The 57,671-nt window shown below is 74.6% G+C and carries 44 protein-coding genes and 1 riboswitch (2 of these 45 running past the window's edge); of the genes, 15 read left to right on the forward strand and 29 right to left on the reverse strand.

Annotated features, from left to right (window positions below; translation table 11 throughout):
* Positions 1–908, reverse strand: partial view of a putative bifunctional diguanylate cyclase/phosphodiesterase gene (locus LG396_RS11700; RefSeq protein WP_225794678.1) — the start only. It extends 1,927 nt beyond the left edge of the window; only the first 908 of its 2,835 coding nucleotides appear in the window; it begins with the start codon at positions 906–908; its stop codon lies off the left edge, out of view.
* Between the two features lie 313 nt (positions 909–1,221).
* Positions 1,222–2,139 carry a 2-hydroxyacid dehydrogenase gene (locus tag LG396_RS11705; RefSeq protein ID WP_372483492.1) on the reverse strand — a complete coding sequence of 306 codons (918 nt, stop codon included), beginning with the start codon at positions 2,137–2,139 and terminating at the stop codon, positions 1,222–1,224.
* Between the two features lie 115 nt (positions 2,140–2,254).
* Here LG396_RS11705 and LG396_RS11710 point away from each other — a divergent pair, with 115 nt between their 5' ends.
* Complete coding sequence (locus LG396_RS11710; protein WP_225794680.1) at positions 2,255–3,247, forward strand: aldo/keto reductase; 993 nt, start codon at positions 2,255–2,257, stop codon at positions 3,245–3,247.
* 101 nt (positions 3,248–3,348) lie between these two features.
* Complete coding sequence (locus LG396_RS11715) at positions 3,349–4,509, forward strand: PQQ-dependent sugar dehydrogenase (RefSeq protein ID WP_225794681.1); 1,161 nt, start codon at positions 3,349–3,351, stop codon at positions 4,507–4,509.
* Between the two features lie 87 nt (positions 4,510–4,596).
* Here the strand turns inward: LG396_RS11715 and LG396_RS11720 are convergent, their stop codons facing one another.
* Positions 4,597–7,692, reverse strand: a complete 3,096-nt coding sequence (locus LG396_RS11720) for a helix-turn-helix transcriptional regulator (protein ID WP_225794682.1) — start codon at positions 7,690–7,692, stop codon at positions 4,597–4,599.
* A gap of 250 nt (positions 7,693–7,942) precedes the next feature.
* Between LG396_RS11720 and LG396_RS11725 the strand changes: the two genes are divergently transcribed.
* Positions 7,943–8,119, forward strand: a complete 177-nt coding sequence (locus LG396_RS11725; protein ID WP_018838928.1) for a hypothetical protein — start codon at positions 7,943–7,945, stop codon at positions 8,117–8,119.
* A gap of 2 nt (positions 8,120–8,121) precedes the next feature.
* Complete coding sequence (locus tag LG396_RS39655) at positions 8,122–11,181, forward strand: helix-turn-helix transcriptional regulator (protein WP_308190091.1); 3,060 nt, start codon at positions 8,122–8,124, stop codon at positions 11,179–11,181.
* A gap of 106 nt (positions 11,182–11,287) precedes the next feature.
* Here LG396_RS39655 and LG396_RS11740 read toward each other — a convergent pair whose 3' ends face one another.
* Positions 11,288–12,241, reverse strand: a complete 954-nt coding sequence (locus tag LG396_RS11740; protein ID WP_225794683.1) for a hypothetical protein — start codon at positions 12,239–12,241, stop codon at positions 11,288–11,290.
* 319 nt (positions 12,242–12,560) lie between these two features.
* Between LG396_RS11740 and LG396_RS11745 the strand changes: the two genes are divergently transcribed.
* Positions 12,561–12,716, forward strand: a complete 156-nt coding sequence (locus LG396_RS11745; RefSeq protein ID WP_018838925.1) for a hypothetical protein — start codon at positions 12,561–12,563, stop codon at positions 12,714–12,716.
* Between the two features lie 318 nt (positions 12,717–13,034).
* Complete coding sequence (locus LG396_RS11750; RefSeq protein ID WP_225794852.1) at positions 13,035–16,049, forward strand: helix-turn-helix transcriptional regulator; 3,015 nt, start codon at positions 13,035–13,037, stop codon at positions 16,047–16,049.
* Between the two features lie 34 nt (positions 16,050–16,083).
* Here LG396_RS11750 and LG396_RS11755 read toward each other — a convergent pair whose 3' ends face one another.
* From LG396_RS11755 to mnmA, 14 genes are all read right to left on the reverse strand, one after another.
* A complete protein-coding gene (locus LG396_RS11755; RefSeq protein WP_225794684.1) occupies positions 16,084–16,917 on the reverse strand; it encodes a CPBP family intramembrane glutamic endopeptidase in 834 nt (277 codons plus the stop codon).
* Between the two features lie 139 nt (positions 16,918–17,056).
* Positions 17,057–20,074, reverse strand: coding sequence for a helix-turn-helix transcriptional regulator (locus LG396_RS11760; protein WP_225794685.1), 3,018 nt, complete (start codon positions 20,072–20,074; stop codon positions 17,057–17,059).
* A gap of 34 nt (positions 20,075–20,108) precedes the next feature.
* Positions 20,109–20,732 carry a hypothetical protein gene (locus tag LG396_RS11765; RefSeq protein ID WP_225794686.1) on the reverse strand — a complete coding sequence of 208 codons (624 nt, stop codon included), beginning with the start codon at positions 20,730–20,732 and terminating at the stop codon, positions 20,109–20,111.
* Positions 20,733–20,788: 56 nt separating this feature from the next.
* Positions 20,789–23,032, reverse strand: coding sequence for an MMPL family transporter (locus tag LG396_RS11770; RefSeq protein ID WP_225794687.1), 2,244 nt, complete (start codon positions 23,030–23,032; stop codon positions 20,789–20,791).
* 124 nt (positions 23,033–23,156) lie between these two features.
* The gene (gene gatB / locus LG396_RS11775) at positions 23,157–24,650 is read right to left on the reverse strand and encodes an Asp-tRNA(Asn)/Glu-tRNA(Gln) amidotransferase subunit GatB (RefSeq protein ID WP_037743233.1); all 1,494 of its coding nucleotides are present in this window, start codon (positions 24,648–24,650) and stop codon (positions 23,157–23,159) included.
* A gap of 37 nt (positions 24,651–24,687) precedes the next feature.
* Positions 24,688–24,927 carry a hypothetical protein gene (locus tag LG396_RS11780; RefSeq protein WP_018838918.1) on the reverse strand — a complete coding sequence of 80 codons (240 nt, stop codon included), beginning with the start codon at positions 24,925–24,927 and terminating at the stop codon, positions 24,688–24,690.
* The gene (gene gatA / locus LG396_RS11785; protein ID WP_018838917.1) at positions 24,924–26,432 is read right to left on the reverse strand and encodes an Asp-tRNA(Asn)/Glu-tRNA(Gln) amidotransferase subunit GatA; all 1,509 of its coding nucleotides are present in this window, start codon (positions 26,430–26,432) and stop codon (positions 24,924–24,926) included. The genes LG396_RS11780 and gatA overlap by 4 nt, the downstream gene beginning before the upstream one ends.
* Positions 26,429–26,725, reverse strand: a complete 297-nt coding sequence (gene gatC / locus LG396_RS11790) for an Asp-tRNA(Asn)/Glu-tRNA(Gln) amidotransferase subunit GatC (protein ID WP_018838916.1) — start codon at positions 26,723–26,725, stop codon at positions 26,429–26,431. Before gatC ends, gatA begins: the two co-directional genes overlap by 4 nt.
* Before the next feature lie 169 nt (positions 26,726–26,894).
* The gene (locus LG396_RS11795; protein ID WP_225794688.1) at positions 26,895–29,066 is read right to left on the reverse strand and encodes a putative bifunctional diguanylate cyclase/phosphodiesterase; all 2,172 of its coding nucleotides are present in this window, start codon (positions 29,064–29,066) and stop codon (positions 26,895–26,897) included.
* 150 nt (positions 29,067–29,216) lie between these two features.
* Entirely contained in the window at positions 29,217–31,376 is a 2,160-nt protein-coding gene (gene ligA, locus LG396_RS11800; protein ID WP_018838914.1) for an NAD-dependent DNA ligase LigA, read from the reverse strand.
* A gap of 16 nt (positions 31,377–31,392) precedes the next feature.
* Complete coding sequence (locus tag LG396_RS11805) at positions 31,393–32,460, reverse strand: methionine synthase (protein WP_225794689.1); 1,068 nt, start codon at positions 32,458–32,460, stop codon at positions 31,393–31,395.
* A 32-nt stretch (positions 32,461–32,492) separates the two neighbouring features.
* Positions 32,493–33,203: an SDR family oxidoreductase gene (locus LG396_RS11810; RefSeq protein WP_037743221.1), complete on the reverse strand. Its 711-nt coding sequence runs from the start codon at positions 33,201–33,203 to the stop codon at positions 32,493–32,495.
* A 12-nt stretch (positions 33,204–33,215) separates the two neighbouring features.
* Complete coding sequence (locus LG396_RS11815) at positions 33,216–33,752, reverse strand: LOG family protein (RefSeq protein WP_018838909.1); 537 nt, start codon at positions 33,750–33,752, stop codon at positions 33,216–33,218.
* Positions 33,753–33,806: 54 nt separating this feature from the next.
* On the reverse strand, positions 33,807–34,934 hold the full coding sequence (gene mnmA, locus LG396_RS11820) for a tRNA 2-thiouridine(34) synthase MnmA (protein WP_225794690.1): 1,128 nt from the start codon (positions 34,932–34,934) through the stop codon (positions 33,807–33,809).
* 102 nt (positions 34,935–35,036) lie between these two features.
* Here mnmA and LG396_RS11825 point away from each other — a divergent pair, with 102 nt between their 5' ends.
* Entirely contained in the window at positions 35,037–35,801 is a 765-nt protein-coding gene (locus LG396_RS11825) for an N-acetylmuramoyl-L-alanine amidase (protein WP_225794691.1), read from the forward strand.
* Between the two features lie 164 nt (positions 35,802–35,965).
* Here LG396_RS11825 and LG396_RS11830 read toward each other — a convergent pair whose 3' ends face one another.
* The 9 genes from LG396_RS11830 to LG396_RS11870 all read right to left on the reverse strand — a co-directional run bounded on the left by LG396_RS11830 (position 35,966) and on the right by LG396_RS11870 (position 46,136).
* Entirely contained in the window at positions 35,966–37,156 is a 1,191-nt protein-coding gene (locus LG396_RS11830; protein ID WP_225794692.1) for a cysteine desulfurase family protein, read from the reverse strand.
* Positions 37,157–37,238: 82 nt separating this feature from the next.
* The gene (locus tag LG396_RS11835) at positions 37,239–37,901 is read right to left on the reverse strand and encodes a trimeric intracellular cation channel family protein (RefSeq protein ID WP_018838905.1); all 663 of its coding nucleotides are present in this window, start codon (positions 37,899–37,901) and stop codon (positions 37,239–37,241) included.
* A gap of 25 nt (positions 37,902–37,926) precedes the next feature.
* Entirely contained in the window at positions 37,927–39,057 is a 1,131-nt protein-coding gene (locus LG396_RS11840; protein WP_018838904.1) for an ABC transporter ATP-binding protein, read from the reverse strand.
* A complete protein-coding gene (locus LG396_RS11845) occupies positions 39,054–40,151 on the reverse strand; it encodes an ABC transporter ATP-binding protein (protein ID WP_037743217.1) in 1,098 nt (365 codons plus the stop codon). Before LG396_RS11845 ends, LG396_RS11840 begins: the two co-directional genes overlap by 4 nt.
* A complete protein-coding gene (locus tag LG396_RS11850) occupies positions 40,148–41,155 on the reverse strand; it encodes an ABC transporter permease (RefSeq protein ID WP_225794693.1) in 1,008 nt (335 codons plus the stop codon). Before LG396_RS11850 ends, LG396_RS11845 begins: the two co-directional genes overlap by 4 nt.
* A gap of 75 nt (positions 41,156–41,230) precedes the next feature.
* Positions 41,231–42,991 carry an ABC transporter substrate-binding protein gene (locus LG396_RS11855; RefSeq protein ID WP_443729178.1) on the reverse strand — a complete coding sequence of 587 codons (1,761 nt, stop codon included), beginning with the start codon at positions 42,989–42,991 and terminating at the stop codon, positions 41,231–41,233.
* 89 nt (positions 42,992–43,080) lie between these two features.
* Positions 43,081–44,079 (reverse strand): ABC transporter permease, encoded by a 999-nt coding sequence (locus tag LG396_RS11860; protein WP_018838900.1) that lies wholly within the window; start codon positions 44,077–44,079, stop codon positions 43,081–43,083.
* A 350-nt stretch (positions 44,080–44,429) separates the two neighbouring features.
* A complete protein-coding gene (locus LG396_RS11865; RefSeq protein WP_018838899.1) occupies positions 44,430–45,230 on the reverse strand; it encodes an enhanced serine sensitivity protein SseB C-terminal domain-containing protein in 801 nt (266 codons plus the stop codon).
* A 132-nt stretch (positions 45,231–45,362) separates the two neighbouring features.
* Positions 45,363–46,136, reverse strand: a complete 774-nt coding sequence (locus tag LG396_RS11870; RefSeq protein ID WP_018838898.1) for an enhanced serine sensitivity protein SseB — start codon at positions 46,134–46,136, stop codon at positions 45,363–45,365.
* 131 nt (positions 46,137–46,267) lie between these two features.
* Between LG396_RS11870 and LG396_RS11875 the strand changes: the two genes are divergently transcribed.
* Complete coding sequence (locus LG396_RS11875) at positions 46,268–46,855, forward strand: hypothetical protein (RefSeq protein ID WP_225794694.1); 588 nt, start codon at positions 46,268–46,270, stop codon at positions 46,853–46,855.
* Between the two features lie 106 nt (positions 46,856–46,961).
* On the opposite strand, the gene LG396_RS11880 is transcribed toward LG396_RS11875, so the two are convergent.
* Positions 46,962–47,525 carry an AAA family ATPase gene (locus tag LG396_RS11880; protein WP_225794695.1) on the reverse strand — a complete coding sequence of 188 codons (564 nt, stop codon included), beginning with the start codon at positions 47,523–47,525 and terminating at the stop codon, positions 46,962–46,964.
* Between the two features lie 165 nt (positions 47,526–47,690).
* Positions 47,691–47,787, forward strand: a riboswitch (glycine riboswitch).
* A 156-nt stretch (positions 47,788–47,943) separates the two neighbouring features.
* Between LG396_RS11880 and gcvT the strand changes: the two genes are divergently transcribed.
* The 4 genes from gcvT (at position 47,944) to LG396_RS11900 (ending at position 52,364) form a co-directional block, all read left to right on the forward strand.
* On the forward strand, positions 47,944–49,077 hold the full coding sequence (gene gcvT, locus LG396_RS11885) for a glycine cleavage system aminomethyltransferase GcvT (protein WP_037743199.1): 1,134 nt from the start codon (positions 47,944–47,946) through the stop codon (positions 49,075–49,077).
* Positions 49,078–49,154: 77 nt separating this feature from the next.
* On the forward strand, positions 49,155–49,529 hold the full coding sequence (gene gcvH / locus LG396_RS11890) for a glycine cleavage system protein GcvH (protein WP_225794696.1): 375 nt from the start codon (positions 49,155–49,157) through the stop codon (positions 49,527–49,529).
* Positions 49,530–49,584: 55 nt separating this feature from the next.
* Positions 49,585–50,853 (forward strand): serine hydroxymethyltransferase, encoded by a 1,269-nt coding sequence (glyA, locus tag LG396_RS11895; protein ID WP_225794697.1) that lies wholly within the window; start codon positions 49,585–49,587, stop codon positions 50,851–50,853.
* A 128-nt stretch (positions 50,854–50,981) separates the two neighbouring features.
* A complete protein-coding gene (locus tag LG396_RS11900; RefSeq protein ID WP_037743191.1) occupies positions 50,982–52,364 on the forward strand; it encodes an L-serine ammonia-lyase in 1,383 nt (460 codons plus the stop codon).
* 192 nt (positions 52,365–52,556) lie between these two features.
* Here LG396_RS11900 and LG396_RS11905 read toward each other — a convergent pair whose 3' ends face one another.
* Positions 52,557–54,038 carry a glycosyl hydrolase gene (locus tag LG396_RS11905; protein WP_225794698.1) on the reverse strand — a complete coding sequence of 494 codons (1,482 nt, stop codon included), beginning with the start codon at positions 54,036–54,038 and terminating at the stop codon, positions 52,557–52,559.
* 222 nt (positions 54,039–54,260) lie between these two features.
* On the opposite strand from LG396_RS11905, the gene LG396_RS11910 reads away from it, so the two are divergent.
* From LG396_RS11910 to LG396_RS11920, 3 genes are all read left to right on the forward strand, one after another.
* Positions 54,261–55,013: a GH12 family glycosyl hydrolase domain-containing protein gene (locus tag LG396_RS11910; RefSeq protein ID WP_225794699.1), complete on the forward strand. Its 753-nt coding sequence runs from the start codon at positions 54,261–54,263 to the stop codon at positions 55,011–55,013.
* A gap of 212 nt (positions 55,014–55,225) precedes the next feature.
* Entirely contained in the window at positions 55,226–56,956 is a 1,731-nt protein-coding gene (locus LG396_RS11915) for an RNA ligase family protein (protein ID WP_225794700.1), read from the forward strand.
* Positions 56,956–57,671, forward strand: partial view of a poly(A) polymerase gene (locus LG396_RS11920; protein WP_225794701.1) — the 5' portion only. The gene runs 1,552 nt beyond the window's last position; the window shows 716 of its 2,268 coding nt (coding positions 1–716); the start codon lies at positions 56,956–56,958; its stop codon lies beyond the right edge, outside the window. The genes LG396_RS11915 and LG396_RS11920 overlap by 1 nt, the downstream gene beginning before the upstream one ends.

A 57,671-nucleotide genomic window follows, 5' to 3' on the forward strand; every position in this document is an offset into this window, starting at 1 on the left:
AGGTTGTACAGGATCCCCAGCGTGCACACGCCGGCCGCCAGGTACGGCGCGAGCGCGCCGATGTGCCCGGCGATGGGGCGGCCGCGCTCCTTCTGGGCGCACTCCTCGGCGTCCTCCGCCTCCTCGGCTCTGCCGACCCAGGGGGCGTACGCGAGCAGGACCGAGCCGGCGAACCAGCCGGCGTCCAGCAGCTGCCCCGAGTGGTACTGCTCCTGGAGCAGCGGCGAGGTGAACAGCGCGTCGCACAGGACCGTGAGGACCAGCGCGCCGATCGCCGTGTTGATCGCGGAGCGGCCCGCGGCGGTGCGCCGGAAGTGCAGCGCGAGCACCATGCTGACCAGCACGATGTCCAGCAGCGGGTACGCGAGCGAGAGCGCCACCCGCGGCACCGACTCGTCGTCCCCCGCGGCGTGCGCCAGGGCGAGCGTCCAGGAGATCGTGAGCAGGGAGCCGCCGATGAGCCAGGTGTCCAGGCCCAGGCAGATCCAGCCCGCCCTGCTCACCGGCCGCCGGGCGAGCACCAGCAGGCCGATGACCGCCGGCGGCGCGAAGAGCAGGAAGAAGAAGTCCGCCACGGACGCCTCGGGCAGCGGCCGCTCGAGCACGACCTCGTACCAGCCCCAGATGCCGTTGCCGACGCCCGCCATGGCGGACGAGACACCGAACATGAGCCAGGCCGGCCGGAAGCGGCCCTGGCGGATACGCGCGTAGTAAAGACACGAGAAGGCGGCCGCGAACGCCGCCGCGCTCAGCCCGAAGTCCCCCATGATCAGGGCGAGTCGGGCGGAGCCCCAGCCCAGAGCGGCACCGGTGGCATACCCCGCGCAGAGCACCGCGAGGACCAGCTGGGGTACGACCCCCGCGGGCAACGGCGGCCTGGGCACCACCGCCCCGATCGACGCGGTCACCGCGCCCCCCGGCTGCCGGGAGCCGGTCGCGTCAGCGATCCCGCCGCGACGCCGGCTCTCAGGGCCGGGAGGCGCGCGGGACTACCGCGCTGCCCGCGGACCGGAAATGTTTTCCACTTGCCGTGCATGTGCCCATCGCCCCCCTCGATATCGGTTGCGCCGCCGGCAGCGGGCCGGCCACGTTGACGTCGGGAGCAATCCCCGCTGCGGACGATACACCAGGTTCGTCACGCAGGGACATACTTCCTCTACGGAGCGTAACTAAAACCGAGAGTCGCGCCTCAACTACGTAGAGTGTTCGTGCGGTTGTCCGTCAGGCCACGGCGACCACGTGCTCCACCGGTTCACCGGCGGCAAACCGGCGCAACTGGGCGCGCAGCAGCCTCTCCGCACGCGGCCGGAAGGCGGACGTGGGCCCGCCGGTGTGCGGGCTGATCAGCACTCCGGGCGCGTGCCACAGCGGGTGGCCGGCCGGCAGCGGCTCGGGGTCCGTCACGTCGAGCGCGGCCCGCAGCCGGCCCGGCCGCACCTCGTCGAGCAGGGCATTCGTGTCCACGACGGCGCCGCGGGCGACGTTCACGAGCAGCGCGCCGTCCTTCATCCGGGCCAGGAACCCGGCGTCGACCAGGCCGCGGGTGTCGTCGGTCAGCGGGGTCGTCACGATCACCACGTCGGCGGCGGGCAGCAACTCCCGTACGTCGGCGAGGGCGTGGACGGGACCGCGCGGTGTGGTGCGGGGGGAGCGCGCGATGCGTACGACCCGCTCGCACTCGAAGCCCGCGAGCCGGTCCTCCACCGCACTTCCGATGGCGCCGTAGCCGAGGATCAGCACGGTCTTGTCGGCGAGCGACGGGTGGAAGCCGGTGCGCCACTCCTCCGCGTCCTGGCGGCGCACGAAGTCCGGGATGCCGCGCAGCGAGGCGAGGGTGAGCGCGAGCGCCAGCTCGGCGGTCGACGCCTCGTGCACGCCGCGGGCGTTGCACAGCCGGGCCCCCGGCGGCAGCGAGGCCAGCGCCGGCAGATAGGCGTCGACGCCGGCGGTGAGGGTCTGCAGCACCTTCAGCCGCGTCATCTCCGGCACCGGGTCGTGAGTGATCGGACGCATGTACGGGGCCACCAGGAAGACGCAGTCCGCCGGGTCGGCCGGGAAGGCCGGCTCGGCGTCCCAGTGGACGTAGTCGAGCTCCCCCGGCAGACCGGTGATCTCGTCCGGCGGAATCGGCAGCCACACCTGTCCATCGCTCATGGACACGAGGCTAGGCGATCGGTGCGGGCGCACGGGTTGCCGGGGTGAGGGGACCGAGGCCGCGGGCCCACTGTCGGCGGCAGGGTCTAGGGTGCCTTGCGTGGAGCGCAGGACGATCGGGGCGGCGGCCCTCCAGGTGGGCGCTGTCGGCCTCGGCTGCATGCCGATGAGCTGGGCGTACAGCACGTCGCGGCAGCAGGGCGAGGAGTCCGTACGGGCCGTGTGCGCGGCGCTCGACGCCGGCGTGAGCCTGCTCGACACCGCCGACATGTACGGGCCGTTCACCAACGAGCTGCTGGTGGGCCGGGTGCTCAAGGAGCGGCGCGCGGACGCGTTCGTCTCCACCAAGGTGGGCCTCCTCGTCGGCGAGCAGCACGTCGTCGCCAACGGCCGCCCGTCGTACGTCAGGCGCGCCTGCGACGCCTCGCTGCGCCGGCTGCAGACCGACGTCATCGACCTGTACCAACTGCACCGCGAGGACCCCGAGGTGCCGGTCGAGGAGACCTGGGGCGCGATGGCGGAGCTGGTGGCGGCGGGCAAGGTGCGCTCGCTCGGGTTCTGCGCGGTCGGCGCGCGGGCGGACCGCCGGGCGGGCGGCGGGATGTACGACGCGACGATCCGCCGGCTGGGCCGGGTGCAGCAGGTGTTCCCGGTCAGCAGCGTGCAGGCGGAGCTGTCGGCGTGGTCGCCGGAGGCGCTGGCGAGCCTGCTGCCGTGGTGCGAGGCGCGCCAGGTCGGGTTCCTCGCGGCGATGCCGCTGGGGCACGGGTTCCTCACCGGCACGCTGACGCCGGGGCAGGGCTTCGAGCCGGACGACATACGCGCCCGGCACCCGCGGTTCACCGCCGAGATGATGGCGGCGAACCAGCCGGTGGTCGCCGGCCTGCGGCGGGTGGCCGAGCGGCACGGCGCGACGCCGGCCCAGGCGTCGCTGGCGTGGGTGCTGGCGCAGGGGGCGCACGTGGTGCCGGTGCCGGGGGCGAAGCGGGCGCGGTGGGCGGTGGAGAACGCCGCGGCGGCGGGGCTGCGGCTGACGGCCGCGGACCTGGCGGAGATCGCGGCGCTGCCGCCGGCGCAGGGGTCGTGGGAGTAGCTCCGTACGGGCAGGAACCACGCACCGGCGCGCGGTGCACTCCCGGTTGTGATGTGCTTGGGTACGTTCCCGGCCGCCGCCTGCCCAAGGAGAACCGTCCCGTGAGAGCCCGCGCCGTCGTCGCCTTCCGGCTGGCAGCCGCCGCCGCACTCGTGCTCGCCGCCGGCTGCTCGTCGGGGGACGACGACAGCTCAGGGAGGTCGGCCGAGGAGTCGTCCTCCGCCGCCCCCGCCGGCAGCGGCGGCTCCGGCGAGCAGGGCTCGCCGCCGCCGGACAAGGGCTCCGCGAAGGTCGTCGGCACCGTCGCCGAGAACCTTCGGACGCCGTGGGGCCTGGCGGAGCTGCCCGGTGGCGACCTGCTGGTCTCCTCCCGCGACAGCGGCACCGTCTACCACGTGGCCGCGAAGGGCGGGAAGGTCACCGAGGCGGGCGAGGTCCCCGGCGTGCAGGGCGACCCGGGCAACGAGGGCGGCCTGCTGGGCCTCGCCCTCGGCGCCGACGAGATGGTCTACGCGTACTTCACGTCCGACAGCGACAACCGCATCGTACGGATGACGTACGACTCGGACGGGCCCGAGGGCAACCGGCTGGGCGCGCCGGACACCGTCTTCCGCGGCATCCCCAAGGGCGGCCGGCACAACGGCGGCAGGATCGCGTTCGGCCCGGACAAGATGCTCTACGTCGGCACCGGCGAGGCCGGCGATCCGGCGCTCGCGCAGGACCGGGAGTCGCTGGGCGGCAAGATCCTGCGGATGACGCCGGACGGCGAGCCGGCGCGCGGCAACCCGGACGCGGGGTCGGTGGTGTACTCGTACGGCCACCGCAACGTGCAGGGGCTGGCCTGGGACGACGACAAGCGGCTGTGGGCCGCGGAGTTCGGCGACCAGAAGTGGGACGAGCTGAACCTGATCGAGCCCGGCGGGAACTACGGCTGGCCGGAGGCGGAGGGCAAGGAGAACCGGGAGGGCATGATCGACCCCGTCGTGCAGTGGGCCACCCCGGACGCCTCCCCGAGCGGCATCGCGTTCGCGGACGGGTCGATCTGGATGGCGTCGCTGCGCGGCGAGCGGATGTGGCGGATCCCGCTGGACGGCGAGAAGGCGGCGGCGGACCCGCAGGCGTTCTTCGACGGCGAGTACGGGCGGCTGCGCACGGTGCAGCGGGCGTCGGACGGCGATCTGCTGCTGATGACCAACGAGACGGATCTGCGCGGCACGCCGGAGAAGGGCGACGACCGCATCCTGCGGGTGGAGGTCAGCTAGGGCGTACGCCCCCGGGCGGCAGGGCCCGGGGCGCGTACCACCGGACTCGCCCGCCACGGCCGCTGTGGGTCGGAGGGCCCGGCTCACTCAGCCGCCGTCGAACAGCCGCAGCCGGTGCGCCACCGCCGCCGCCTCGCCGCGCGCCGCCACCCCCAGCTTCGCCAGGATGTTGGACACGTGCACGCTCGCGGTCTTCGGCGAGATGAACAGCTCCTCGGCGATCTGCCGGTTGCTCCGGCCCGCCGCCACCAGCCGCAGCACGTCCGCCTCCCGGGCCGTCAGGCCCAGCGCCTCCGCCGGGTCCTCCGGCTCCGCCGCCGCGGCGTCCGGGGCCAGGGCGATGCGGGCGCGGGACGCCAGCGCCTCGGCGTCGCGGGCGAGCCCGGCCGCGCCGAGTGCCGTCGCCGTCCCGTACGCCCGCCGCAGCGCCTCCGCCGCGCCGTCGCGCGCCGCGCCCGGCCCCGGGGCGCTCGCGAGCAGCGACTCCGCCCGGCGGTAGCGCGTCAGCGCCTGCTGGTACGGCCACTCCAGCTCCGCCCACGCCGCTTCGGCCTCCGCCCAGCGCGCCGTCGCGTCGCGGCCCTCCGCCGCCAGCAGCTCGGCCTCCGTCATCAGCGCCTGCGCCTCCCACGGCGGCGCGAACCGCGGCAGGTTGCGCATCGCCGCGCGGATCCGGGCCAGCGCCGCCGCCCGGCCCGCCTCCGCCGCGGGCAGCCCGCGCAGCCGGGCCTCGGCGGCGGCCGCGGCGTAGAGCAGCGGCCAGGCGTAGCGCTGCATCCCCAGCCGCAGCCCGTCGCCGACCGCCTGCTCGAACACGGCGCGCACCTCGGCGACCCGCCCCTCGGCGGCGGCCAGCCGGATCGTCATCTCGGCGCGCGGCAGCTCGTACTGCGGCTGCCGGTCGTTGCCGAACTCCTCCCGGGCCGCGGCGAGTTCGCCGCGCGCGCCGGCGTGGTCGCCGCGCAGCAGCGCGAGCAGCGCCCGGTCCAGCATCGCGCTGCCGCGCAGCTGCGTGCTGCGCGCGGTGCGGAACTGCGCGTCCGCGGCCTCGTCCGCCTCGGTCCAGCGGCCGAGCGACAGCAGTGCGTTGGCGCGGTTGCCGTGGCTGAGCGAGAGGAACGTGGCGAGCCCGGAGTCGGTCAGCATCCCGACCGCCTCCTCGGCCGCGGCCACCGACTCCGCGGACCTGCCGACGCCTTCGAGGGCCGAGGGCAGGTTGGCGTACGCCCGGGCCGCGGCCACCGCCAGGCCGCCGGCCGCCGCCCGTTCCCGTACCGCGTGGAACTCCGCGATGCCGCCCTCGACGTCGCCGGAGTCGACCATCATCCAGGCCCGCGGGATGCGCACGGTCAGCTCCGTCTCCTCGGCGCCGACCAGCCGGGCGAGCTGCACGGCCCGCTCGGCGGCCTCGATGGCGCCGCCGCCGGGCGTGTGCATCGCCTGCCAGTTGGCGACCTCGGCGAGCACCTGCGCGTGCACCGGCGACGGCGGCAGGCCGCGGACCAGCTCCTGCGCCCGGTGCAGGTCCTCCCGGCCGTCGCCGCGGCCGAGGCCCTGCACGCAGCGGGCGCGCTCGACGCGGAACCACGCGGCGCGCAGCGGCGAGCCGGTGCCGAGCAGCCGCAGCGCGCGGTCGCCGAGCGTGAGGGCCCGGCCGAACGCGGAGGCGAGCCGGGCCGCGAACACGGTCTCGGCCAGCAGGTCGGCGAACTCGGGGCGGTCGGCCCGCGGGTAGGCGCCGCCGGAGTGCGGCACGGTGCGGGCCTCCGGCGGCGCGTCGTCCCACAGCGCGACGGCCCGCTCCAGCAGCGCGAGCTGGTCGGCGAAGGCGTGCCGGGCGCGGGCGTCCGCGGCGGCGGCGAGCACGGCGGGCAGCGCGCGGGCGGAGTCGCCGGCCTGGTACCAGTAGCCGGCGAGCCGGGCGGGGCGCTCGTCCGCCCGTACGAGCGCGGGGTCGGCCTCCAGCGCCTCGGCGAAGCGGCGGCTGAGGCGGGCGCGTTCGCCGGGGAGCAGGTCGTCGGAGACGGCCTCGCGCATGAGGGCGTGCCGGAAGCGGTACGCGTCCACCCGCTCGTCGGCGGGCAGCAGCACCCCGGCGCCGATGGCGGTGCGCAGCGCGTCGAACAGGTCGTCCTCGCCGAGCCCGGAGACGGCGGCGAGCAGCGCGGTGTCGACGCGGTCGCCGCCGACCGCGGCCAGCGCGACGATCCTGCGCGCGGCGTCCGGCAGCGCCTCGGTCCGTACGAGCAGCAGGTCGCGCAGCGACTCGCCGATCCCGCCGGCCGGCCGCCCGAAGGCCGCGCCGCCCGCACCCGCGCCGACGCCCCGGACGCCCCCGACGCCCGTGCCGATGCCCGCGGCCAGCTCCTCGACGAAGAACGCGTTGCCGTCCGAGCGCCCGTAGACCTCCGCCACCAGCTCCTCCGGCGGCTGCCCGCCGCGCAGCCCGGCGAGCTGGCTGCGGACCTCGTCGCGGCTGAACCGGGCCAGCTCGAAGCGGCGTACGCCGCGCAGCCGGTCCAGCTCGGCGAGGCCGGGGCGCAGCGGGTGGCGGCGGTGCAGGTCGTCGGAGCGGTAGGTGGCGACGACGAGCAGGCGGGCGGCCTGGACGGAGCGCAGCAGGTAGCCGAGGAGCTCCCGGGTGGAGTTGTCGGCCCAGTGCAGGTCCTCGACGACCAGCACGAGGACCCGCTCGCCGGCCAGCTTCTCCAGCATCCGGGCGGCCAGCTCGTACAGCCGCGCCCGCCCGGCCTCGCCCTGCCCGGCGGCCGGCGGGTCGGGGATCGGCCCCAGCTCGGGCAGCAGCCGGGCCAGCTCGCCCTGCTGTCCGGCGACGACCTCGTCCAGCCGGTCGCCCAGGCGGCGGCGCAGGGCGCGCAGCGCGGTGGAGAAGGGCGCGAAGGGCAGGCCGTCGGCGCCGGACTCGATGCAGTTGCCGACGGCGGCGACCGCCCCTGCGGCCTCGGCGCGGGCCAGGAACTCCTCCACCAGCCGCGACTTGCCGACGCCCGCCTCGCCGCCCACGAGCACGGCGCACGGCTCGCCGGCGGCGGCCCTGTCGTACGCCTCCGTCAGCGTGCCCAGCTCCGCGGAGCGGCCGACGAAGACCCGGACGCCGGCGCGGTCGCCGGCGTCCGGGGCCGCCTGCTCGGGGTGCTCCAGGGACTCCACGCGACCGAGCATCGCACGTCACGCCGCGGGCCGCGGCGCCGGCCGGGGAGAGGCCCGCGGGCCCCGCCGCGGCAGGGCCTTAGAGGGCCGTAGGGCGGTGCGGGAGGGGGCCTTAGACGGCTGGGCCCCGCCGCGGCGGGCATCTAAGGCGCCGCGTGCGCGGAGATGAGGAAGTCGCCCGATGCGCCGCACCCCCCTGGGAGACGAGTCTTGAGGCACAGGGAGAAACACGGCGAGGAAGCCGACACACAGGGGAGCGACCATGTACGACTACGAGATCCACCGGGCCCGGTCCACCGAGCTGCGCCGCGAGGCGGAGCAGTACCGGATGGCGCGCGGCGCCGTCCTCGCCCGCCGGGCGCGCGGACGCCGGTCGGCCGCCGCGGGCGACGGGGGCGGGGCCGCCGCCCGCCGCGGGAGCTGGGTGAAGGCGGCCTGAGGATGGCCGCCCCGCCGGCACCTGTCGCCGGGGCCGAGGTGCGTGACATCCTCGGCGGTGTGAGAGCCGTCCGCCTCAGCCCCGTACTCGCAGGCCGCACGGAAGAACTGAAGACGCTCGACGCCGCGCTCGCCCGCGCCTCCGCGGGCGAGCCGCAGGCGTTCGTGGTGGCGGGCGAGGCCGGCGTCGGCAAGACGCGGCTGGTGGAGGAGTTCCTGACCGCCGCGCGCGCCGCCGGCGCGGTGACCGCGGCCGGCGGCTGCGTCGAACTCGGCGCGGACGGGCTGCCGTTCGCCCCGTTCACCACGGCCCTGCGGGCGCTCCAGCGCGAGCTGGGCGACGACGCGATCTCCGCGGCCGTCGGCGGCCGCGAGGAGGAGCTGTCCCGGCTGCTGCCCGACTCCTCGTACGCGCCCCCGGCCGGCGCGCCGCCGCACGAGCGCGACGGGCGCACCCGCCTCTTCGAGCTGACCGCGCAGAGCCTGGAGCGGCTGGCCGCCGACCGCACCGTCGTCCTCGCCCTGGAGGACCTGCACTGGTCGGACCGCTCCACCCGCGAGCTGCTCTCCTACCTCTTCCGCACTCTCCAGGCCACCCGGCTCGTGGTGCTGGCGACGTACCGCTCCGACGACATCCACCGCCGCCACCCCCTGCGCCCCTTCCTCGCCGAGCTGGACCGGCTGCGCTCCGTACGCCGCATCGAGCTGGCCCCGCTCAGCCGCGACGAGGTCGCCGCCCAGCTCACCGGCATCCACGGCACCGTGCCCACGCCCACCCACGCCGACGACATCCACCGGCGCAGCGAGGGCAACCCGTTCTTCGTCGAGGAGCTGTCGGCCAACCCGGACTGCAGCATCAGCGAGTCGCTGCGCGACCTGCTGCTCGTCCGCGTCGAGCGGCTCGCCGAGCCCGCCCAGCGGGTGGTGCGGGTCGCCGCCGAGGCCGGCAGCCACGCGGAGCACGCGCTGCTGGCCGCGGTCACCGGCGCGGACGAGGACGAGCTGCTGGACGCGCTGCGCGCGGCCGTCGCCGACAACGTGCTCGTACCCGACGAGGACGGCGAGTCGTACCGCTTCCGGCACGCCCTGCTACGCGAGGCCGTGCGCGACGACCTGCTGCCCGGCGAGCGCTCCCGGCTCAACCGCCGCTACGCCGAGGTCCTCCAGGCCGATCCCACCCTCGTCCGGGCCGAGCAGCGGCTCACCCGCATCGCCCGGCACTGGCACCACGGCCGGGACAGCGCGCGGGCGCTGCCCGCCGTGCTGGCGGCGGCGGTGGAGGCGCGCTGCCGGCACGCGTTCGCCGAGCAGTACGAGCTGCTGAAGCGGGCGATGGAGCTGTGGGACGACGTGTCGCCGGAGGTACGCGCCCGGCTGCGGCCCCCGGACCGGATCGAGGACTACGAGACGGGCTACGTGGCGGGAGCCGGGGAGGACGCCCCCCTCACCGAGCTGGACCTGCTCGCCGAGACCGTCGTCGCCGCCCGGCTCGCGGACGAGCGGGAGCGGGCACTGGCGCTGACCAGGCGCGCCCTGGAGGCCGTCGACGAGGCCGCGGAGCCGCTGCGCGCGGCGTGGCTGTGGGTGCAGCGGCACTGGCTGGTGGAGGAGCTGGCACGCGGCGACGGCCGCGCCGAACTCGACCAGGCGCTGCAGCTGGTGCGCGACCTGCCGCCGTCGCGGGTGCCCGCGCTGGTGCTGGCCTGCGCCGCCGCCTGGGAGATGCTGCACCGCCCCGGGCAGCCCGCGGGCCTCGCGGCGGCCGAGCTGGCGGTGCGTACCGCGGCCGCGGCCGGCGAGGAGAACCTGGAGCTGAACGCCCGCGTGGCGTACGGGATCCACCTGGAGGACTCCGGCGACGAGGAGCGCGGGCTCGACGTCCTGCGCGGGGCCCGTGACCGGGCCCGGCACATCGGCGACTACACGGCGGCGGCGCGCGCGGAGCTGAACCTGGCCGCGGCGCTGGAGAACCTGGGCCGCTCCCGCGAGGCGGCGGAGGTCGCCGCGGACGCGGCGCGGGCGGCGGCGAGCCGGGGGCGGCGCGACAAGGTGTCGTTCTCGCTCGGCAACCAGATGGACTCCCTGGTGGCGATGGGCCGTTGGGAGGAGGCGGAGTGCGTCGCGGACCTGGCGGAGCGGGACGCCGTCGTCGCCCTGACCTACGGCAACCTGGCCCAGTCCCGCGCCCGGCTGGCGCTGTTCCGCGGCGACGTGGCGCGGGCGGAGGCGCTGCTCGCCGCCGCGCGGGACCGGCTCGGGCCGCAGCAGACGCAGCCGCAGATGGCGATTCCGCTGAGCACGCTGACGGCGGCGGTCGCGGCCGCCCGCGGGGACCTGACGGGCGCCCGCGAGGAGGCCGCCCGCACGATCGACGCGGGGCTCGCACCGGGCGTACACCGGTACGGGTGGCTGCTGTTGCTGGTCGCGGCGGAGGCCGAGGGCGACGGGCGGCGGGTGCCGGCGTTCGCGCGGGGCACCGCGGCGGCGCTGGCGCGGATCCGGACCGCGGCGGCGGGGCTGTCCCGCTCGGCGCCGGTGTGGGCGGCGCACGCGCTCTTCCTCGACGCGCAGGCGGCCCGCGCCGCCGGCGACCCCGACCCGCTGCGGTGGGCCGCGGCGGCGGCCGCGTTCGAGCCGCTGGACCGGCCGTACGAGCTGGCCCGGGTACGGCACCGGTGGGCGGAGGCCCTGCTCGCGTCCGGAGGCGACCGGGAGCGCGCGGCGGACCTGCTCGCCGGCGCCCACGCGACGGCCGCCGCCCTCGGCGCCACCCCCCTGCGCACGGCGGTCACGGCGCTGGCCTCCCGAGCCCGCCTCCCCCTGGGCGGCCCGGACCCGGCGCCGGCGGACCCGGTCCGGGCGCTGGGGCTGACGTCGCGGGAGCAGGAGGTGCTGAAGCTGGTGACGGCGGGGCGGAGCAACCGGCAGATCGCCGAGGAGCTGTTCATCTCGCCGAAGACCGCGAGCGTGCACGTGTCCAACCTGATGGCCAAGCTCGGCGTCTCGGGCCGCGGCGAGGCGGCGGCGACGGCCCACCGCCTGCGGCTCTTCGAGGACGCCTGAGGGCTGTCCCGTAGCCCACGGTGGATCAGCGAGCGGCGTCCGGCGCGGCACGCGGCGAGGTGCCGTGCCAGGCGTCGTGAGCCCGCCGCGGGTTACGGGACAGCCCTTAACGCGACCGGTCCCCGGTGCCGGCCGGCGCCGGGGACCGGTCCGTGCGCAGGAGGGTCCGCAGCAAGCCGGCACCGGCCACCACGGCGGCCAGGTGCAGCACCGCAGCCACGGCGGGGGCCTCCGGCGGGGCGGCCCCGCCGGGGCGGGCCAGCGCGACGACCAGGGTGACGGGGAGCTTCCAGCCGCTCCAGGCGAACAGCGAGCCCGAGCCGAGCCAGCCGGCCGCGAGCGGGAGCCACCGGGGCAGCCCGGCGGGGCGCGCACGGGCGAGGGCCAGCGCGGCGGCGGCTCCGGCCAGCGCCCACCCGGCGCCGAGGCCGGTGAGCAGCCGCCAGTCGGTCCCCCGCTCGTCCGGGCGGGCGAGCCCCCACGTACCGCCGGCCGCCCAGTACAGCCAGCCGAGGCCGACCGCGGCGGCGGCCACGGCCGGCCAGGGCAGCGCCGTCCGCGTACCGTCTCCCACCCGTCCGGCGAACGCCTCCGGCCACCTCCGCCGCAGGTAGGCGGGGAGCGCGACGGCCAGGCCCAGCCCCATGCCCACGAAGCCGAACTGGATCAGTGCGCCCACCCAGCCGGGCATGGCGGCACCATCCCCGCCGTCGTCGGGCGGGTCCCCGCCCCCGGCGTCCAGGAGCGTGGTGAGCACGGCGTAGGGCAGGATCGAGACCAGGAACCCCGCCCCCGTCCAGGCGCAGAACACCACCGGCCGCCCGGGGATCCGCATCCCCCACGGCCGCACCAGGGCGAGCGCCAACGCGATCCCGATCGCCGTCATGCCCACGGTCACCGTGTTGAGGAAGACCCAGCCGGACAGGCTGTAGCCCTCGGGGACCGGCGCGAGCCGCAGCAGCGAGCCGGCAACCCACGACACCTTGATCACCAGGTACGGCAGCAGCGCGAGGGCGGCGCCGTAGGCCGCCCGGCGTCCGGCCCGGTCCCAGCGTTCCATCCGCATCCCCCAGCTTCCGGCGGCCTTCAGCTTCGGCCGCCGTCCCGCCCGGACGCATCGGCCCGGGGAACCACCCGCCTCCCCCGTCCGGCGGGGTGCCGGCTCCTCCTCCGGGACCGGTGGCGCGGCACGTAAGGCACCTCAGACCACGGGCAGGGGCCGATCCGGGGTGCCTTAGGCGGGTACGCGCGCGTAGGGGCGTCCGGGTAAGGCGGCGGGGGTGCGGAGATGCGGCAGTCTCCCGATGTGGCGGACCCCCCTTGGCGGCGAAGCTGGAGTCACACAGCAAGAGACCAGCCAAAACGCCAGGGAGAAAGAGATGTTCGCGTACCAGATGCACGAGACGCGCTCCGCCGACCTGCGCCGCGAGGCAGCGCAGTTCCGCCTCGCCCGCGAGGTGGCCGTCGCCCGCCGGGAGGAGCGCCGCGCGGCCCGCCGCACGCGCGTCCTGTCCCGCTGGGTGAAGGCCGCGTGAGGTGGCGCGCCGTGCGACGGATCACCGTGCGGCCCCGGAAGCGGGAGCGCGAGAGCCCGCCCCTGGACCTGAGAACCCCGAGCGGCCGGCCGCTGCCCTACTGAGCGGCGGCCGGACCGGACCGCAGAGCGCCCACCCGCACACCGCGGGGCGGGCGCTCTCGCCGTCTGCGCCCCTTTCCTCGGTTTCCCGCGTTTCCCGCGTTCCCGCGTTTCCCCGCTTCTCCCGGCCGCCCCTCCCCCGTGCCCCCGCCGGGCTGCCGCCGCGGCGTAGCGCTGTGCGATGCTCTCAACTGTGACGATCTCGTGCGTAAGCCCCGTGCTCGTCGGCCGGGCCGACGAGCTGCGCTCCCTGGGCGCCGCCCTGGAGCGGGCCGGCGCCGGCATGCCGCAGGCCGTGCTGGTCGGCGGCGAGGCCGGGGTGGGCAAGACCCGGCTGCTGGAGGAGTTCGCCGACCGCGCGGAGCGCGCCGGCGCCGTGGTGGCCGTCGGGGGCTGTCTGGAGCTGGGCGCCGACGGGCTGCCGTTCGCGCCGTTCGCGACCGCGCTGCGCGCGCTCCACCGCGCGCTCGGCGGCGAGTTGGCGGACGCCGCCCGCGGCGGCGAAGCCGAGCTGGCCCGGCTGCTGCCAGAACTGGCCGGCACCGGCGGCGCGGGCGGGGCCGGGGACCGGCACGACGCCGACGCCAAGGCCCGGCTCTTCGAGCACGCCGCCCGGCTGCTGGAGCGGCTGGCCGCCGGGCGGACGGTGGTGCTGGCGCTGGAGGACCTGCACTGGTCGGACCGCTCCACCCGCGAACTCCTCGGCTACCTCATCCGCTCCCTCCAGGGCGCCCGCGTGCTGCTGCTGGCCACGTACCGCTCCGACGACATCCACCGCCGCCACCCGCTGCGCCCCTTCCTCGCCGAGCTGGAGCGGCTGCGCACGGTGCAGCGGCTGGAGCTGGCGCGCTTCTCCCGGCAGGAGGTCATCGGCCAGATCACCGCGATCCGGGGCACCGGGCCGCTGCCGCACCTGGTGGACTCGATCTTCCAGCGCTCGGACGGCAACCCCTTCTTCGTCGAGGAGCTGACCGCACTGCTGGACTGCGGCGGCTCGCCCGACGCGCTGTCGGAGTCGCTGCGCGACCTGCTGCTCGTACGCGTCGAGACCCTGCCGGAGGCGACGCAGCGGGTGCTGCGGATCGCCGCGGAGGCCGGCTCGACCGTGGAGTTCGGGCTGCTCCTCGCCGTGTCGGGGCAGGGCGAGGAGGAGCTGATCGAGGCGCTGCGGCCCGCCGTCGACGCCGGCATCCTGCTGACCGCTGCGGGGAGTCCCGGCGCCGACAGCTTCCGCTTCCGGCACGCGCTGCTGCGCGAGGCCACCGGCGACGACCTGCTGCCCGGCGAGCGCTCCCGGGTGCACCGGCGCTATGCCGAGGCGCTGGCCGCCGACCCCGCGCTGGTCCGCCCGGAGGAGCACGCCGCCCGGCTGGCCAGCCACTGGTACGCCGCCCGCGACCCGGCGCGGGCCCTGCCCGCCGCGCTCAAGGCGGCCGACGAGGCGGGGATGCGGCACGCGTTCGCCGAGCAGCACGCGATGCTGCGGCGGGCCGTCGAGCTGTGGGACGAGGTGCCGGAGGAGCAGTTGCGCGAGCTGCCGGCCGCGCGCTACGCCGAGTCGTACCCGCTGTGCCGCTGCGCCGACGAACCCCACCTGCACTTCCTCGACCTGCTCGCCGAGGCGGCCGTCGCCGCCCGGCTGGACGACTCGCACGAGCAGGCGCGCACGCTGACCCGCCGGGCGCTGGAAATGCTCGACGAGACGCAGGAGCCGGAGCGGGCGGCGTGGTTCTGGCTGGAGCGGCAGTGGCAGGTCGTGAACAGCGGCGGCGGCGACGGCTGGGCGGAGCTGGGCAGGGCGCAGGAGCTGGTGGCGGACCGGCCGCCGTCGCCCGTGAAGGCGGACGTGCTGGCGACGGCGGCGCTGTGGAAGATGCTGCACAGCCCGGACCCGGCGAGCATCCCGCTGGCCGAGAGCGCGGTGGAGCAGGCCCGGCTGGTCGGGGCCGCGGAGGTCGAGCTCCACGCGCGGATCACGCTGGCCACGCTGCGTACGCACGCCGCCGACGTCGAGCGCGGCACCGCCGAGCTGTACGAGCTGCGCGACGCCGCCGACCGCTGCGGGGCCCCGACCGTCATCGGCCGGGCCCACAACAATCTCGCGTCCGTGCTGGAGATGACCGGCCGGTCCCGCGAGGCCATCGAGGCGGCGCGGGCGGGGCTCGCGGCGGCCAGGAAGCAGGGCCTGCGCGACTCGATCGCCTTCATCGGCTGCAACATGGTCGACGCGATGATCTCCGTCGGCGAGTGGGACGCCGCCGAGGGGGACCTCGTCCGGCTGCGCTCGTACGGCGCCCAGGCCCGTACCCGCGCGTTCGCCTCGCTCGCCGCCGCCTGGCTGGCGCTCTACCGCGGCGACCTGGACCGGGCCGGCGAACTCCTCGCCGAGGCGCGCAAAGAGGCGGGTGCCAGCCAGGCGGAGCCGCAGGGCGCCTTCCGCATGGTGCAGATCGGCGCGCGGATCCTGATGGAGCGCGGGCGGTACGAGGAGGCGCGGGCGGAGCTCGCCGAAGGGCTGGTGAAGCTGCCGGAGCTGGGGCACGAGTCGTACCTGTGGCAGCTCCTGGTCTCCGCGGCGGCCGCCGAAGGCGACGCGCGGGGGCTGCCGGGGACGGCGGCGGGCCGCGACGAGCTGCTGGACCGGCTGGAGCGCGCGGCGGGGCAGTTGGACACGCCGACGCCGATCTGGGCGGCGTGGCGGCGGTACTTCGTCGCGGAGCTGGGCCGGGCGCGGGGCCGCTCGGAGGTGGCCGAGTGGGAGGCGGCGGCGTCGGCGCTGGAGCCGCTGGAGCGGCCGCACGAGCTGGGCTGGGTGCAGTATCGCTGGGCGGAGACGCTGCTCGCGGGCGGTGCGGCCGGGCCCGTACGGGAGCAGGCGGCGCGGCTGCTCGCGCAGGCGCACGCGTCGGCGGAAGCGCTGGGCGCGGCACCGCTGCGCGACGGCGTGGAGCAGTTGGCGGCGCGGGCGCGGGTGCGGCTCACCGGGCCGGACGGGGCCGAGGGGGCGGAGCCGGAGGATCCGGCGGAGGCGCTGGGGCTGACGGCCCGGGAGACGGACGTGCTGCGGCTGGTCACCGCGGGGCGGAGCAACCGGCAGATCGCCGAGGAGCTGTTCATCTCGCCGAAGACCGCGAGCGTGCACGTGTCCAACCTGATGGCCAAGCTCGGCGTCTCCAACCGCGGCGAGGCCGCCGCGGTGGCCCACCGCCTGCGCCTCTTCGAAAGCGCCTGACCCCGGGCCGTACGCGCGCGGGCCGCGGCCGGCGCTACGGCGCCGTGGCGGACCAGTCGAGCCTGTCCCGGTGCCGCCGGGACAGGTACGTCCAGGCGGCAAAGAACGGCAGTCCGCCGAGCGCGAGCGCGCCGAAGGCCCCCTCCCCCGACACCTCGAAGGCCGCCCCCTCGCCGAGGAAGAGCTGGGCGGCGCTCTGGTACGCGACGTGGAAGCCGATGCCGGTCCAGATGTCGCCGGTCGCGACGCGGAACGCGCCGAGGAGCAGCCCGAAGGCGAAGAAGAGGAAGAGCCGGAACGGCGACCGGGCGACCCCGACGAGGAAGCCGAAGAGCATGAACAGCACCGCCTGGCCGACGACGGTCCGGCCGGCGGGCAGCGCGGTCAGCAGGTTGCGCTGGAGGTAGCCGCGGAACACCAGCTCCTCCGGCAGCGCCTCGTACAGGAAGACCAGCACCACCAGCATCGCCGCCACCCCGGCGACCTCGGCGACGGGCTCCCGGCGCGTGACCTCCACCCAGCCGGTGCCCAGGCACAGCGCGAAGCCGGCGGCGGCGGGCAGGAGCCAGCAGGCGGCGCCGAGGAGGAAGTGGCGGGCGGCGGTACGGGACAGGGGCAGCCCGATTCCGTGCCAGGGGCGGCGGTCCAGCAGCCGGCGGGCGAGGACGACCGCGGGGACGACGAGGACGGTGGTGAGGACGGCGCGGGCGGCGTGGGTGGGGCGGTCGTAGTCGCGGCCGAGGGGCGTGCCGTAGAAGACGAAGAGCCAGAGCAGCACGGCGGCGGCGAAGACGGTGAGGACGCGCAGGCGCATCCCGGGTAACGCGGGCGGGGGTCTGTCCGCGGGTTCGGCCGGGTCGGCGGGCATGGGCGGGGTCCTCTCGGGGACGGCCGCGCCCGTGCGGCGCGGGCCGCCATCCTGCACCGGCCCGTGCCCCCGGTCACCGTACGCGTCCGGCAATCCCGCCCGCGGCACATGGCCCGGACCCGGAAACCGGGCCCGGCGGTCAGTCCTCGAAGAGCCGCAGGCGGTGGGCCACCGCCGCGGCCTCGCCGCGGTTCGACACACCCAGCTTGGCCATCAGGTTCGACACGTGCACGCTCGCCGTCTTCGGCGCGATGAACAGCTCCTCCGCTATCTCGCGGTTGCTCCGCCCCGCCGCCACCCGCCGCAGCACGTCCGTCTCCCGGGCCGTCAGCCCCAGCGACTCCACCGGGTCCGCCGGCGGCCGGGACGCCGGGCCGAGGGGGACGCGGGCGCGGCCGGCGAGCTGCTCCACGCCCTCGCGGAGCGGGGTCGCGCCGAGGCGGACCGCCGTCGCGTGCGCCTCGGCGAGCAGCGGCGCCGCCGTGTCGCGGGCGGCGGGACCGCCGCCGGGGGCGCGGGCGAGCAGCGCCTCAGCCCGGCGGTACGCAAGGTGCGCCAGGGTGTGCGGACGGCCCAGCGGCTCGTACGCCGCGGCGGCCGCCGCCCACACGGCGGGGTCGGCGGCGCCGCGGGCGCGGGCCAGTTCGGCGGCGAAGAGGCGGGCCGACGGCGTCCACAGCGGCCCCTCCGCGGGCAGGTCGGCCGCCTCGTCCGCCAGCCGCGCCACGATCTCCGCGCGCCGCTCCTCCGGCACGCCCGGCACCCCGGCGATGTCCCCCGCCAGCCGCGCCCCGGCGACGAGCAGCTCCCAGACGTACGTCTCCTGGCCGGGCATCGGCAGCAGCGCGAGGTGCCGCTCCAGCGAGTCGAGCGCCTCCGGCGCCTGGCCCAGCGTCCGCAGCGCGCTCATCTCCACGACGGCGAACGGCAGTTCGTACTGCGGCTCGCCGTCGTTGCGGCCCCGGTAGCGGCGGGCCGCGGCGAGCAGCTCCGGCACCAGCTCGAACTCGCCGCGCAGCAGCGCGAGCTGGGCGCGCCGCAGCGCCACCGACGCGCCGGTGCGGGAGCCGGCGGCGTGCCGCTTCCACTCCTGGCGCATCTGCTCGGCGCGGTCCCACTCGCCGAGCGAGGTCAGCGACTCCACGACGTTGAGCGCGGCGAAGGCCGCGGAGTCGTACAGCCCGCGGGCGTACATGTCCTTCATCCCGGCGAGGCCCGCCTCGACCGCCTCCGCGGACCGGCCGGCCTTCTCCAGCGCGTCGCACAGGTTGATGCACGCGCGGCCCATCTGGCGGTCGGCGCCGAGCTGCCCGGCCAGGTCCCGTATCTCGTACAGCTCGGCGATCCACGCGTCGGGGTCGCCCTTCGCCGAGCGCAGCGTGCACAGCGTGATCCGCGCGCCCAGCTCGACCTCGCCGGCGCCGGCCTGCCGGGCCAGCTCGACGGCCCGCTCGGCGAGCACCATGCTGTCCAGGCTGGAGGCGTGCAGCAGCTCCCACATCGCCACCTGCGCGAGGACGTCGGCGTGGGTGGCCGAGGCCGGCAGGTCGCGCACCAGCTCGTGCGCCCGGGTCAGCTCCGCGCGGCCGTCGCCGCGGCCGGCGAGCGCGATGAGCTTGGATCGCTCCAGCCAGAACCAGGCGGCGCGCAGCGGGTCCTGCGTCTCGTCGACGACCTTGAGGGCCGTCTTGCCGAACTTCAGCGCCGACTCCCACTGGTGGTCCAGCCGGGCCGCGAACCCGGCGTGCGCCAGCAGGTCGACCAGGTGCAGCTCGAGCTCCTCCGGCCGGTCCCCGCAGCCGCACGGCGGATACGACTCCAGGGCGCCCTGCGGCGGGAGCCCGCGGCGCTCCTCCGCCGGCACCTCGTCCCACAGCTCCAGCGCCCGCTCCAGCAGCTTGAGCTGCTCGGCGTAGGCGTGCCGGGTGCGGGTCTCGCGGGCGGCGTGGAGCACGGCGGGCAGGGCCTTGGCGGCGTCGCGCGCGTAGTACCAGTAGCTCGCCAGGCGGGTCGCCCGCTCCTCCGCCGCGACCAGCGCGGGGTCGGCCTCCAGGGCCTCCGCGTACCGCCGGCTGAGGCGGGTGCGCTCGCCGGGCAGCAGGTCGTCGAGCACGGCCTCGCGCAGCAGCGCGTGCCGGAAGCGGTACGCCTCGCCCTCCTCGTCGGGCACCAGCACGTTCGCCCCGACGGCGGCGCGCAGGCCCTCGATCAGCTCGTCCTCGGCGAGGCCGGAGACGACGGCGAGCAGGGCGTGCGGGACGCGGGCGTTCCGGGCGGCGAGGCGCACGACGCGCTGGGCGCCCTCGGGCAGCGCCTCGACCCGGACGAGCAGCAGGTCGCGCAGGGAGTCGCTGAGGCGGCCCGCGTCGTCGCTGAGGGCCAGCTCCTCGACGAAGAAGGGGATGCCCTCGCTGCGCGCGTACACCTCGGCGGTCAGCTCGCGCTCGGGCTCGGCCACGCCGCGGATGCCGGCGAGCTGGCTGCGCACCTCGTCCTCGCTGAGCCGGGACAGCTCCAGCCGCTGCACGGAGCGCAGCCGGTCCAGCTCGGCGAGGAAGGGGCGCAGCGGATGGCGGCGGTGGACGTCGTCCGAGCGGTACGTCATGAGGACCACGAGGCGGGCGTCCCGGACCGACCGGACGAGATAGCCGAGCAGCTCGCGGGTGGAGCGGTCCGCCCAGTGCAGGTCCTCCAGGGCCAGCACCACGGTGCGGCCGGCGGCCAGCCGCTCCAGCAGGCCGACGGTCAGCTCGAAGAGGCGGGCCCGGCTGTCCTGGCCGTGCGGCTCCTCGGCGACCGGGCCCAGGTCGGGCAGCAGCCGGGCGAGCACCGGCTCCTGGCCGGCGGCCAGCTCCGTCAGCTCGGCGCCGAGCCGGCGGTGCAGCATGCGCAGGGCGGTGGCGAACGGCGCGAACGGCAGTCCGTCGGCGCCCAGCTCCAGGCAGCCGCCGACCGCGGTGACCGCGCCGGCGTGCTGCGCCTTCTCCAGGAACTCGTCCAGCAGCCGGCTCTTGCCGACGCCTGCCTCGCCGCCCACGAGCAGCACCTGCGGCTCGCCGAGGGCGGCGCGGGCGAGCGCGGCATCAAGGGTCTTCAACTCGTCGTGACGGCCTGCGAACACCGGGCTGATGGATCGGCTCTGCACAATGTCGAGCATCGCACGCTGCACTGACAGCGTGGAATCGGTTTTCTCACTGGCCGGGCACGGTGGGCAGGTCGGCGAAGACGTCGAAGCGCATGACGGCCGCGATCACGAGTCCGAGCGCGCCCAGCACCAGCCCCGCGACGGCCACGGCCCGCACCCACACCACGGGCCGCAGGGCACTGTCGCCGAACGCCGGGCGGACCAGCACGGCCGCGGACACGATCAGGGCGACGACCGCGGTGAGGCCGTTGAAGAGGGCGATGGTGTGCCAGGGGGTGCCGTACGCGGCGGAGATCTGCTCGGCGGCGGTGCCGTTGGCGGATTCGAGCTGGCCGGTCAGCTCCCGGCGTGCGGACACGAGGTCGGCCAGCCAGGTGCCGGTCAGCGAGGCGAAGCCCAGGGCGGCGCCCACGACGGCAGCGGCACCGGCGGCGACCCCGGAGGGGGCGCGGGCCGCGGGGGGCGGCTCGCCGGCCTCGTCGTCGTCCGGGCCGGAGCCGTCGTCGGGCTCGGCGTCGTCAGCCCAGGTGCCGTCGTACGCGGCCCCGTCGGCGGTCTCCGCGGTCTCCGCGGTCTCCGCGGTCTCCGCGGTCTCCGCCGTCTCCGCGGCGTCCGTGGCATCGGTGGCGTCGGCCTGGTCGGTTTTCGACAGTTTCGATAGTGCAGCCATGCCGCGCACCGTAGGCGGCCCGTCTGAGAGAAGTATGAGTCCGTCTGAGAGTCGTATTAACGGATGGCCGGCTCCTGCGGCAGCCCGATGTGCTCGGCCGCCGCCGGCTCCCCGGGCCCCTCGACGCCGATGTGCGGCAGCCGCCGCTCCAGCCAGCCCGGCAGCCACCAGTTGGCCCGGCCCAGCAGGTGCATCAGCGCCGGCACCAGCAGCGTGCGCAGCACGAAGGCGTCCAGCGCCACCGCCGCGGCCAGCGCCACCCCGAACATCGCGATGATCCGGTCCCCGCCCAGCGCGAACGCGGAGAAGACCGCGATCATGATGAGCGCCGCGCAGTTGATCACCCGGCCGGTCTCGGCGAGCCCGACCCGGACCGCCCGCCGGTTGTCGCGGGTCGCCCGCCACTCCTCGTACATCCGGCTGACCAGGAAGACCTGGTAGTCCATCGAGAGCCCGAAGAGCACGGAGATCATGATCACCGGCAGGAACGGCTCGATCGGCCCGGTGGCGCCGAGCCCCAGCAGCCCGCTCCCCCAGCCCCACTGGAAGACCGCCACCACCACCCCGAAGGACGAGGTCACGGCCAGCACGTTCATCAGCGCGGCCTTCAGCGGCACGCCCACGCTGCGGAACGCCACCAGCAGCAGCACGCAGCCCAGCGCGATCACGACGCCGCCGAAGAGCGGCAGCTTGCCGACGATCACCTCGGCGAAGTCGTCCTGGCCCGCGGTTATCCCGCCGACGTGCACCTCCATCGACGTACCGTCGGCGGCCTCCGGCAGCACGTCGGTGCGCAGCCGGTCCACCAGGTCCGACGTCGCCTCGTCCTGCGGCGCGGTTTCCGGGGTGACGGTGATCATCCCGGTGCCGCCGCCCTGCCCGTGCACCGCGGCGGTGGCGTCGGCGACCCCCGGTGTGCCGCGCAGCGTCTCAGGCAGCGAGTCGAAGGCCACCCGGTCGCCCGCGCCGTCGAGCTGGGCGACGAGGGTGAGCGGGCCGTTGCTGCCCGGGCCGAAGCCCTCGGCCATCAGGTCGTACGCCTGCCTGGTGGTGGCGCTCGCGGGATGGTTGCCCTGGTCGGAGCTGCCCAGGTGGAGCGCGGCGACGGGCAGCGCGAGGACGCCCATCAGCACCAGCGCGAGCGCGCCCAGCAGCCGCGGCCGGCGCTGCACCAGGACCGCCCAGCGGGCGGCGAGCCCGCGCGGTACCTCGGGCCGCGGGCCGTTCTCGACGAGCGCGCGCCGCTCGCGGCGGCTGAGCGCCTTCATCCCGATGACGCCGAGCAGCGCCGGCAGCAGCGTGATCGAGGCGGCGACGGTGAGGACGACGGTCAGCGAGGCGGCGACGGCGACGCCGGTGAGGAAGTTCAGCCGCAGCACGAGCATGCCGAGCAGCGCGATGCACACGGTGACGCCGGCGAAGACCACGGCCCGCCCGGCCGTGGCCACGGCGCGCTGCGCGGCCTCGCCGACGGGCAGTCCCTCGCGCAGGCCGCGGCGGTGTCTGGTGACGATGAACAGGGCGTAGTCGATGCCGACGCCGAGGCCGACGAGCATGCCGAGCATGGGCGCGAAGTCGGCGACGGCCATGGCGTGGCCGAGGAGGGTCACGCACCAGTACGCCGTGCCGACGCCGACGAGCGCGGTCGCGATCGGCAGCGCCATCGCGGCGAGCGAGCCGAACGCGACGAAGAGCACGACCGCCGCGACGACCACCCCGACGGCCTCGCCGTAGTGCACGGACGGCGCCTGGAGCAGCCCGGCCCCGGGGCCGCCCACGGCGACCTCCAGCCCGTCGCCCGCGGCCCCCTCGGCGGCGTCGACGACCTTGCGGACGTCGCCGGTCGCCATGTCGTCCACGGCGCCGTCGTACGTCACCGTGGCGTACGCCGTGCGCCCGTCGGCGCTGACCGCGCCGCCCTCGCCGCCGCCGGACCCGGTGGCCGTGCCGGGGACGCCGCCGGGGTCCGCGGCGTACGAGCCGTCGGGACCTGACACGTCCGCGACCCCCGGCAGCCCGGCGATCTCCGTCAGCGCCGCGTCCACCCGCTCGGTGACCTGCGCGTCGCGCACGCCGCCGGCGTCGTGCCAGACGACGGTGTCCGCGGCGCCGTCGAGGCCGGGGAACGCCTCGGCCATGAGCACCTGGGCCCGCCCGGACTCGGTGCCGGGCACGTCGTAGTCGTTCGAGTACGCGGGGCCCAGCAGGGCCGCCGCGACGGCCGTGCCGGCGAAGGCGGCGAGCCAGAGCAGGACGACGACCAGGCGGCGGCGTAGACACCACCGGGCGAGACCGGACACGGGCGGCTCCCTGGGATTTTCACGATCTTTCAGGGAGGTTCGCCCTCAAAGACTCCTGCACCTGCGCTGCCACTGTTACAGGTGCGGGAGATCGTTTGTCCGGTCAGTGGTGTTTTTCACACCATCAGTCCGCTACGCCCAACTTCTCCATGATCAGCTCCCGGGCCCTGGCGGCGTCCGCCTGGCCGCGGGTGGCCTTCATGACCGCGCCGACGAGCGCGCCCGCCGCCTGCACCTTGCCGCCGCGGACCTTGTCCGCGATGGCCGGGTTGGCGGCGATGGCCTCGTCGACCGCGGCGCCGAGCGCGCCCTCGTCCTTGACTATGGCCAGACCGCGCTTGTCGACCACCTCGTCGGGAGCACCCTCGCCGTCGAGGACGCCGGTGATGACCTGGCGGGCCAGCTTGTCGTTCAGCTTGCCCTCGGCGACCAGCGCCGCGACCCGCGCGACCTGCTCGGGCGTGATCGCCAGCGCGGCCAGCTCGACGCCGTCCTCGTTGGCCCGCCGCGCCAGCTCGCCCATCCACCACTTGCGGGCCGCCGTGGCGTCCGCGCCCGCGTCCATGGTGGCGACGATCGGGCCGATGGCGCCGGCGTTGAGGATGGACTGCATGTCGTGCGCGGAGACGCCCCACTCCTCGCGCAGCCGGTTGCGGCGCAGCCGCGGCAGCTCCGGCAGCCCGGCGCGCAGCTTCTCCACCCAGTCGCGGGCGGGTGCGACGGGCACGAGGTCGGGCTCGGGGAAGTAGCGGTAGTCCTCCGCCTCCTCCTTCGTCCGGCCCGAGGTGGTGGTGCCGGTGTCCTCGTGGAAGTGCCGGGTCTCCTGGACGATCTTGCCGCCGCCGTCGAGGACCTCGGCGTGCCGGACGACCTCGGAGCGCACCGCGCGCTCGACGCTGCGCAGCGAGTTGACGTTCTTCGTCTCGCTGCGGGTGCCGAAGACGGTGGCGCCGGCGGGCATCAGCGACAGGTTCACGTCGCAGCGCATCTGGCCCTGCTCCATGCGGGCCTCGGAGACGCCGAGGGCCTTGATCAGCTCCCGCAGCTCGGCCACGTACGCCTTGGCGACCTCGGGCGCCTTGGCGCCGGCGCCGGTGATCGGCTTGGTGACGATCTCGATCAGCGGGATGCCGGCCCGGTTGTAGTCCAGCAGCGAGTGCGAGGCGCCGTGGATCCGGCCGGTGGCGCCGCCCACGTGCGTGGACTTGCCGGTGTCCTCCTCCATGTGGGCGCGCTCGATCTCGACCCGGAAGACCTCGCCGTCGACCTCGATGTCGAGGTAGCCGTCGTACGCGATGGGCTCGTCGTACTGCGAGGTCTGGAAGTTCTTCGGCATGTCCGGATAGAAGTAGTTCTTCCGGGCGAAGCGGCACCACTCGGCGATCTCGCAGTTGAGCGCCAGGCCGATCTTGACCGCGGACTCCACGCCCGTCTCGTTGACCACCGGCAGCGCGCCGGGCAGGCCGAGACAGACGGGGCAGGTCTGGGTGTTCGCGCCGGCGCCCAGCGCGGTGGCGCAGCCGCAGAACATCTTGGTCGCGGTGCCGAGCTCGACGTGGACCTCCAGGCCCAGCACCGGCTCGTACGTCGCGAGGGCGTCCTCGTACGTGACAGTCACAGCTCTCTTCCAGCCTCTCGACCCCGGCGCGGCCCGCTCAGCCGGCGAGGATGTCGTCGTCGTTCATCCGGCGCAGCTCACGCACCAGCAGGGCGACACCGGTGGCCATGGAGGCGGCGGACACCAGGGCGTCGAGCTGCCGCAGCCGGTCGTCCTCGAAGCGCGCCTGCTTCATCTGCTTGGCGATGCCGATCGCGCCGAAGAGCGTCGACGTGAGGGAGACGTACAGACCGGTCTTGGACTTCTTGAAGTCCTTGGCCTTGGCGAACTTGCTCATAGGGCGGGTGCCTCCTCCAGCAGGGGGTGGCCCCACCGGTCGGTGAACGCGGCCTCCACCGCGGCACCGACCCTGTAGAGCCGGTCGTCGGCCATGGCGGGGGCGATGATCTGCAGCCCCACCGGGAGCCCGTCCTCCGGCGCGAGGCCGCAGGGCAGCGACATCGCGGCGTTGCCGGCCAGGTTGGACGGGATGGTGCACAGGTCGGCGAGGTACATCGCCATCGGGTCGTCGACCCGCTCGCCGATCGGGAACGCGGTCGTCGGCGTGGTCGGCGAGACGAGCACGTCGACCTGCTCGTAGGCGCGCTCGAAGTCGCGCGTGATGAGGGTGCGGACCTTCTGCGCCGAGCCGTAGTACGCGTCGTAGTAGCCGGAGCTGAGCGCGTACGTGCCGAGCATGATGCGGCGCTTGACCTCGGGGCCGAAGCCCGCCGCGCGGGTCAGCGAGGTGACCTCCTCGGCGGAGTGCGTGCCGTCGTCGCCGGTGCGCAGCCCGTAGCGCAGGCCGTCGTAGCGGGCGAGGTTCGAGGAGACCTCGGCGGGCGCGATCAGGTAGTACGCGGCGAGCGCCTTGTCGAACGACGGGCAGGAGACCTCCACGACCTCGGCGCCCAGCTCGCGCAGCAGCTCGACGGCCTCGTCGAAGCGCTGCATGACGCCCGTCTGGTAGCCCTCGCCGCGGAACTCCTTGACCACGCCGACGCGCATCCCGGCCACCGAGCCGTTCCGCGCGGCCTCGACGACCGGCGGGACGGGGGCGTCGATGGAGGTGGAGTCCATCGGGTCGTGGCCGGCGAGCACCTCGTGCAGCAGCGCCGCGTCGAGCACCGTACGGGCGCACGGGCCGCCCTGGTCGAGGCTGGAGGAGAACGCGATCATCCCGTACCGCGAGACACCGCCGTAGGTCGGCTTGACGCCGACGGTGCCGGTGACGGACGCGGGCTGGCGGATGGAGCCGCCGGTGTCGGTGCCGATGGCCAGCGCCGCCATGTGCGCGGTGATGGCGGCGGACGAGCCGCCGCCGGAGCCGCCGGGGATCCGGGTGAGGTCCCAGGGGTTGCCGGTGTGGCCGTAGGCGCTGTTCTCGGTGGAGGAGCCCATCGCGAACTCGTCCATGTTGGTCTTGCCGAGGATGACCACGTCGGCTTCCTTCAGCCGCCGGGTCACGGTCGCGTCGTACGGCGGGACCCAGCCCTGGAGCATCTTCGACCCGGCGGTGGTGGGCACGCCCTCGGTGGTGAAGATGTCCTTCAGCGCCAGCGGCACCCCGGCGAGCGGGCCGAGCTTCTCACCGCGCTCGCGCTTGGCGTCCACGGCACGCGCGCGGGCGAGCGCGCCCTCGCGGTCGACGTGCAGGAAGGCGTGCACCTTCTCGTCCACGGCGTCGATGCGGGCGAGATGGGCCTCTGCCACCTCGACGGCGCTGACGTCGCCCGCGGCGATCTGCGCGGCGGTCTCCGCCGCCGTCTGCCTGATGATTCCCGAGCTGTCCGCCACGGTCACTCCTCCCCCAGGATCTGCGGCACCTTGAAACGCTGCTGCTCCTGCGCGGGCGCGCCGGAGAGCGCCTGCTGCGCGGTCAGGCTCGGCCGGACGGCGTCCGGGCGCATGACGTTCGTCAGGGGCAGCGGGTGGCTGGTCGGCGGTACGTCCTCGCCGGCCACGTCGGCGACGCGGGCGACCGCGCCGATGATGGCGTCGAGCTGGCCGGCGAAGTGGTCCAGCTCCTCGCCGCTCAGCTCCAGGCGCGCCAGCCGGGCGAGGTGGGCGACCTCCTCGCGCGTGATGCCAGGCATGCGGGTCATCCTCACAGGGTGGTGTGACGGTTTCGGGGCAATCCTATGGGGCGCGGGGCGGTGCGCCCGACCGGGTTTCCCGGCGGGGCGGTTCCGGCCGCCCGTACGGCCGCCCCGGCCGTACCGAACACTTCGGCGGCCGCGGTGCGCTACTGCGCCCCGCCGCGGGTCACTTCACCGGCTTCACCGGCTCCTCGGCCTCGTCCGGCTGCTGCGCGGCACCGGCCGCCGCCGGCTCGCCCGCCGCGGCGCGCGCCGCGCCCGCCACGGCCGGCGCGGCCGCCGCGGCCGGCAGGGCCCTGGCCCCGGCGGGGCCGGGGCCGCGGGCGCGCAGCCACGCCGTGGTCTCCTGCGGCGGCATGGCGGCGGCGACGAGCCAGCCCTGCACCGCGTCGCAGCCCAGGTCGCGCAGGTGCTCCCAGGTCTCGTCGTCCTCGACGCCCTCGGCGACGACGCGCAGGCCCAGCGAGTGCGCGAGGTCGACGGTGCAGCGGACGATCTCCAGGTCCTCCGGGTCGACGGCGAGCCGGGCCACGAAGGAGCGGTCGATCTTCAACTCGCTGACCGGCAGCCGGCGCAGATGGACCAGCGAGGAGTAGCCGGTGCCGAAGTCGTCGAGGGACATCTTCACGCCGTGCCCGGTGAGTCCCGCGAGGGTGTCGGCCGCGCGCTGCGGGTCCTCCAGCAGCACGTGCTCCGTTATCTCCAGCTGGAGCGCGCCGGGCGGTACGCCGTGCCGGGCGAGGCGGGCGGCGACGGCGCCGGCGAAGCCGGGCGTGTGCACGTCGCGCGGCGAGACGTTGACGGCGACCGGGACCTGGAGGCCGGCGGCGCGCCAGTCGGCGACCTGGGCGAGCGCGGTCTCCAGCACGTACTCGGTGAGCACCGGCATCAGGCCCGAGGTCTCGGCGATGGCGATGAACTCCTCGGGACTGACGTGCCCGCGCTCGGGGTGCGCCCAGCGCACCAGCGCCTCCAGGCCGACGACGCGGCCGTCGAAGCCGACTTTCGGCTGGTAGTGCAGGGCCACCTCGCGGGCCTGGAGCGCGCGGCGCAGGTCGCCCAGCAGGCCGAGCCGGTCGGGGGTGTTGCCGTCGCGGCGGGCCTCGTAGACCTCGACGCCGCTGCGGTCCCGCTTGGCCTGGTACATCGCCACGTCGGCGCGCTGGAGCAGGCCCTCGGTCTCGGTGGCGTGCTCGGGGTAGACGGCGACGCCGGCGCTGGCCTCCAGCACCAGGCTCATCCCGTCGAGGTCGAGCGGGGAGCCGAGGGCGGCGACGAGCGTACGGGCCACGCGCTGGGCGCTGGTGGCGGAGTCGGTCAGCGGGATGAGCACGGCGAACTCGTCGCCGCCGAGGCGGGCGGCCTCGGCGCCGCGGGGCAGCGCGAGCCGCAGCCGGCCGGCGAGTTGGAGCAGCAGCCGGTCGCCGGCGCGGTGGCCGAGGGTGTCGTTGACGGCGCGGAAGCGGTCGAGGTCGATGAGGACGAGGGCGGCGCGGCGGCCCGTGCTCTCGGCCTCGCCGAGGGCGTGCCGGGTGCGGTCGAGCAGCCACTGGCGGTTGGGCAGCCCGGTGAGCGGGTCGCGCAGTTGCTCCTCGGCGCGGGCGCGGGCCATCCACAGGCTGGAGTCGAGCGCGATGAGCGGCACGGCGAACAGGGGCAGCAGGGCCGGGGTGTTGACGGCCACGACGATGATGAGCGGCGCGATGCCGAGCAGCGCGGCGCCGCCCAGGCCCTGCCGGGTGAGGGCGGCGCGGGCGAGCGGGCCGGGGCCGTCGCGGTGGCCGGGGGTGGCGTACCAGGTGAGCACGCGGGTGACCAGGGCGTACGACAGGGCGGCGGCGATCAGGTCGGGCAGCACGTACAGGTCCCAGCTGCCCGGCTGCCAGGGCTGCTCGACCGTGGGGTGCTGGCCGCAGATCCACAGCACGAAGACGGCCGTCGAGATGCCGAGGATCTCGACGGCCCCGTGCAGCGGCGCCGGGCGGCGGTGCGGGCGGCGCACGAGGGCGACCGCCAGGATGACGAGCAGGCTGATGACGACGGCCGGGGTCCAGCCGTAGAGCAGCAGCACGGCGAGCGTGAGCGCGGCTGCGGAACCGTTCCCCCCGGACCAGCGGTCGCGGCCGGGTGCGACCAGATGGGCGATGAGGACGGCCGTCAGGACGACCAGGCCCCAGCCCGCGGTGCCGCGCGGGAAGAGCGCGTGGTCCTGCCGCAGCCCGTGCAGCACGCCGATGACGAACACCAGGCCGCCGGCGGACTGCACCAGCCACGGCAGGGCGGGCAGCACCAACCGGCGCAGCACCGGCGCCGGTTCCGTGCTCTCCGTCGGTCGCATCCCGTCCCTCTCACCGCCTGGGGCGCGCGTCGGCGCGCCCGTCCACACTAGGCCGCGAAAGGCGGTCTGGGGCGGCGATCGGCTGCGGTCGCCCGATTACCCCCGACTCGCCGGGTTTCGGTCACCACTCGAACAGCCGGGCCCCGGCGGCTACTCGGGCGGTGTCACCACGGCCTCGCGGGCGGCGTCGGGACCCTGCTCCAAGAGGACGGCGAAGCCCGCGTCGTCGAGGACGGGGACCTTCAGCTGCACGGCCTTGTCGTACTTGGACCCGGGGTTGTCGCCGGAGACGACGAAGTCGGTCTTCTTCGACACCGAACCCGTCACCTTCGCTCCGCGACTCTGCAGTGCCTCCTTCGCGCCGTCCCGGGTGTGCGACTGGAGTGTTCCCGTGACGACGACCGTCAGACCCTCCAGCGGACGCGAACCTTCCGATTCATCCGCCTCCTCCTCCATCCGCACGCCCGCCGCGCGCCACCGCTCGACGATCTCGCGGTGCCAGTCCTCGGCGAACCACTGCGTCAGCGAGGCGGCGATGGTGGGCCCGACGCCCTCGGCCGCGGCCAGCTCCTCCTCGCTCGCCGCCATGATGCGGTCGACCGAGCGGAACTCGCGGGCCAGCGCCTCCGCGGCGACCGGCCCGACGTGCCGGATGGACAGCCCGGCGATGACCCGGGCCAGCGGCCGGTCCTTGGCCGCCTGGATGTGCGCGAGCATCAGCTCGGTGTTCTTCTTGGGGTTGCCCTCCTTGTTGGCGAAGAAGGTGACGACCTTCTCCTCGCCCGTCTCCGGGTCGCGCTTGGGCAGGCCGGTGTCCTGGTCCAGCACGTACGACTTGATGGGCAGCAGGTCCTCGACCTTCAGGTCGAACAGGCCGCCCTCGTCGAGCAGCGGCGGCTGCGCCGGCTCCAGCGGCTGGGTGAGCGCGGTCGCGGCGACGTACCCGAAGTTCTCGATGTCCAGACAGCGGCGGCCGGCGAGGTAGAACAGCCGCTCGCGGAGCTGGGCCGGACAGGACCGGGCGTTGGGGCAGCGCAGGTCGACATCGCCCTCCTTCATGGGCTTGAGCGCCGTGCCGCACTCGGGGCACTCCGCCGGCATCACGAACTCCCGCTCGCTGCCGTCCCTGAGGTCGGTCAGCGGCCCCATGATCTCGGGGATGACGTCGCCCGCCTTGCGCAGCGCGACCGTGTCGCCGATGAGGACGCCCTTGGCCCTGACCACGTCCTGGTTGTGCAGCGTGGCGAACTCGACCTCGGAGCCGGCCACCGTCACCGGCTCGACCACCGCGTACGGCGTGACCCGCCCGGTGCGCCCGACGCCGACGCGGATGTCGACCAGCTTGGTGTTGACCTCCTCCGGCGGGAACTTCCACGCGATGGCCCAGCGCGGCGCGCGGGACGTGGAGCCCAGCCGGCCCTGCAGGGCGATCTCGTCGAGCTTGACGACGACGCCGTCGAACTCGTACGCCACGTCGTGCCGGCGGTCGGCGTAGCCCTCGATGAAGGCCCGCACGCCGGCGATGCCGTCGACCACCTTCGTGTACGGCGAGGTGGGCAGGCCCCACTCCTTGAGAAGGTCGTACGCGCCGGAGAGCCGGTCGAAGCGGGCGCCTTCGAGCGCGCCGATGCCGTGGACCACCATGTGCAGCGGACGGGAGGCGCTGACCTGCGGGTTCTTCTGGCGCAGCGAACCGGCCGCGGAGTTGCGCGGGTTGGCGAAGGGGGGCTTGCCCTCGGCCACCAGGTCCGCGTTGAGCTGCTGGAACTCCGAGAGCGAGAAGAACACCTCGCCGCGGATCTCCACGAGGTCCGGGATGTTCTCCCCCCGCAGCCGGTGGGGGATCTCGCCGATGGTGCGGATGTTCGGCGTGATGTCCTCGCCGGAGCGGCCGTCACCGCGGGTGGCGCCGCGGACCAGCCGGCCGTGCTCGTACGTCAGGTTGACCGCGAGGCCGTCGACCTTCAGCTCGCACAGCAGGTGGTACGGCTGGGGGTCCAGCTCCCTGGCCATCCGGTCGGCCCAGGCGTCCAGTTCCTCGTCCGTGAACGCGTTGTCCAGGGAGAGCATCCGCTCGCGGTGCTGGACGGAGGTGAACTCCGTCTCGTACGCCCCGGCGACCTTCTGGGTCGGCGAGTCGGGCGTGCGCAGCTCCGGGTGCTCCTCCTCCAGCCCCTCCAGCTCCCGCAGCAGCTTGTCGAAGTCGGCGTCGCTGATGACGGGCGTCGTCACGTAATACCTGAAGCGGTGCTCCTCGATCTGCTCGGCCAGCAGCCGATGCCGCTCACGCGCCACGCTGTCCGTACTCAAACCGGGCCTCCCGTTGTCACTCCGGGTCCCGGACGAGGGACCCCGCGGCACGGACGCAGTGGGCGAGGGCCCGGCGGGCGTACTCCGGGTCGGCGCCCGCGAGGCCGCACGCCGGAGTGATCACCACACTGCCGGCGAGCGCCTGCGGCGACAGCCCCAGCCTGCGCCACAACGTCCTGACACCCCCGACGCTACCTGCAGGGTCTGACATCGGACCCGCACCGGCGGGCGCGCCCGCGGACGCGTCGGGAAGTGCGGGGACAACGCCCGCGAAGAGCCCGAGCCCGGCCTCCACCGCCTCGCCGACGGCTTCCTCCAGCCGGCCCGGGCGTGCGGTCAGCAGCCCCGCGTCGTACGAGACCGCCGCTGCCCCCGCGCGGTGCAGCAGCGCGAACGGCACGTCCGGGGCGCAGGAGTGCACGACGACCGGGGTGCCGTCCGGGCCGGTGGCGCCGGCGGCGCCGATCACGTCGCGCAGCGTGCCCTCGACCACGGCCCGGTCCACCGCCCGGTACGTGCGGTAGCCGCTGGCGGTGGCGATCCGGCCGGTCAGCACGGCGGTGACGGACGGCTCGTCGAGCTGCAGCACCACCTCGGCGCCCGGCACCCGGCGGCGTACCTCCGCCAGGTGCGCGCGCAGCCCCTCGGCGAGCGAGGCGGCCAGGTCGCGGCAGGCGCCGGGGTCGCGCAACGCGGCCTCGCCGCCCTTCAGCTCCAGCGCGGCGGCCAGCGTCCACGGCCCGGCGGCCTGGACCTTCAGCGGACCGGTGTAGCCCTGGGTGAACTCCTCCAGCGCGTCCAGGTCCTCGCCCAGCCACGAGCGCGCCCTGCGGGTGTCCATCCCCGGCCGGTCGGCGATGCGCCAGCCGCTGGGCTGCAGGTGCACGTAGACGTCGACGAGCATCCCGGCGCTGCGGCCGACCATGTCGGCGCCGGGCCCGCGCGCGGGCAGCTCGGGCAGGAACGGGAAGTCGCCGACCTCGCCGGTCACGGTGCGCGCGGTCTCCCGCGCGTCCTCGCCGGGCATGGATCCCACGCCGGTGGCGGCACCGGCACCCCACGGGCGCGTCGCAGTCTCAGTCACGAGGGTGAGGGTATGCCGACCCGCCCGCCCCGCTACGGACCGGGGCGTACGGAGACGTCGGTGAGCTGGGCGTCGCGCGGCAGGTCCAGGGCCGTCAGCAGGGTCGTCGCCACCGACTCGGGGTCGATCCAGCGCCCCGGCTCGTACTCCCGGCCCTCCTGGCGGTGCACCTTGGCCTGCATCGGCGTGGCCGTGCGGCCCGGGTAGACCGTGGTGACCCGCACGCCGCTGCCGGCCTCCTCCGCGCGCAGCGCGTCGGCCAGCGCCTTCAGCCCGTGCTTGCTCGCGCCGTACGCGCCCCACCCGGGCCCCGCGCTCAGCCCGGCACCGGAGTTGACGAACACCACGTGCCCCCGCGCCGCCCGCAGCCGCGGCAGCAGCAGCCGGGTCAGCTCGGCCGGCCCGGTCAGGTTGACGGCCAGCGTCTCCGCCCAGACCTTCGGGGTGGTCTCGGCGACCGGCCCCAGCTCCACCACGCCCGCGACGTGCACCAGCGCGTCGAGCGCGGCCGGCAGCTCCTGCTCCGCCAGCGCGTCCGCCAGGCCGCCCGGCTCGCCGAGGTCGGCCACCACCGTGCGCGCCCCGGGGAAGCGCTCCGTCAGCTCCGCGGCGCGCGCCGGGCTGCGGACGAGGAACCAGAGGCCCGCCGGCCCGCGCGCGGCCAGCCGCCGCGCCAGCGCCTCGCCGATGCCGGAGCCGGCTCCCGTGATCAGATACGTGGTGGCAGGGGTGTTCTCGCTCATGCGGTCATCCTGTCACCGCACCGGACGGGTCTCCAGGTACGTCATGGCGGTCTCCGGGTCGTCCGCGAAGAACATCAGCTCCGCCAGCGGCAGCGGCAGGAACCCCTCCGCCTCCATCCGCCGGAACTGCTCGTGCAGCCCGTCGTAGTACCCGGAGCTGTTGAGCAGCACCACCGGCTTCGCGTGCAGCCCGTGCTTCTTCAACTCCAGGATCTCCGTGGCCTCGTCCAGCGTGCCGGTGCCGCCGACCATGATCACGACGGCGTCGGAGCGGCCCAGCAGTTCCGCCTTGCGCTCCGCCAGGTCCCCGGCGATCACCATCTCGTCCGCGCCCGCGCGCGCCTTGTCCGCCAGGAACGTCACCGAGACGCCGACCAGCCGCCCCCCGTGCTCCTGCACCCCGTCGGCGACGACCTTCATCAGCCCCACGTCCGACCCGCCCCACACCAGCGTGTGCCCGCGCTTGCCCAGCAGTTCGGCGAAGCGGCGGGCGGGCGCGGTGTAGCGCTCGTCGAGGTCGGCCGCGGAGAGGAAGACGCAGATGTTCATGCGCACACCGTACGCGCGTGCGCCGGCCCCGCGGACGGGCGCGTTCCGGCCGCGCTACGCGGCCGGCGCGCCCGCCCGGCGGGTGCTCGCGATGGTCGCGGAGCCGACCACGCGGGTGCCGTCGTACAGCACCACCGCCTGGCCCGGCGCCACCCCGCGCACCGGCGCCGCGAAGGCGACCCGCAGCTCGCCGCCGACGACCTCGGCGGTCACCGCCGTCTCGCCGCCGTGCGCGCGCAGTTGGGCGGTGTACCCACCCGGCCCCGCCGGGGGCGTACCGCACCAGCGCGGCGAGATCGCCGTCAGCGCCTCGACGTCCAGGGACGCGGCGGGGCCGACGGTGACGGTGTTGTCGACGGGCGAGATGTCCAGCACGTAGCGCGGCCGGCCGTCGGGCGCGGGGGTGCCCAGCGCCAGGCCCTTGCGCTGGCCCACGGTGAAGCCGTACGCGCCGGAGTGGGTGCCGACGCGGGCGCCGGACTCGTCGACGACGTCGCCCTCCGCGGTGCCCAGGCGGCGGGCGAGGAAGCCCTGGGTGTCGCCGTCCGCGATGAAGCAGATGTCGTGGCTGTCGGGCTTCTTCGCCACGAACAGCCCGCGCTCCGCGGCCTCCGCGCGGATCTCGGCCTTCGTCGTCTCGGTCTCGCCGAGCGGGAACATCGCGTGCGCGAGCTGCCGTTCGTCCAGCACGCCGAGGACGTACGACTGGTCCTTGGCCGCGTCCGCGGCGCGGTGCAGCTCGCGGCTGCCGTCCTCGCGGGTGACGACCTTGGCGTAGTGGCCGGTGCACACCGCGTCGAAGCCGAGGGCCAGCGCCTTGTCCAGCAGCGCCGCGAACTTGATCTTCTCGTTGCAGCGCAGGCAGGGGTTGGGCGTGCGGCCGGCGGCGTACTCGCTGACGAAGTCCTCGACGACGTCCTCGCGGAACCGCTCGGCGAGGTCCCAGACGTAGAACGGGATGCCGATGACGTCGGCGGCGCGGCGGGCGTCGTGCGAGTCCTCGATGGTGCAGCACCCGCGGGCGCCGGTGCGGAAGGACTGCGGGTTGGCGGAGAGCGCGAGGTGCACCCCGGTGACGTCGTGCCCCGCCGCCGCGGCGCGGGCGGCGGCGACGGCGGAGTCCACGCCGCCGGACATGGCGGCGAGGACCTTCAGACGGGCGGGGCGGGCCGTGTGTGTCACTCGTGGTGTCATAGCCACTCCAGGGTAACGAGGCCGCGGTGCGGAACCGTCCGGCGGCCGGAGGCGTTGGCCGATCGAGACCGAACGAGAAGGACCGACCGCATGCCGACGACGGACGGGGACGGCCCGGAGCCCGGGGCGGGGGAGCCCCGCGCGGACCCCGGGCGGCGGCCCGGCGGCGGCGAGCCGCGCCGCGGCTCCAGCCGCCGCGCCCTGCTGGCCGCCCTCGGCGTGGGCGCGGTCGGCGCGGGCCTCGGCTGGGCCGGGTACGAGCAGCTCAAGCGCATCTGGTGGCAGGTCCCCGGCATCGACAAGCCCCGCAGGCCCGGCGAGCTGGACTACGCCGCCGCCGGATGGGCCGGCGCCTCGGAGGCGAACTGGCGCCGCGCCGACCGCCCCGCGGACTACGGCATCGACCGCGTCGTGATCCACGTCACCGAGGGCAGCTACGCGGTGGCGCTCAAGGTCTTCGGCGACCCCGGCCACGGCGCCGCCACCCACTACGTCATACGGGCCGAGGACGGGCACGTGGCGCAGACGGTGCGCGAGTTGGACGTCGCGTTCCACGCGGGCAACCGGGAGTGGAACGAGCGCAGTGTCGGCATCGAGCACGAGGGCTTCGTGGACCGCCCGGAGACGCTGACCGACGTCATGTACCGCTCGTCGGCGAAGCTGACCGCGGACATCTGCCTGCGCTACGACATCCCGGTGGACCGGGAGCACATCGTCGGCCACAACGAGGTCCCGGAAGCGGACCACACCGACCCGGGGCCGCACTGGGACTGGCCGCGGTACATGCGCCTGGTGCGCAAGGCGCACGCCGCGGCGGAGCGCAGGGCGAGCGCGCGCCCGGCGCGCGACTCCTGACCGCGGACGGGATCCGTCCCGGCGAACGCACGGCTCACTGCCGCCGGCCCGCGTCGCCCGGCAGTCCGACTCGGGCAGCTCCGGCCGTGCGGTCCGGCCCGGCGCACCCCGGCCCCGCCCGGCGAGGGCGGGCCCAGCATGGACCGGCCCGGCGCTGCCAGGGGTCAGCTCAGCCCCGCCGCACGGGCCCGCTCCACCGCCGGCCCGATCGCCGCCGCCAGCGCCGCCACGTCCGCCGCCGTCGACGTGTGCCCCAGCGAGAACCGCAGGGTGCCCCGCGCCAGGTCCGGGTCCGCCCCCGCGGCGAGCACCACGTGGCTGGGCTGGGCGATGCCCGCGGTGCAGGCGGAGCCGGTGGAGCACGCGATGCCCTGGGCGTCCAGGAGCAGCAGCAGGGAGTCGCCCTCGCAGCCGGGGAAGGAGAAGTGCGCGTTGGCGGGCAGCCGCCCGGCCGGGTCCGGGTCGCCGTTGAGCACCGCGTCGGGCACCGCGTCCCGCACCGCCGCCACCAGGCGGTCGCGCAGCGCCCCCACCTCGGCGGCGAACTCCGCGCGCCGCCCGGCGGCCAGCTCCGCGGCCACCGCGAACGCCGCGATCGCCGGCACGTCCAGCGTGCCCGAGCGCACCTCGCGCTCCTGCCCGCCGCCGTGCAGCAGCGGCTCGGGCGCGTCCTGCCGGCCGAGGAGCAGCGCCCCGATGCCGTACGGGCCGCCGATCTTGTGCCCGGTGAGCGTCAGCGCGGCCAGCCCGCTGGCGCCGAAGTCCACCTCCGCCTGTCCCGCGGCCTGCACGGCGTCGGAGTGCATCGGCACCCCGTACTCCCGTGCCACGGCGGCGAGTCCGGCCACGGGCAGGATCGTGCCGATCTCGTTGTTGGCCCACATCGCCGTGACCAGCGCCACGTCGCCCGCGCCGCCGCCCGGGCCGCGCTCCAGCGCGGCGCGCAGCGCGTCGGGGTGCACGCGGCCGTGGGTGTCGACGGGCAGCCAGTCGACGGTGGCGCCCTCGTGCTTCTGGAGCCAGTGCACGGCGTCCAGCACCGCGTGGTGCTCGACGGGGCTGGCGAGCACCCGGGTGCGGGCGGGGTCCTCGGCGCGCCGCGACCAGTACAGGCCCTTGACGGCCAGGTTGTCCGCCTCGGTGCCGCCGGAGGTGAAGACCACTTCGCTGGGCCGGGCGCCGTAGGCGGCGGCCAGCCGCTCGCGGGACTCCTCGACCGCCCGCCGGGCCCGCCGGCCCGCGGCGTGCAGCGAGGAGGCGTTGCCGGTGGCGGTGAGGCGTTCGGTCATGGCCCGCACCGCCTCGGGGAGCATCGGGGTGGTGGCGGCGTGGTCGAGGTAGACAGCCTGGTCCATGGTGGTTCCGATTCTACGGCGCACGCCCCGCCCGCCGAACGCCGCCTTCCGGCCGTACGGGCCCCGCCCCCGGCCCGCGGCGTCAGCCCTCCCCCGCCGCCCTGCTGCGCCGCTGCCAGGCGCGCGGGGCCCGCCAGCGGTAGCGCAGCGCCAGCAGCCGCAGCACGAACGCCAGCGCCGCCGCGGCCGTCGCCGTGGCGGGCTCGACCTGGTCGAAGCGGATCAGCAGCGCCGTGGCCGCCGCGCCGACCAGCGCCGGCACCGCGTACATCTCCCGGTCCCAGCGCAGCAGCGACGGCACCTCGCCGGCGAGCAGGTCGCGCACCACGCCGCCGCCGGCCGCGCTGGTCAGCCCGAGGACGGCGGCGGAGGTGAGGCCGAGCCCGTACTCGTACGCCTTGAGCGTGCCCGTGACGCAGAACAGCCCGAGCCCCGCGGCGTCGAAGACCATGACCGCGCTGGTGATCCGCTCCACCTCGGGGTGGAGGAAGACGACCAGCAGCGCGGCGACGAGCGGCGTGAAGAGGTACCCCGGCTCGGTGAACGCGGCCGGCGGCACCGCGCCGATCACCAGGTCCCGCAGCACGCCGCCGCCGAGCCCGGTGGCCAGCGCGAGCACGCCGATGCCGAAGACGTCGAAGTTCTTCCGGACCGCGAGCAGCGCGCCGGAGATCGCGAAGACGAAGATCCCCGCGAGGTCCAGCCAGTGCTGGAGGGACGGGGTGAACAGCTCGTCGGACACCACGCCCCCGTTCGTGCTCCGGCGGTGCCTACGCCTTGTCGTCGGGTGCCTGGTCGGGCGCGTTCTCCGGGTGCCAGCAGGCGGTGCGCCGGCCGGGCTTCAGCTCCAGCAGCGGGGGCTCCTTGGTCTTGCAGACCTGGGTGGCCTTCCAGCAGCGGGTGTGGAAGCGGCAGCCGGGCGGCGGCGCGATCGGCGAGGGCACGTCGCCCTTGAGCAGGATCCGCTCGCGCTGCTGCCGGCGCTTGGTGTCCGGCACCGGCACCGCGGACATCAGCGCCTTGGTGTACGGGTGCAGCGGCTCCTGGTACAGGCTGGTGCGGTCGGCCAGTTCGACGACCTTGCCCAGGTACATGACCGCGATCCGGTCCGAGACGTGCCGGACGACGGACAGGTCGTGGGCGATGATCACGTAGGTGAGGCCGAACTCCTGCTGGAGGTCGTCCAGGAGGTTGACCACCTGCGCCTGGATGGACACGTCCAGCGCCGAGACCGGCTCGTCCGCGACGATCAGCTTCGGCTGCAGGGCGAGCGCGCGGGCGATGCCGATGCGCTGGCGCTGGCCGCCGGAGAACTCGTGCGGGTAGCGGTTGTAGTGCTCGGGGTTCAGCCCGACGCGCTCCAGGATCCCCTGGACCTCCTTCTTCACCCCGCCCTCGGGCCGCACGTTCTGCAGCTTGAACGGGGCGCCGACGATGGTGCCGACGGTGTGCCGCGGGTTCAGCGAGGAGTACGGGTCCTGGAAGATCATCTGCACGTCGCGGCGAAGCGGGCGCATCCGGCCGGTGCTCAGGTGTGTGATGTCCCGGCCCTGGAACTCGACGGTGCCGCCGGTGGGCTCCAGCAGCCGGGTGATCAGCCGGCCCATGGTGGACTTGCCGCAGCCGGACTCGCCGACCACGCCCAGGGTCTCGCCCGGCAGCACCTCGAAGTCGATGCCGTCCACGGCCTGCACCGCGCCGACCTGGCGCTGCAGCAGGCCCTTGCGGATGGGGAAGTGCTTGGTCAGCCCGGAGACCTTCAGCAGCGGCTCGGCGCCCTCGACGGGCTTCTTGCGCATCCGCGCGCCCGGGATGGTCGCGGTCGCCTTCCCGTCCCCCGCTGCGGGGGCGGGGGAGCTCGCCTTGTCGGCCTTCTTCTCGGGCACAGCCTCGTCCTTCACAGCTTCGGCGCAATCTCTTCGGTGTAGATGCGCTCCCGGTCTTCCTGCCGCATGTGGCAGGCGGCGAAGTGGCCTGAGCCGACCTCGCGCAGCTCGGGCCGTACGGTGCGGCTGGCGTCGTCCGCGGGCACGTCCGCGTAGGGGCAGCGGGGGTGGAAAGCGCAGCCGCTGGGCACGTTGATGAGGCTCGGCGGGCTGCCCTTGACCGGGATGAGCCGGTCCGTGGCCTCGCGGTCGATGCGCGGCATGGAGCCCAGCAGGCCCCAGGTGTACGGGTGCTGCGGCCGGTCGAAGATCTGCTCGGCCGAGCCCCGCTCCACGCACCGGCCGCCGTACATCACCACGATGTCGTCGGCCAGCTCGGCGACCACGCCGAGGTCGTGGGTGATGATGATGACCGCGGAGCCGAACTCCTTCTGCAGGTCCCGGATCAGGTCGAGGATCTGCGCCTGCACGGTGACGTCGAGCGCGGTCGTCGGCTCGTCGGCGATGAGCAGCTCGGGGTTGTTCACCAGCGCCATCGCGATCATCGCGCGCTGGCGCATGCCGCCGGAGAACTGGTGCGGGTAGTCGTCGACGCGCTTGTCGGGCTGCGGGATGCCGACCCGGTCGAGCATCTCGATGGCCCGCTTGCGCGCGGTCTTCTTGTCGACGTCGTGGTGGACCCGGTAGGCCTCCACGATCTGGTACCCGATCTTGTAGTACGGGTGCAGCGCGGAGAGCGGGTCCTGGAAGATCATCGACATCTCGCGGCCGCGCAGCCGGCGGACCGTGTCGGGCTCGGCGGACAGCAGCTCCTGCCCGTTGAGCCAGATCTCGCCGGAGAGCTGCGCCCGCCGGCGCTTGGCGTACTGCCCGGCGGTGTGCAGGCCCATCACGGCCAGCGAGGTGACGGACTTGCCGGAGCCGGACTCGCCCACGATGCCGAGGGTCTTGCCCTTCTCCAGCTGGAAGGAGAGCCCGTCGACGGACTTCACCACGCCGTCGTCGGTCGGGAAGTGGACCTTCAGGTCCCGGATGTCCAGGAACGCCGACGCCTCGGTGCCGGCGGGCACCGGCTCGCCGACGGCGCCCGTCTTCGTCAGACCGGTCACGAGACCCTCACCCTCGGGTCGATGGCGGCGTACACGAAGTCGACCACCAGATTGCAGATCACGATGAAGAAGGCGGCGAACAACGTCACACCGAGGATCGGTGGCAGGTCGTTCTCGTTGATGGACTGCACCGCCCAGGAGCCGACCCCGTTGAAGGAGAACACCGTCTCGGTGATCACCGCCCCGCCGAGCAGCAGCGCGAAGTCCATGCCGAAGATGGTCACGATGGGGGTCAGCGCCGAGCGCAGCCCGTGCCGGGTGATCACCACCGGCTCCTTCAGGCCCTTCGCGCGGGCGGTGCGGATGTAGTCCTCACCCATGGTCTCCAGCATTCCGGCGCGTGTGAGTCTCGCATAGAGCGCGGAATAGAGGAATGCCAGTGAGAACCAGGGCAGCATCAACCCCTGGAACCAGCGCACCGGATTCTCGGTGAGCGGCGTGAACTCGTTCGGGAAGATCTGCCAGTGGAAGGTGAACAGCGCCAGTGCGACGGTGCCGGTGAAGAACATCGGCAGCGAGACGCCGGCCAGCGCGATGCCCATCGCCGCGCGGTCGAAGAACGACCCCGGGCGCAGCGCCGAGATCACGCCCGTCGTCACTCCGGAGATCAGCCACAGCACGGCGGCGCCGATGGCCAGCGACGCGGTGACCGGCAGCCGGTCCAGCATCTCCGGCCAGACCTCCTGGTGGTCGCGGAAGGAATAGCCCAGGCAGGGGACGTTGCACTGCGCCGGGTCGGGGCCGAAGTTGAACTCCCGGCCGGCGAAGATGCCGCGGATGAAGTCCCAGTACTGGACGTAGACGGGATCGTCGAGGCCGAGGTTCTGCTTGACCGCGTCGATGGTCTTGGGGTCCGGGCTCTTGCCGATGTACTGCGCGGCGAGCTGATCGGGGGTGCTGCCTGCCAGCCGCGGCAGGACGAAGAAGATGGCGTAGGTGATGGCGCTCACGACGAACAGCAGCACCACTGCGGCCATCAGCCGCCGGATGAGATACGCGAACACGAGGGCGTGCCTTCCACGGTCCGGGCGGCGCGGGCGGTGCCGGTGAGGGCACCGCCCGCGCAGCCTGTGGGGGTGCTACTTCAGGCCGAGGTTCAGGTAGTCGTACTGACCGCTGAACGCCTGCGAGACCACCAGGTTGGTGACCTTGTCCGAACGCTGGTGCAGGACCTTGAAGTAGGACAGGGGCACGATCGCCGCCGTCTCCAGCATCTTCTTGTCCACCTCGGCGTACGCCTTGGCACGGGCCGCCTTGTCCGGGTCCGCGATCGAGTCGTCCAGGAGCTTGTTGATCTCCGGGTCGTCCAGGTACGAGATGTTCGTGTTACCGGACTCGCCGAGCGCGCCGCCGTTGGCGATCTGCTGCAGGAAGCCGTAGCCGCTGGGCCAGTCGGAGCCCCACTGCATCATGTACAGGCCGGCCTTGTTGTCCTGGGTCCACTTCCTGGAGCCCGCGAAGTCGGTGAAGTACTTGCCGCCGGGGAACTTCTGGATCTCGGCGTTGATGCCGACCTTCTTCAGGGCCGCCTGGATCGCGGTGGCGTTGTCGATCTCGTCCTGCCGCTCGGTGCGCGCGGTCAGCACGGTGTCGAACCCGTCGGGCTGGCCGCACTCCTTCAGCGCCGCCTTGGCCTTGTCGACGTCGCCCTTGCTGCCCTCGGTGGCGTACGGGTCGTCGTACGCCTCGTGGCTCGGCACGTCCGGCGGCAGCGCCGTGGTGGCGATGTCACCCTTGGGCTCGCCGCCCAGGGCGCGCATGGAGGAGTCCTTGTCGACGGCGTACTCCACGGCCTTGCGGCAGTTGACGTCGTCGAACGGCGCGAGCTGGGTGTTCATCGCCAGATAGGTGAGCCGGCCGCCGGTCGGGTTGTCGAGCATGTTCGACTTGTCCCGCAGCATCTGCGACTGGGTCTGAGCGGTGACGCCGAGGGCGTCGAACATCACGTGGGTCTTGCCCGCCTCGATGTTCTTGTCGATGGTCTCGGGGTTGACCTTGAACCGGACCTCGATCTTGTCCGGGAGCTGCTTGCGGATCTTGTCCGTCTTCGGGTCCCACTGGTCGTTGCGGACCAGGGTCGCGGACTTGTCCAGGTCGAAGCTCTCGAACTTGTAGGAGCCCGAGGAGACGATGTTCTTCTGGTAGTCCGAGCCGTTGTCCTTGTCCCGCGGCACCGGCGCCGTCTGGGTCATGGCGACGAGGTAGTCGAACTCCTGGAACGCCTGGTCGAGCTTGAAGACGATCGTGTGGTCGTCCGGGGTCTCGATGGACGCGATGCCCTCTTCGCTCTTGTCCTTGTACGGACCCTTGTAGTCGTCAGGGTTCTGCAGGTACTGGGCGAAGTAGTTCGGGCCGAGGGAGAGCACGTCGCGGGCGTAGTTGCTCCGCTCGACGGCGTACTTGACGTCACCCGCGGTGATCTCGGTGCCGTCCTCGTACTTGACGCCCTTCTTGATCTTGTACGTCCAGGTCTTGCCGCCGTCGGTGGCCTCACCGGGGCCCTCGGCGAGGTCCGGCACCGGCTCGGCGGCCTGCGCGCCAGGGCCGGGGGCGTAGGTCATGAGGGAGCGCGCGTACAGCCGGCTGAAGTTCCACATGTAGCCGTAGTACGTGTTGCCCGGGTCCATCGAGTCCGGCACGTCGGCCGACTCGTAGACGAGGGTCCCGCCCTTCTTGTCGGAGGCGTTGAGGACCTTATCGATCGCCGCGTTCGCGGCGGCGCCGCCGCCCTCGCCCTCGCCTTCGCCGTCGTCGTTGCTGCCACCGCCGCAGGCGGAGACGGTCAGCGCGACCGAGACGGCAACCGCGAGCATGGCGGCTGATTTCGACCTGAGTTTCATGGTGAGGCGTTGCCTCCTGGTTCGGAGTGATGGGACGAGAGCGGGAACGGCGGGTGCCGCGCCCAGGCTGCTTCTTGGGGTCTTCGGGGTCATCGGCGGCCCTTGGGATCGAGTGCGTCCCGGAGCCCGTCGCCCAAGAGGTTGAAGGCCAGCACGGACAGGAAGATCGCCACGCCCGGTACGACCATGAACATCGGATCGACCTGGTAGTAGTCGATCGCGCTGCTCAGCATGCCGCCCCAGGAGGCCTGCGGCGGCTGGATGCCCACGCCGAGGAAGCTGAGCGCCGCCTCGAAGAGGATGTTGGTGGGGATCAGCAGGGTGGAGTAGACGAGGATCGGCCCCACCAGGTTCGGCAGCAGCTCCCGGAAGAGGATGAAGGGGCCGCGCGCGCCCAGGCTCCTGGCCGCTTCGACGAATTCTCGTTCGCGCAGGCTGAGCGTCTGTCCGCGGACGATGCGGCCGATGTACGGCCAGCTGAAGAAGCCGATGACGAAGATCAGCACGCCGATGTGGAGCTGCAGTCCCTTCAGGCCGAACGCGCCGCCCTGCAGCGCGGCCGAGATCGAGATGGCGAAGAGCAGCACCGGGAAGGCCAGGAACGTGTCCATGGTCCGGCTGATGATCGTGTCCGCCCACTTGCCGTAGTAGCCGGCGATCACGCCGAGGACGGTTCCGATCACGACGGCGACCATGGTGGCGCCGAAGGCCACCAGCAGCGAGACCCAGGAGCCCTCGAGGATGCGGGTGGCGATGTCGCGGCCGAGCCGCGGCTCCACGCCCAGCGGGTGGTCCCAGCTCATGCCGCCGAAGGAGCCGTACGGCGTGGAGAGGGAGGGGTCGACGAGGTCCTGGTTGAGCTTGTTGGGGTCGAGCCCGAAGATCGACTGGATCGGCCGGGAGAGCGCGGCGATCAGGACGAGCAGCACCACGACGACGCCGCCGGCCATGGCGACGCGGTCGCGCTTGAGCCGCATCCAGGCGATGCGCCCGAGCGAACGGCCCTCGATCCGGCTCTTGTCCACGCCCTCGACGAGAGCTTCCGGCGTCGCCTCGGTGGCGCCGGTGGTCTCGATAGGTGCCGTCATGTTGTGGGGACCCCTCTCGAGCGGCGGCGTCCCGCCGTCGTCTGCCGCGGTAGCGGCTCAATCGCTTCGCTGGTGCAAGTCATGCCGTGGTGCCGTGATCCGTGGTGCCGTAGTGCCTGGTGTCGGTAGTGCGTGTGCGTGAAGACGTGTCGTCGCACAGGGGAACGACAGCTTCCCGCCGGGGGGAGTCTTCAATGCGCCTGCGATCACTCGCCAGACCCCGAGGGGAATGGATGCGCAAACGTGATGCGATGCAGTGGATAACCGTTATCCGGACATCCGACCGCCGCTGAGCGGATCTCCGTCGGTCCGATATCAGGACACGTACGGATATGGCGGGGTCGCGCCGCTCAGAACTGCGGGGCGGGCCCCGGCTGCCAGCCGGACTGCTGGGCGCCGCCCGCGGAGTGCGGCGGCGGATAGCCGTAGCCGGCGGGCGGGGCGGCCGGGCCGCCGCCGTGGGCGCCGCGGTCGAAGAACGGCCGGGAGTTGGCCCGCATCCACATGGCGACCGGGTCGTGGTCGTCGGCGAGCGCCACCGTGGAGACCGCCAGGCCGGGCGGCACGGCGGCCACGGACTCCTGCATCATCGCCTGCGCGGCGGCGACGGACTGCGGCCCGGTGTCGTACAGGTCGATGCCGACGGCCAGGTACGGCTCGCCGAGCGCCGGCTGCACCCAGGCCCGGCAGAGCGTGCGCACCGCGGGCGTGCGGTGGGCGGTCTGGCCCAGCAGGGCGTAGAACTGCGCGACGTCCACGACCGGTTCGGAGATCCGCAGCGGGCCCGCGGGCAGCCGGTCCAGGCCCGTGGCCACCCGGCGCAGGTCGAGCCAGGGGACGCCGACGCCGCCGCCGGCGGCGTGCGGGTCGAGCCACAGGCCCCAGCGGTCGGGGTAGAGCGCGGCGGCGATCTCCGCGCCGGCGACGGGCTCGTGCGCGCCGGCCCAGCCGCTGGCGGCCAGTTCGCGGTCGGAGCTGAAGCAGGGCGCGTAGGCGTGGCCCTCGACCTGCATGCTCCCGTACTGCGCGTCGGGCGTGTCCGGGCGGCCCTGCCAGAGCAGCATCCACACCCGCCCGGCGGCCAGCGCGGCGAGCAGCGCCTCGTACGCGTCGTACCTGCCGGGAGCCACCTGGCGGACCAACTGGTCCACGCCCGCTCCCTGCGCGCTCCCGCTCGCGCCCCCGTTCACCCTGGGCCCCAACCCTTCGTCTCGGCCGCCGCCGCTCCCGGGCAGGCGTGTACGCCCGGAAAGGTCATCAAACCAGCTTAGAGCCTGACAGCGTCAGCCGACCCGGATGTAGAACGGCTCGACCTTGGCCCGCATCCAGGTGATCACCGGGTCCACCGCGGCGTCGAGGAAGACCAGTTGCACCTTCCAGGGCACGGGCTGCGCGCCGAGCGCGCGGCCCAGCGCCTCCACCGTCGCCTGCCTGCTCTCGTCGTACGTGTCCAGCAGCTCGACCCCGATGTAGAGCTGCTCCGCGCCGGCCTCCACGCTGGCGAGCCCCCTCCGCGCGCTGCGCACCACCCCGGTCCGCTCGAACTCCTCCCGGGCGGCGGCCAGGAAGTCCACCGGGTCGTCCTGCCAGTCCGGCGTGAACAGCCGCACCCGGCCGCCCCGCGCCTCCCCCGGCAGCCGCGCCGACGCGCGGTCCCGGCACAGCTCCGCCACCGCCGCCGGCGGCAGCGGCACCCCGACCGTGCCGCCGGGGTTGACCGCGATGCCGACCTGCGGCGGCAGCCCGCGGGCGAACTCGCGGGCCGGCGCGACGGTGAACGACATGTGGGTCCCGGTGACCCGCAGGAACTCGTCCTGCGAGGAGAACACCGGCACGTACGGCGCCCCGCCGATGTCGGTCGTCGGCACGCCGAGCGAGGGGCTGTCGGGGCCGCCGCCCTCGGGCAGCGGCACCCACAGGCTGCTGCGGCCCAGCACCTCCAGCAGCCGCGGCGCGGCCTGCGGGTTGCCGAGGGAGGCGGCGAGCACCTCCTCCAGCTCGTTGCCGGGGAAGCCGCCCGTGGCGGGGGGCTGCGGGGAGCGGTAGTCGAAGCTCATCGGGACCAGCCAACTCTCGGGGGATGAACGTCGGCACCCTAACGGCTGCGAGCACTCGCGGGCGAAGGCCGCACCTGCACACGGTGGAGCCCTCTCACCCACCGGACCTCGCGACAGGGAGCCCGTTTTCCATGCGTACGAACCGAATGGCCGGCCTCGCCGCCACCGCCGTCGCCGCCGCCGTGCTCGGCGTCGCCGGGCCCATCGCGGCCGCCGGGGACACCGCCGGGCGCGGGCACCCCGACGGGCGGCCCGCGGCCCCGGCCGCCGCCGACGTGGACCCCTCGACGCTGCACCTGCTGGACCGGCTCGGGCAGCTCACCGCCGGCACGGCGCGGACCGTGGAGCAGGTCCAGCAGGCCGTCGCCGGCGGCGGCCGGCTGGACCCGCGCACGCTGCCCGACGTGCGCTCCCACCTGGACGCGGTGGGAGCGGCGGCGGAGGGCCAGGGCATGGTCAAGTCGATGAAGGCGCAGCAGACGACCGCGCTGGCGCAGGCCGTCGCCGCGCTGCGGGAGAAGCTGGCCGGCCTGGTACGGGCCGGGGAGGCGGGCGACAGGGCCGCGGTGGACCGGCGGGCCTCGGTGGCCGTGGCGGCGCTGGTACGGGTCCTCGGGGCGACGGCGGTCAGCGGGCTGGTGCCGGCGGGGCAGGTGCCCGGGGCGCCGGCGGCGAACGCGGCGGTGCCGCCGCGGCTGCCCGCGGAGTCCGGCGCGTAAGCGGCCCGCGGCCGCGGCTCGTGCGGTGCGCGGGCCCGTGAGCCGCCCGTGGCCCTGGCTCCTGCCGTACGCGGCGGCCCGTGCCCTGTGCGGCGGCCCGTACGGCTCAGCCGAAGCTGATCGAGCGCAGCGCCCCCGCCGCCTGGCCGTCCAGCACCAGCACCGAGTCGCACCCCACCGCCGGCCGGCCGGCGCGCGCCCAGTCCAGCAGCCTGCGGTGCGCCCACCGGTGGCGGACGAAGGCGTACCGCGACACCACGCGCCCGCGCCGCTCCTGCCGTTCCCGCGCCACCTCGGCCGGCACGTCCAGCACCACGACGTGCACCCCGCGCCCGTACCGCCTGGCCTGCCTGGTGAGCCACCACCGCACCCACGGCAGCGTGCCGCAGTCGTGCACGACGAGGCTGCCGCCGGCGCGCACCGCGATGCGCAGCCGCGCGTAGTGGTCGATCCGGACTAACGGCCGGTACACGGCGTACGGCAGCCGTGCGCCCAGCTTGCGCGCCCAGCGCTCGCGCACGTACTGCGAGTCGATCAGCAGCACCTCCTCCGGCGGCCGCGTACGCCGCATGAGGGTGCTCTTGCCGCTCCCCGGCAGCCCGGAGATCACGACGATGTCCCCCTCCGGATATCGAAGCCGTTCCCTGGAGGCCGCCTGCTCCACCGTCACGCTGCCTCCCACGCCCCGCACCGCCGCCGCCTGCCGTCCACAAGCGTCGCAACACCGGCGGGGCTCGACAAGGACGCAACGGAAGACCGCCTCCCGGTTTCTCCGCCCTGTCCCGCGATCGGCATGGCGTGCAATGATGGGCCCGCCAACTGCATACCGGCCGTCAGAACCCGCGCGGGAGAGTCCCGGTGCCAGTCGCACCGGGCGCCGAAGGAGCAAGTCCTCCCTTGAATCTCTCAGGCACCGTCACCGCGCGGGCGAGGCAGATCTGAAAAGCGGGCGACGCTCTGGAGCACAGCGTGCACCGGCGCCGCCCCACCCAAGGTGCAAGCCACGCTCCCGCGGGATCGTGGCGAACCTCTCAGGTTCCGATGACAGATGGGGAGGACACGACCACCCCCTGTCCGGGAGCCAGACGATGACCACTGAGAGCCCTGCACCGCGCCGTACCGCGCTCGACGCCACGCACCGCGCCCTCGGCGCCACCATGACCGACTTCGCCGGCTGGGACATGCCGCTGCGCTACGGCAGCGAGCGCGAGGAGCACGTCGCGGTGCGCACCCGCGCCGGCCTCTTCGACCTCTCCCACATGGGCGAGATCGCCGTCACCGGCCCCGGGGCCGCCGCCCTGCTGGACTACGCCCTGGTGGGCCGGCTCTCCGCCGTGCGCCCCGGCCGCGCCCGGTACACGATGATCTGCCGCGAGGACGGCGGCATCCTCGACGACCTGATCGTCTACCGCCTCACCGACGACGAGTACATGGTCGTCGCGAACGCCGCCAACGCCCAGGTCGTGCTGGACGCCCTCGTCGAGCGGGCCGCCGGCTTCCCCGGCGCACAGGTGCGGGACGACCGGGAGGCGTACGCCCTCATCGCCGTGCAGGGCCCGAAGGCGCCGGCGATCCTGGGCCGGGTCACCGACGCGGACCTGGCCGGCCTGAAGTACTACGCGGGCCTGCCCGGCACCGTCGCCGGCGCCGAGGCGCTCATCGCCCGTACCGGCTACACCGGCGAGGACGGCTTCGAGCTGTTCGTACGTCCCGCGGACGCGCCCGCCGTCTGGGCGGCGCTGACGGCCGCCGGCGCGGACGACGGCCTGGTGCCCTGCGGGCTCTCCTGCCGCGACACCCTGCGGCTGGAGGCCGGCATGCCGCTGTACGGGCACGAGCTGTCCACCGCGCTCACGCCCTTCGACGCCGGCCTCGGCCGGGTCGTCAAGCTCGACAAGCCCGGCGACTTCGTCGGCCGCAAGGCGCTGGAACAGGCCGCCGAGCGCGCCGCGGCCGAGCCGCCGCGGGTGCTGGTCGGCCTGGTCGCCGAGGGCCGCCGGGTGCCGCGTGCGGGGTACGCGGTGGTGGCCGGCGGCCGGCCGGTCGGCGAGGTCACCTCCGGCGCCCCCTCCCCCACGCTCGGCAAGCCGATCGCCATGGCGTACGTGGACGCCGCGCACGCGGAGCCGGGGCCCGCGGCGGCGACCGGCGTGGGCGTCGACATCCGCGGCAGCCACGAGCCGTACGAGGTCGTCGCCCTGCCGTTCTACAAGCGCCCCTGACCCTCCGCAGGCGGCGGCCGGCCCCGCCGCCTGCGCCCCGTTACGTCACTCACGTCCCGATCCTGGAGAATCGCCTCATGAGCAACCCTGAGCACCTGCGCTACAGCAAGGAACACGAGTGGGTCGCGACCGACGACGGCATCGCCACCGTCGGCATCACCGCCCATGCCGCGGACGCGCTCGGCGACGTCGTCTTCGTCCAGCTCCCGGAGGTCGGCGACACGGTCACCGCGGGCGAGCCCTGCGGCGAGCTGGAGTCGACGAAGTCCGTCTCCGACCTCTACGCGCCGGTGACCGGGGAGGTCACCGCGGCCAACCAGGACGTCGTGGACGACCCCGCGCTGGTGAACTCCGGCCCGTTCCAGGACGGCTGGCTGTTCAAGGTGCGCGTCGCGGGCGAGTCCGCCGACCTGATGTCCGCCGCCGAGTACACCGCGTTCACCGCGGGCTGAGCTCCGCCGCCGCAGCCCCGCCCGCCCGCGTCCCCCTCTTTCCACGGAAGGTCCCATGTCCCTTCTGAACGGCTCGCTCCACGAGGTCGACCCCGAGGTCGCCGCCGCAGTGGACGCCGAGCTCAAGCGCCAGCAGTCCACCCTCGAAATGATCGCCTCGGAGAACTTCGCCCCGGTCGCCGTGCTGGAGGCGCAGGGCTCGGTCCTCACCAACAAGTACGCCGAGGGCTACCCCGGCCGCCGCTACTACGGCGGCTGCGAGCACGTCGACGTCACCGAGGAGCTGGCCCGGGAGCGGGTCAAGGCGCTCTTCGGCGCCGAGGCCGCGAACGTCCAGCCGCACTCGGGCGCGTCGGCGAACGCGGCGGCGATGTTCGCGGTGCTCAAGCCCGGCGACACGATCCTGGGCCTGGACCTGGCCCACGGCGGGCACCTGACCCACGGCATGAAGATCAACTTCTCCGGCAAGCTGTACGAGGTGGCCGCGTACCACGTCGACGCGGAGACCGGCCTGGTCGACATGGCCGAGGTCGAGCGGCTGGCCAAGGAGCGGCGGCCGAAGCTGATCATCGCCGGCTGGTCGGCGTACCCGCGGCAGCTCGACTTCGCCGGCTTCCGCCGGATCGCCGACGAGGTCGACGCGCTGCTGATGGTCGACATGGCGCACTTCGCCGGGCTGGTGGCCGCGGGCCTGCACCCCAGCCCCGTGCCGTACGCGGACATCGTCACCACGACGACGCACAAGACGCTCGGCGGCCCGCGCGGCGGGGTCATCCTCTCCCGCCAGGCCCTCGCCAAGAAGATCAACTCGGCGGTCTTCCCCGGCCAGCAGGGCGGGCCGCTGGAGCACGTGATCGCCGCCAAGGCGGTGTCGTTCAAGATCGCCGCCTCGGAGGAGTTCAAGGAGCGGCAGCGGCGCACCCTGGACGGCGCCCGGATCCTGGCGGAGCGGCTGCTGCGGGACGACGCGCGCGCGGCCGGCGTCTCGGTGCTCTCCGGCGGCACGGACGTCCACCTGGTCCTGGTCGACCTGCGCCACTCCGAGCTGGACGGCCAGCAGGCCGAGGACCGGCTCCACGAGATCGGCATCACCGTCAACCGCAACGCGGTCCCCGACGACCCGCGTCCGCCCATGGTCACCTCCGGCCTGCGCATCGGCTCGCCGGCGCTGGCCACCCGCGGCTTCACCGCCGCGGACTTCGAGGAGGTCGCCGACGTCATCGCCGAGGCCCTCAAGGAGGGCTTCGACGAGGCGAAGAAGTCCGCCCTGGCCGCCCGGGTCTCGGCCCTGGCCGCCAAGCACCCGCTGTACCCCGGCCTGTAGCCCGTACGGCCCGGCGGCCGGCCGCGTGCCCACGCGGCGGACCGCCGGGCCCCGGGGACGTACGTGCGAGCCGTTGCGATCCCGCAGCCCGCTCGCGCACGCCCCACGAAAGGACAAAGGAGTCCCGAGTGGCCATCTCCGTCTTCGACCTCTTCTCGATCGGCATCGGCCCGTCGAGCTCGCACACGGTCGGCCCGATGCGGGCGGCCCGGCTGTTCGCGCGCCGGCTGAAGAACGAGGGCCTGCTGGCCCACACCGCCGCCGTACGGGCCGAACTCTTCGGCTCCCTGGGCGCCACCGGCCGCGGCCACGGCACCCCGAAGGCCGTCCTCCTCGGCCTGGAGGGCCACTCGCCGCGCACCGTCGACATCGAGTGGGCCGAGGGCGAGGTGGAGCGCATCCGCACCAGCGGGCGGCTCCACCTGCTGGGCGCCGAGATAGGGCCCGACCACGAGATCCCCTTCGACGCGGACACCGACCTCGTCCTGCACCGCCGCCGCTCGCTGCCGTACCACGCGAACGGCATGACGCTGGCCGCGTACGACGTGGACGGCGGGACGCTGCTGGCGAAGACGTACTACTCGGTGGGCGGCGGCTTCGTCGTCGACGAGGAGGCGGTCGGCGAGGACCGGATCAAGCTCGACGACACCGCGCTGAAGCACCCGTTCCGCACCGCCGACGAGATGCTGCGCCGCACCCGCGAGACGGGCCTGTCGCTGTCGTCGCTGATGCTGGAGAACGAACGCGCCTGGCGCACGGAGGCGGAGATCCGGGCCGGACTGCTGGAGATCTGGCGGGTGATGCGCGAGTGCGTCGCCCGCGGCACCGCCCGCGAGGGCATCCTGCCCGGCGGCCTGAAGGTCCGCCGCCGCGCCGCGGGCGAGGCCCGCCAGCTCCGCGCGGCGGGCGACCCGGCGGCGCACGCGATGGAGTGGGTCACCCTCTACGCCATGGCCGTCAACGAGGAGAACGCCGCCGGCGGCCGCGTCGTCACCGCCCCCACCAACGGCGCGGCGGGCATCATCCCGGCGGTCCTGCACTACGCGGCGGACTTCGTCCCGGGCGCGGACGACGACACCGCGGTCCGCTTCCTCCTCGCGGCGGGCGCGATCGGCATGCTCTTCAAGGAGAACGCCTCCATCTCCGGCGCGGAGGTCGGCTGCCAGGGCGAGGTCGGCTCCGCCTGCTCGATGGCCGCCGGCGGTCTGGCCGAGATCCTGGGCGGCACCCCGGAACAGGTGGAGAACGCCGCGGAGATCGGCATCGAACACAACCTGGGCCTGACCTGCGACCCGATCGGCGGCCTGGTCCAGATCCCGTGCATCGAGCGCAACGGCATGGCGGCGGTCAAGGCGATCACCGCGGCCCGCATGGCGCTGCGCGGCGACGGGCAGCACTTCGTCTCGCTCGACAAGGCGATCAAGACGATGAAGGAGACGGGCGCGGACATGAAGGTCAAGTACAAGGAGACCGCCCGCGGCGGCCTCGCGGTCAACGTGGTGGAGTGCTGACGACCGCTGCGTCGTGAGTCGCCGGACCCCGCCCGCCGCGCGCTGCCGGCCACCGCCCGCCCGCGCGGTCCGAGGGCCGGGCGCCGCGGGGGCCGCTCCGGTTCTGACCCGGCGCGTCCGCCTGGCCCCCTGCCCCGGCCTTCGGCCCGCGCCGCCGAAGGCCGGGAGGCGCCTCGTGCGCCGGCCCCCGGTTCAGCCGGTCCCGGCCGGGGGGTGGGAGCGCCAGTCGCCCAGTTCGTCGAGCGTGATGACGTAGTCGTGCTCGTACACCCGCTTGAGGAACGGCAGCGGGTTGTGCTCGCCGTCGTCGATGAACTCGCCGCTCCAGGTGGTGAACCAGCTCCAGTCCGCCTCGTACGCCCGCAGCAGGTCCGGGTCGGGGACGGAGCCCGTCTCGGTCAAGGCGACGAGCTTCTCGTCGCCGACGAGGTCGACAAGCTTGTCGTACGTGCCGCTGGCGGGGCCGTGGTCGCCGATCGGGGGATAGGTGTCGGCGCTGACGACGTCGACGACGTCGTCGCCGGGGTACCAGGCCGGGTCGACGGAGTTCCAGACCCAGACGAGGTTGTGCAGCCCGTGGTGGCCGGTCATGCGCTCGTACATCAGCCGCCACAGCTCCTTGGCCGGCCCGGGGCCCTTGGCGCCCCACCAGAACCAGCCGCCCTCGGCCTCGTGCAGCGGGCGCCACAGCACCGGGACGCCCGCGTCCTGCAGCCGCTTCAGCTCCGCCGCAATGGCGTCGATGTCGCGCAGCAGCAGCGCGTACTCCGCGGACTGCGGGTCGGCGAGCGCCGCGGCCACGTCGAAGGTCGTCGCGTCCGTGTAGAAGCCGCGCCACCACTCCTTGCCGGGTTCGTCGATGAGGCCGGCGGGAGCGTTCCAGTGCCAGACGAACGTGGTGATGCCGCCGCGTTCGTCCCAGGCGAGGGCGTTCTCGACCTCGGTGGACGTGGTGCCGCGCTCGACGCGGCTGGGCGAGTAGTCCATCATGTCGTGCCCGGCGACGGCGGGCGTGCGGCCGACGTTCTCCTCCACCCACCGGACGGACGCCGCGTCCTGCTGGCCGCTGAGGATGCGCTCGCCGTAGCCCGCGGCGAGGTAGCTCAGCAGGGCCCTCGCCCCGGGCGTGGCCCGCGGGTCGACGGGGACGCCGGAGACCTGGTGCGGCGGGCGGGGCTCGCTCGGGGTGAGGCTGATGGCGTCGATCTCGTACCAGCCCCAGTTGTTCACGATCGTGATCGTGTCCGGGCCCTCCCGCAGCATCACCTTGCCGGCGGCCACGGTGCTGAAGGTGTCGGTGGCGGGGAGGGTGACGTCGCCCGCGCCCTCGCCGTTGAGCTGCAGGGACGCGACCTTCTGGCCGTACGGCGCGCGGTAGTGGATCACCAGGTCGTGGAGCCCGGCGGGTCCGTCGGGGACGGTGACGGCGACGGAGTCCTCGGCCGCGTCGAACCCGGTGACATAGCCGGTGCCGGAGTAGCCGGACGCGGCGGACTCGACGACGGTGCCGTTCAGCCGTCCGTCCTCGGCCTCGTGGAGAACGGGCTGGGCGCGGGCCCCGGCCTCGTCGGCCGCGGCCTCGGGGCCCGTTCCGGCCGAGAGCAGGGCCGCGAGGAGCGCGGACAGGACGAGGAGCGCCAGTGCGGGCATGCGGCGGAGCGGGGGGTGGATCACCGGGGATCTCCTACCGGGTGTGAAGCGTGCGGGGCAGAGGATTGGGAGCGCTCCCATAATGCTGCGGTGTCATGGCGACGTCAAACATCCCGCCCTCTTGCCGGGCAATGCCGGTTCGACGGCAACCGTTCGACGGCTCCGCGGCCACTGTCTTCGTACGCGCGGGAAACCGACCCCCTCCCGGGCGGACCCCCCACCACACGAGGCGAGGAGAGTGGCGCGATGAGCCGCAGAGAGCACCCGTCCACCAGGCACCCCCGACGCCGGAGCAGAGGCGTTCGCACCCTGATCGCCGCCCCGCTACTGGCGGCACTCGGGTTCCTCGGCCAGTTGGCGGTACCGGCGCAGGCCGCGGTGGCGCAGGCCTGGCAGTCCTGCGACCAGTGGGGCAACTGGCAGACGCCCGACGGCTACATCCTCTACAACAACATCTGGGGCTCCGGCGCGGGCAGCCAGTGCATCTCCGCGGAGTCGGCCCGCAACTGGACGGTCGACGCCGACCACCCGGACACCGGCGGCATCAAGTCGTACCCCAATGCCAAGTGGATCGTGAACGAGCCGGTCGGCGAGATCGACCGCCTCAGCAGTTCCTACGACGTCACCGTGCCGAGCAGCGGCGCGTACAACACCACCTACGACGTGTGGGACGTCGACCACGACTACGAGGTCATGCTCTGGATGAACTGGACCGGCCCCGTGGGACCGCTCGGCCAGTTCCGGACCACCGTCGCGCTCGGCGGACACACCTGGGACGTCTACAGCGGGAACAACGGCAGCAACGAGGTCTTCTCCTTCCTCCGGCACGGCGACTCGACCGCGGGCGAGGTGGACCTCCTGGCCGTGCTCCGCTGGCTGAGCGACGAGGGCTGGTGGGGCGACGTGACCGTCGGCGACGTCCAGTTCGGCTACGAGATCACCTCGGCGGCCGGCGGGCTGGAGTTCACCACGAACGACTTCGACGTCACCTCGGGCTGACGCGTGCGGCGCGGCGGCGGGCACCCGCCCCGCCGCCGTGCCACCGGCCCGCGCGGTCGGCTCCGTGCGCACCGGGCCCTCAGCGCAGGGCGCGGCGCGGGCGGGAGTCCACCCGTCGACCGGCAGCCGGGCGGCGGCGCGTTATTCGCTGGAGCCGCCACCGCGGGCGCTTCTACAGTGGCCGGACCCCGCCGTCGTCACGGAGCCGGATCATGCGTGTGCACTACCCCCGTACACCGCATCTCCCGTGGTCGCCCGGGGCCGCCGCGGACGACGTGCGGGCCGGTGACCTGTCCGGGCTGCGGGGGCGGGAGGTCGTGGTCACGGAGAAGCTCGACGGCGAGAACACCACCCTGTACACCGACGGGCTGCACGCGCGGTCACCGGATTCGGCGCACCACCCGTCGCGGGCGTGGGTGAAGGGCCTCCAGGGGCGGATCGGCCGCGGGATACCGCCGGGTTGGCGGGTGTGCGGGGAGAACCTCTTCGCGCGGCACTCGATCGCGTACGAGGACCTGGAGAGCTGGTTCTACGGCTTCTCCGTCTGGGACGGCGACCGCTGCCTGGACTGGGACGGCACGGTGCGCTTCCTGCGGCGGTCGGGGGTGCCGGCGGCCCCGGTGCTGTGGCGGGGGGTGTTCGACGAGCGGGTGCTGCGGGGGCTGCCGTTGGACACCGCACGCCAGGAGGGTTACGTGGTGCGCACCGTCGAGGGGTTCGGGCGGGGCGAGTTCGGGCGGCGGGTGGCCAAGTGGGTGCGCGGCGGGCACGTCCAGACCGGTACGCACTGGATGCACGCCGCCGTCGTGGAGAACGGGCTGGGTCCGAAGGCCGCGCTGTGGGCGGTGCGTTCGGGCGGGAGCGCCGACGTGCCGGCGCTCGCGGCGGCGCTGGGCGTCGCCCCGGAGGATCCGCCGGCCGCCGAGGCCGCCGTCCGGGACGTGGCGGCGCGGCTCGACGGGCTCGGCCGGTACGGCGACACGCGGCTGGCCGGCGTCGTGGCGGCGATGCTGCACGGCGCCCGCCGGGCATGGCTCGCACCGCGGCTCGCGGGGCCGTTGGGCATGCGCGCCGCACGGCGGGTCGCCGATCTCGTGGGGCTGGCCGCCGCGCTTCAGCGCCCCTTTCCGGACGGCGAGCGCCGCGGCGGCCTCGTACGCCTCTCGCTCGCCGCCGACCTGGGGGTGCTGCACGCCGTCGCGGGGGCGGTCGCGCGGGACGAGGAGGCGCGCGAGCAGGTCGAGTGGTCCGGGTTGCACGCCGAGGAGGCCGGGTTGCTCCGCGCGGCGCCGCTGGAGCCGCTGCGGGCGGGGCTGCGGGAGGCGCTCGACGGCCTCGGCCGGGACGCCGCCGACCGGTGCTGGGCGGAGGCGCGCGAGGCGTACGCCGACGGGCGGATCTCCGGCGTGGCGGACGCCGTTGCGGCGAGCTGGCGGTGGCGCTCCGGGGCGTTCCCGCGGCTGGTCCAGCTGATCGGGCCGTCCGGCAGCGGCAAGAGCACGTTCGCGGAGGGCCTCGCCGGGGCCGGCGCGTACGTCTGCCTGGACGAGCTGCGCGAGGCCCGCTCCGCACGGGCCGACCAGCGGGCGAACGGGGACGTCCTGCGGGAGGGGCTGGGGCGCCTCGACGCGGCGCTGGCCGGCGGCGGGACCGCGGTGTGGGACGCCACGTCCCTCAACCGGCACCAGCGGGCGGCGGTCCATCGGGTCGCACGGAACCGCGACGCGCTGGTCACGCACGTGGTCGCGCTGGTCGACGAGGACGAGTTGGCCCGGCGCAACGGTGACCGGGCGCACCCGGTGCCGCCCGGGGTGCTCGCCTCGCAACTGCACCGGTTCACCCCGCCCTACCCGGGCGAGGGCCACCGCACGTGGTACGTCGGGGCCGGCGGGACGGTCGCCGACACCGCCGGCGCCCTCGCCGACGACGCGGAGGACGCGTGATGCGTACGAGCGACGAGGTCTACCACCGGGTGCGCTGGGACCCGCGGTTCGATCCGGCCAGGTTCGTGCTGGGGATCAACCAGCGGGGCGCCGCCCCCAAACGCGTCCCGCTGCCCTCCTTCGTCCCGGGCGGCGACATTCCGTGGCACCGGATCGTGTTCGTCGAGGCGGACGGGGAGGTGCTCTGGGACCGCGCCACCGGCGTGGACCGCATCGACGCGTCGGAGGCCGGCCGGGTACGCGGCCCGCGGCTGCTGCGGGCGCCCTTCTTCACGGCCAGGACGCCCTTCGGCTGGGATCCCGCGGCGGCCGGCTGGCGCCCCGCCGAGGGGGTACGGGCCCCGGCGGGCGCGGCGGACGTGCGGGTCCTCACCTGGAACACGCTGTGGGACCGGTACGACGCCGACCGCATCGAAACCGTTCGGCGCCGCCCGCTGCTGCTCACCGCCCTCGAAGCCGCCGACGCGGACGTCATCGCGCTCCAGGAGGTCGAAGCAGATCTCCTCGCCCTGCTCATGCGGGCCCCCTGGGTCCGCGCCGGCTACACGCTGGGCACCGACCCGGGCGGCAGGGACGTCGCCGACAGCGGGCTGCTGCTGCTCAGCCGGCTGCCCGTACGGGAGGCGGGGTGGCACCGGCTCGGGCCGCACAAGGCGGTCACCGCCGTCACCGTGGCCACCAGCGCGGGCCCCCTCGTGGTGGCAGCGGTCCATCT

The organism is Streptomyces aculeolatus, assembly GCF_020400605.1.
GTDB classification, from domain to species: Bacteria; Actinomycetota; Actinomycetes; order Streptomycetales; family Streptomycetaceae; genus Streptomyces; species Streptomyces aculeolatus.

Excerpts from the sequence above, each read along its gene's own strand:
- LG396_RS11720 (WP_225794682.1), bottom strand. The coding sequence starts at position 7,692 with ATGCTCGGTCGCGTGGAGTCCCTGGAGCACCCCGAGCAGGCGGCCCCG.
- LG396_RS11725 (WP_018838928.1), top strand. The coding sequence starts at position 7,943 with ATGTACGACTACGAGATCCACCGGGCCCGGTCCACCGAGCTGCGCCGC.
- LG396_RS39655 (WP_308190091.1), top strand. The coding sequence starts at position 8,122 with ATGGCCGCCCCGCCGGCACCTGTCGCCGGGGCCGAGGTGCGTGACATC.
- LG396_RS11740 (WP_225794683.1), bottom strand. The coding sequence starts at position 12,241 with ATGGAACGCTGGGACCGGGCCGGACGCCGGGCGGCCTACGGCGCCGCC.
- LG396_RS11745 (WP_018838925.1), top strand. The coding sequence starts at position 12,561 with ATGTTCGCGTACCAGATGCACGAGACGCGCTCCGCCGACCTGCGCCGC.
- LG396_RS11755 (WP_225794684.1), bottom strand. The coding sequence starts at position 16,917 with ATGCCCGCCGACCCGGCCGAACCCGCGGACAGACCCCCGCCCGCGTTA.
- LG396_RS11760 (WP_225794685.1), bottom strand. The coding sequence starts at position 20,074 with ATGCTCGACATTGTGCAGAGCCGATCCATCAGCCCGGTGTTCGCAGGC.
- LG396_RS11765 (WP_225794686.1), bottom strand. The coding sequence starts at position 20,732 with ATGGCTGCACTATCGAAACTGTCGAAAACCGACCAGGCCGACGCCACC.
- LG396_RS11780 (WP_018838918.1), bottom strand. The coding sequence starts at position 24,927 with ATGAGCAAGTTCGCCAAGGCCAAGGACTTCAAGAAGTCCAAGACCGGT.
- gatC (WP_018838916.1), bottom strand. The coding sequence starts at position 26,725 with ATGCCTGGCATCACGCGCGAGGAGGTCGCCCACCTCGCCCGGCTGGCG.
- LG396_RS11795 (WP_225794688.1), bottom strand. The coding sequence starts at position 29,066 with ATGCGACCGACGGAGAGCACGGAACCGGCGCCGGTGCTGCGCCGGTTG.
- LG396_RS11810 (WP_037743221.1), bottom strand. The coding sequence starts at position 33,203 with ATGAGCGAGAACACCCCTGCCACCACGTATCTGATCACGGGAGCCGGC.
- LG396_RS11815 (WP_018838909.1), bottom strand. The coding sequence starts at position 33,752 with ATGAACATCTGCGTCTTCCTCTCCGCGGCCGACCTCGACGAGCGCTAC.
- LG396_RS11825 (WP_225794691.1), top strand. The coding sequence starts at position 35,037 with ATGCCGACGACGGACGGGGACGGCCCGGAGCCCGGGGCGGGGGAGCCC.
- LG396_RS11830 (WP_225794692.1), bottom strand. The coding sequence starts at position 37,156 with ATGGACCAGGCTGTCTACCTCGACCACGCCGCCACCACCCCGATGCTC.
- LG396_RS11855 (WP_443729178.1), bottom strand. The coding sequence starts at position 42,991 with ATGAAACTCAGGTCGAAATCAGCCGCCATGCTCGCGGTTGCCGTCTCG.
- LG396_RS11860 (WP_018838900.1), bottom strand. The coding sequence starts at position 44,079 with ATGACGGCACCTATCGAGACCACCGGCGCCACCGAGGCGACGCCGGAA.
- LG396_RS11870 (WP_018838898.1), bottom strand. The coding sequence starts at position 46,136 with ATGAGCTTCGACTACCGCTCCCCGCAGCCCCCCGCCACGGGCGGCTTC.
- LG396_RS11875 (WP_225794694.1), top strand. The coding sequence starts at position 46,268 with ATGCGTACGAACCGAATGGCCGGCCTCGCCGCCACCGCCGTCGCCGCC.
- gcvT (WP_037743199.1), top strand. The coding sequence starts at position 47,944 with ATGACCACTGAGAGCCCTGCACCGCGCCGTACCGCGCTCGACGCCACG.
- gcvH (WP_225794696.1), top strand. The coding sequence starts at position 49,155 with ATGAGCAACCCTGAGCACCTGCGCTACAGCAAGGAACACGAGTGGGTC.
- glyA (WP_225794697.1), top strand. The coding sequence starts at position 49,585 with ATGTCCCTTCTGAACGGCTCGCTCCACGAGGTCGACCCCGAGGTCGCC.
- LG396_RS11910 (WP_225794699.1), top strand. The coding sequence starts at position 54,261 with ATGAGCCGCAGAGAGCACCCGTCCACCAGGCACCCCCGACGCCGGAGC.
- LG396_RS11915 (WP_225794700.1), top strand. The coding sequence starts at position 55,226 with ATGCGTGTGCACTACCCCCGTACACCGCATCTCCCGTGGTCGCCCGGG.